The sequence below is a fragment of the Alteromonas sp. MMG017 genome, from assembly GCF_018100795.1.
GTDB lineage: Bacteria > Pseudomonadota > Gammaproteobacteria > Enterobacterales > Alteromonadaceae > Alteromonas.
On sequence record NZ_JAGJDY010000005.1, the window covers coordinates 1 to 57,671 of the forward strand.

The 57,671-nt window shown below is 43.3% G+C and carries 48 protein-coding genes and 1 pseudogene (1 of these 49 running past the window's edge); 25 read left to right on the forward strand and 24 right to left on the reverse strand.

Annotation, left to right across the window (positions count from 1 at the left end; all coding sequences use genetic code 11):
- Nucleotides 1–376 precede the first annotated feature (376 nt).
- On the forward strand, nucleotides 377–2,191 hold the full coding sequence (locus J8L84_RS08910) for a DUF885 domain-containing protein (RefSeq protein ID WP_211070389.1): 1,815 nt from the start codon (nucleotides 377–379) through the stop codon (nucleotides 2,189–2,191).
- A 152-nt stretch (nucleotides 2,192–2,343) separates the two neighbouring features.
- Here J8L84_RS08910 and J8L84_RS08915 read toward each other — a convergent pair whose 3' ends face one another.
- Nucleotides 2,344–3,057: an alpha/beta hydrolase gene (locus J8L84_RS08915; RefSeq protein WP_211070390.1), complete on the reverse strand. Its 714-nt coding sequence runs from the start codon at nucleotides 3,055–3,057 to the stop codon at nucleotides 2,344–2,346.
- Nucleotides 3,054–4,589 (reverse strand): NAD(P)/FAD-dependent oxidoreductase, encoded by a 1,536-nt coding sequence (locus J8L84_RS08920; RefSeq protein ID WP_211070391.1) that lies wholly within the window; start codon nucleotides 4,587–4,589, stop codon nucleotides 3,054–3,056. The genes J8L84_RS08915 and J8L84_RS08920 overlap by 4 nt, the downstream gene beginning before the upstream one ends.
- Nucleotides 4,590–4,762: 173 nt before the next feature.
- On the opposite strand from J8L84_RS08920, the gene J8L84_RS08925 reads away from it, so the two are divergent.
- The 3 genes from J8L84_RS08925 (at nucleotide 4,763) to J8L84_RS08935 (ending at nucleotide 7,109) form a co-directional block, all read left to right on the forward strand.
- Nucleotides 4,763–5,470, forward strand: a complete 708-nt coding sequence (locus J8L84_RS08925; RefSeq protein WP_211070392.1) for a MauE/DoxX family redox-associated membrane protein — start codon at nucleotides 4,763–4,765, stop codon at nucleotides 5,468–5,470.
- Nucleotides 5,471–5,781: 311 nt separating this feature from the next.
- Entirely contained in the window at nucleotides 5,782–6,333 is a 552-nt protein-coding gene (locus J8L84_RS08930) for a type 1 glutamine amidotransferase domain-containing protein (protein WP_211070393.1), read from the forward strand.
- A 74-nt stretch (nucleotides 6,334–6,407) separates the two neighbouring features.
- Complete coding sequence (locus tag J8L84_RS08935) at nucleotides 6,408–7,109, forward strand: SDR family oxidoreductase (protein ID WP_211070394.1); 702 nt, start codon at nucleotides 6,408–6,410, stop codon at nucleotides 7,107–7,109.
- Nucleotides 7,110–7,201: 92 nt separating this feature from the next.
- Here the strand turns inward: J8L84_RS08935 and J8L84_RS08940 are convergent, their stop codons facing one another.
- On the reverse strand, nucleotides 7,202–8,086 hold the full coding sequence (locus tag J8L84_RS08940) for a LysR family transcriptional regulator (RefSeq protein ID WP_211070395.1): 885 nt from the start codon (nucleotides 8,084–8,086) through the stop codon (nucleotides 7,202–7,204).
- 87 nt (nucleotides 8,087–8,173) lie between these two features.
- On the opposite strand from J8L84_RS08940, the gene J8L84_RS08945 reads away from it, so the two are divergent.
- Both J8L84_RS08945 and J8L84_RS08950 read left to right on the forward strand, forming a co-directional pair.
- A complete protein-coding gene (locus J8L84_RS08945; RefSeq protein WP_211070396.1) occupies nucleotides 8,174–8,380 on the forward strand; it encodes a DUF2798 domain-containing protein in 207 nt (68 codons plus the stop codon).
- Nucleotides 8,381–8,385: 5 nt separating this feature from the next.
- Nucleotides 8,386–8,694, forward strand: a complete 309-nt coding sequence (locus tag J8L84_RS08950) for a putative quinol monooxygenase (RefSeq protein ID WP_211070397.1) — start codon at nucleotides 8,386–8,388, stop codon at nucleotides 8,692–8,694.
- 31 nt (nucleotides 8,695–8,725) lie between these two features.
- Here J8L84_RS08950 and cyoE read toward each other — a convergent pair whose 3' ends face one another.
- The 6 genes from cyoE to J8L84_RS08980 all read right to left on the reverse strand — a co-directional run bounded on the left by cyoE (nucleotide 8,726) and on the right by J8L84_RS08980 (nucleotide 14,251).
- A complete protein-coding gene (gene cyoE, locus J8L84_RS08955) occupies nucleotides 8,726–9,601 on the reverse strand; it encodes a heme o synthase (RefSeq protein ID WP_211070642.1) in 876 nt (291 codons plus the stop codon).
- 63 nt (nucleotides 9,602–9,664) lie between these two features.
- The gene (cyoD, locus tag J8L84_RS08960) at nucleotides 9,665–9,994 is read right to left on the reverse strand and encodes a cytochrome o ubiquinol oxidase subunit IV (protein WP_348771831.1); all 330 of its coding nucleotides are present in this window, start codon (nucleotides 9,992–9,994) and stop codon (nucleotides 9,665–9,667) included.
- A 53-nt stretch (nucleotides 9,995–10,047) separates the two neighbouring features.
- Nucleotides 10,048–10,641 carry a cytochrome o ubiquinol oxidase subunit III gene (gene cyoC / locus J8L84_RS08965; protein ID WP_211070643.1) on the reverse strand — a complete coding sequence of 198 codons (594 nt, stop codon included), beginning with the start codon at nucleotides 10,639–10,641 and terminating at the stop codon, nucleotides 10,048–10,050.
- Nucleotides 10,642–10,670: 29 nt separating this feature from the next.
- Nucleotides 10,671–12,659, reverse strand: coding sequence for a cytochrome o ubiquinol oxidase subunit I (gene cyoB / locus J8L84_RS08970; protein ID WP_211070399.1), 1,989 nt, complete (start codon nucleotides 12,657–12,659; stop codon nucleotides 10,671–10,673).
- A gap of 2 nt (nucleotides 12,660–12,661) precedes the next feature.
- On the reverse strand, nucleotides 12,662–13,603 hold the full coding sequence (gene cyoA / locus J8L84_RS08975; RefSeq protein WP_282100420.1) for a ubiquinol oxidase subunit II: 942 nt from the start codon (nucleotides 13,601–13,603) through the stop codon (nucleotides 12,662–12,664).
- A gap of 228 nt (nucleotides 13,604–13,831) precedes the next feature.
- Complete coding sequence (locus J8L84_RS08980) at nucleotides 13,832–14,251, reverse strand: hypothetical protein (protein WP_211070400.1); 420 nt, start codon at nucleotides 14,249–14,251, stop codon at nucleotides 13,832–13,834.
- 708 nt (nucleotides 14,252–14,959) lie between these two features.
- On the opposite strand from J8L84_RS08980, the gene J8L84_RS08985 reads away from it, so the two are divergent.
- The 3 genes from J8L84_RS08985 to J8L84_RS08995 all read left to right on the forward strand — a co-directional run bounded on the left by J8L84_RS08985 (nucleotide 14,960) and on the right by J8L84_RS08995 (nucleotide 21,750).
- Nucleotides 14,960–15,853: an SDR family NAD(P)-dependent oxidoreductase gene (locus J8L84_RS08985; protein ID WP_211070401.1), complete on the forward strand. Its 894-nt coding sequence runs from the start codon at nucleotides 14,960–14,962 to the stop codon at nucleotides 15,851–15,853.
- 360 nt (nucleotides 15,854–16,213) lie between these two features.
- Nucleotides 16,214–19,471 (forward strand): glycosyl hydrolase, encoded by a 3,258-nt coding sequence (locus J8L84_RS08990; RefSeq protein ID WP_211070402.1) that lies wholly within the window; start codon nucleotides 16,214–16,216, stop codon nucleotides 19,469–19,471.
- 95 nt (nucleotides 19,472–19,566) lie between these two features.
- The gene (locus J8L84_RS08995) at nucleotides 19,567–21,750 is read left to right on the forward strand and encodes a TonB-dependent receptor (RefSeq protein ID WP_211070403.1); all 2,184 of its coding nucleotides are present in this window, start codon (nucleotides 19,567–19,569) and stop codon (nucleotides 21,748–21,750) included.
- On the opposite strand, the gene J8L84_RS09000 is transcribed toward J8L84_RS08995, so the two are convergent.
- On the reverse strand, nucleotides 21,733–22,266 hold the full coding sequence (locus J8L84_RS09000; protein ID WP_211070404.1) for a PepSY domain-containing protein: 534 nt from the start codon (nucleotides 22,264–22,266) through the stop codon (nucleotides 21,733–21,735). The genes J8L84_RS08995 and J8L84_RS09000 overlap by 18 nt on opposite strands.
- A gap of 136 nt (nucleotides 22,267–22,402) precedes the next feature.
- Complete coding sequence (locus J8L84_RS09005) at nucleotides 22,403–23,455, reverse strand: L-dopachrome tautomerase-related protein (RefSeq protein ID WP_211070405.1); 1,053 nt, start codon at nucleotides 23,453–23,455, stop codon at nucleotides 22,403–22,405.
- Between the two features lie 249 nt (nucleotides 23,456–23,704).
- Between J8L84_RS09005 and J8L84_RS09010 the strand changes: the two genes are divergently transcribed.
- The gene (locus J8L84_RS09010; protein ID WP_247670685.1) at nucleotides 23,705–24,853 is read left to right on the forward strand and encodes an endonuclease/exonuclease/phosphatase family protein; all 1,149 of its coding nucleotides are present in this window, start codon (nucleotides 23,705–23,707) and stop codon (nucleotides 24,851–24,853) included.
- A 135-nt stretch (nucleotides 24,854–24,988) separates the two neighbouring features.
- On the forward strand, nucleotides 24,989–25,720 hold the full coding sequence (locus tag J8L84_RS09015) for a diguanylate cyclase (RefSeq protein ID WP_211070407.1): 732 nt from the start codon (nucleotides 24,989–24,991) through the stop codon (nucleotides 25,718–25,720).
- Nucleotides 25,721–25,873: 153 nt separating this feature from the next.
- On the opposite strand, the gene J8L84_RS09020 is transcribed toward J8L84_RS09015, so the two are convergent.
- The 7 genes from J8L84_RS09020 to J8L84_RS09050 all read right to left on the reverse strand — a co-directional run bounded on the left by J8L84_RS09020 (nucleotide 25,874) and on the right by J8L84_RS09050 (nucleotide 32,484).
- Nucleotides 25,874–27,598 carry a M1 family metallopeptidase gene (locus J8L84_RS09020; protein ID WP_211070408.1) on the reverse strand — a complete coding sequence of 575 codons (1,725 nt, stop codon included), beginning with the start codon at nucleotides 27,596–27,598 and terminating at the stop codon, nucleotides 25,874–25,876.
- Between the two features lie 221 nt (nucleotides 27,599–27,819).
- A complete protein-coding gene (locus J8L84_RS09025) occupies nucleotides 27,820–28,086 on the reverse strand; it encodes a DksA/TraR family C4-type zinc finger protein (RefSeq protein ID WP_211070409.1) in 267 nt (88 codons plus the stop codon).
- Between the two features lie 379 nt (nucleotides 28,087–28,465).
- Nucleotides 28,466–29,689, reverse strand: coding sequence for a M56 family metallopeptidase (locus tag J8L84_RS09030; RefSeq protein WP_211070410.1), 1,224 nt, complete (start codon nucleotides 29,687–29,689; stop codon nucleotides 28,466–28,468).
- Nucleotides 29,682–30,074 carry a BlaI/MecI/CopY family transcriptional regulator gene (locus J8L84_RS09035; RefSeq protein ID WP_211070411.1) on the reverse strand — a complete coding sequence of 131 codons (393 nt, stop codon included), beginning with the start codon at nucleotides 30,072–30,074 and terminating at the stop codon, nucleotides 29,682–29,684. Before J8L84_RS09035 ends, J8L84_RS09030 begins: the two co-directional genes overlap by 8 nt.
- Before the next feature lie 95 nt (nucleotides 30,075–30,169).
- A complete protein-coding gene (locus J8L84_RS09040; RefSeq protein WP_211070412.1) occupies nucleotides 30,170–30,652 on the reverse strand; it encodes a DUF2938 domain-containing protein in 483 nt (160 codons plus the stop codon).
- A gap of 55 nt (nucleotides 30,653–30,707) precedes the next feature.
- Nucleotides 30,708–31,805 (reverse strand): FAD-dependent oxidoreductase, encoded by a 1,098-nt coding sequence (locus tag J8L84_RS09045; protein WP_211070413.1) that lies wholly within the window; start codon nucleotides 31,803–31,805, stop codon nucleotides 30,708–30,710.
- A 4-nt stretch (nucleotides 31,806–31,809) separates the two neighbouring features.
- A complete protein-coding gene (locus tag J8L84_RS09050) occupies nucleotides 31,810–32,484 on the reverse strand; it encodes a cupin domain-containing protein (protein ID WP_211070414.1) in 675 nt (224 codons plus the stop codon).
- Nucleotides 32,485–32,622: 138 nt separating this feature from the next.
- Between J8L84_RS09050 and J8L84_RS09055 the strand changes: the two genes are divergently transcribed.
- Both J8L84_RS09055 and J8L84_RS09060 read left to right on the forward strand, forming a co-directional pair.
- Nucleotides 32,623–33,549, forward strand: coding sequence for a LysR substrate-binding domain-containing protein (locus J8L84_RS09055; RefSeq protein ID WP_211070415.1), 927 nt, complete (start codon nucleotides 32,623–32,625; stop codon nucleotides 33,547–33,549).
- A gap of 153 nt (nucleotides 33,550–33,702) precedes the next feature.
- A complete protein-coding gene (locus J8L84_RS09060; RefSeq protein WP_211070416.1) occupies nucleotides 33,703–34,224 on the forward strand; it encodes a carboxymuconolactone decarboxylase family protein in 522 nt (173 codons plus the stop codon).
- A gap of 177 nt (nucleotides 34,225–34,401) precedes the next feature.
- On the opposite strand, the gene J8L84_RS09065 is transcribed toward J8L84_RS09060, so the two are convergent.
- Entirely contained in the window at nucleotides 34,402–34,866 is a 465-nt protein-coding gene (locus J8L84_RS09065) for a hypothetical protein (RefSeq protein WP_211070417.1), read from the reverse strand.
- Between the two features lie 383 nt (nucleotides 34,867–35,249).
- Here J8L84_RS09065 and J8L84_RS09070 point away from each other — a divergent pair, with 383 nt between their 5' ends.
- The 10 genes from J8L84_RS09070 (at nucleotide 35,250) to J8L84_RS09115 (ending at nucleotide 48,252) form a co-directional block, all read left to right on the forward strand.
- Complete coding sequence (locus tag J8L84_RS09070) at nucleotides 35,250–36,593, forward strand: aminotransferase class V-fold PLP-dependent enzyme (protein WP_211070418.1); 1,344 nt, start codon at nucleotides 35,250–35,252, stop codon at nucleotides 36,591–36,593.
- 9 nt (nucleotides 36,594–36,602) lie between these two features.
- Complete coding sequence (locus tag J8L84_RS09075) at nucleotides 36,603–37,127, forward strand: RidA family protein (RefSeq protein ID WP_211070419.1); 525 nt, start codon at nucleotides 36,603–36,605, stop codon at nucleotides 37,125–37,127.
- Nucleotides 37,128–37,868: 741 nt separating this feature from the next.
- Complete coding sequence (locus J8L84_RS09080) at nucleotides 37,869–40,388, forward strand: TonB-dependent receptor (RefSeq protein ID WP_211070420.1); 2,520 nt, start codon at nucleotides 37,869–37,871, stop codon at nucleotides 40,386–40,388.
- 199 nt (nucleotides 40,389–40,587) lie between these two features.
- Complete coding sequence (locus J8L84_RS09085; protein ID WP_247670687.1) at nucleotides 40,588–41,814, forward strand: MFS transporter; 1,227 nt, start codon at nucleotides 40,588–40,590, stop codon at nucleotides 41,812–41,814.
- Nucleotides 41,815–41,959: 145 nt separating this feature from the next.
- Entirely contained in the window at nucleotides 41,960–43,441 is a 1,482-nt protein-coding gene (gene gtfA, locus J8L84_RS09090) for a sucrose phosphorylase (RefSeq protein ID WP_211070422.1), read from the forward strand.
- A gap of 302 nt (nucleotides 43,442–43,743) precedes the next feature.
- On the forward strand, nucleotides 43,744–44,559 hold the full coding sequence (locus J8L84_RS09095) for a hypothetical protein (RefSeq protein ID WP_211070423.1): 816 nt from the start codon (nucleotides 43,744–43,746) through the stop codon (nucleotides 44,557–44,559).
- The gene (locus J8L84_RS09100; RefSeq protein ID WP_211070424.1) at nucleotides 44,559–44,849 is read left to right on the forward strand and encodes a hypothetical protein; all 291 of its coding nucleotides are present in this window, start codon (nucleotides 44,559–44,561) and stop codon (nucleotides 44,847–44,849) included. The genes J8L84_RS09095 and J8L84_RS09100 overlap by 1 nt, the downstream gene beginning before the upstream one ends.
- A gap of 17 nt (nucleotides 44,850–44,866) precedes the next feature.
- Nucleotides 44,867–45,217 (forward strand): hypothetical protein, encoded by a 351-nt coding sequence (locus tag J8L84_RS09105; RefSeq protein ID WP_138118201.1) that lies wholly within the window; start codon nucleotides 44,867–44,869, stop codon nucleotides 45,215–45,217.
- 2 nt (nucleotides 45,218–45,219) lie between these two features.
- Nucleotides 45,220–47,049: a peptidoglycan-binding domain-containing protein gene (locus tag J8L84_RS09110; protein WP_211070425.1), complete on the forward strand. Its 1,830-nt coding sequence runs from the start codon at nucleotides 45,220–45,222 to the stop codon at nucleotides 47,047–47,049.
- A gap of 309 nt (nucleotides 47,050–47,358) precedes the next feature.
- On the forward strand, nucleotides 47,359–48,252 hold the full coding sequence (locus J8L84_RS09115; RefSeq protein WP_211070426.1) for a hypothetical protein: 894 nt from the start codon (nucleotides 47,359–47,361) through the stop codon (nucleotides 48,250–48,252).
- A gap of 99 nt (nucleotides 48,253–48,351) precedes the next feature.
- Here J8L84_RS09115 and J8L84_RS09120 read toward each other — a convergent pair whose 3' ends face one another.
- Nucleotides 48,352–49,095 (reverse strand): glutathione S-transferase, encoded by a 744-nt coding sequence (locus tag J8L84_RS09120; protein ID WP_211070427.1) that lies wholly within the window; start codon nucleotides 49,093–49,095, stop codon nucleotides 48,352–48,354.
- Nucleotides 49,096–49,203: 108 nt separating this feature from the next.
- Between J8L84_RS09120 and J8L84_RS09125 the strand changes: the two genes are divergently transcribed.
- Nucleotides 49,204–51,579, forward strand: a complete 2,376-nt coding sequence (locus J8L84_RS09125) for a peptidase U32 family protein (RefSeq protein WP_211070428.1) — start codon at nucleotides 49,204–49,206, stop codon at nucleotides 51,577–51,579.
- A gap of 72 nt (nucleotides 51,580–51,651) precedes the next feature.
- On the opposite strand, the gene J8L84_RS09130 is transcribed toward J8L84_RS09125, so the two are convergent.
- The 3 genes and pseudogenes from J8L84_RS09130 to J8L84_RS09140 all read right to left on the reverse strand — a co-directional run bounded on the left by J8L84_RS09130 (nucleotide 51,652) and on the right by J8L84_RS09140 (nucleotide 55,294).
- Entirely contained in the window at nucleotides 51,652–52,224 is a 573-nt protein-coding gene (locus J8L84_RS09130) for an acyl-CoA thioesterase (RefSeq protein ID WP_211070429.1), read from the reverse strand.
- Between the two features lie 271 nt (nucleotides 52,225–52,495).
- Nucleotides 52,496–53,014 (reverse strand): annotated as a pseudogene (locus tag J8L84_RS09135) (cupin domain-containing protein); the annotation flags it as partial.
- Nucleotides 53,015–53,320: 306 nt separating this feature from the next.
- Entirely contained in the window at nucleotides 53,321–55,294 is a 1,974-nt protein-coding gene (locus J8L84_RS09140; RefSeq protein ID WP_211070431.1) for a class I adenylate cyclase, read from the reverse strand.
- Between the two features lie 221 nt (nucleotides 55,295–55,515).
- Here J8L84_RS09140 and J8L84_RS09145 point away from each other — a divergent pair, with 221 nt between their 5' ends.
- Nucleotides 55,516–56,172: an NAD(P)H-dependent oxidoreductase gene (locus tag J8L84_RS09145; protein ID WP_211070432.1), complete on the forward strand. Its 657-nt coding sequence runs from the start codon at nucleotides 55,516–55,518 to the stop codon at nucleotides 56,170–56,172.
- A gap of 5 nt (nucleotides 56,173–56,177) precedes the next feature.
- On the opposite strand, the gene J8L84_RS09150 is transcribed toward J8L84_RS09145, so the two are convergent.
- On the reverse strand, nucleotides 56,178–57,671 hold the 3' portion of the coding sequence (locus J8L84_RS09150) for a tetratricopeptide repeat-containing diguanylate cyclase (protein WP_211070433.1). 834 nt of this gene lie beyond the right edge of the window; the window shows 1,494 of its 2,328 coding nt (coding positions 835–2,328); its start codon lies beyond the right edge, outside the window; it ends in the stop codon at nucleotides 56,178–56,180.

Sequence of the window (57,671 nt, forward strand, 5' to 3'; positions counted from 1 at the left end):
AACAATAAGAGTAGTAATGGTTAGGTAGTGTCTATTTGGCTCACTTTGGGGCATAAACGAGTTAGTACCACAGTCCGCATGGCACATAACGGAATTATAAGCAGGGAGTCTTGAATGTCCGTTGCTTGTCTCATGCTGCCCGTCAGATTAAATCGAATCTTCCCTGCGACAGTATCAAATTAGATATAAGCGACTAGACATAAGGCGCGCTATCGCTGTCACCGCATATGTATTTTTATTGATGCACTAATAACGTAAAGGCACACCTCAAAAGCCTTTTTATTGACTTTTGTAAGCCGCTGAATAAATGTAGAGCGCGCAAACGCGTACTTCAGCGTCTAGATTCTATAAAACAAATAAAATAATAAGGGACAGAATGAAAACATTTTTTAAATGGTTAGGCATAGGTGTGCTAGTAATTATACTGGGTTCAGCTGCGTGGGGAACGTATGAATGGAAAGCGGAAAAACCGCTTTCATTTCGTGTATTTCTAGACAGAACGCTTATCAAGCAAGCATTAAAAAGCCCTCAAACGTTAACCTCAATTGGCGTGTTAGATGGTATGGGTATAAAAGGCCATAACGCCCACCTTGATGATGCGAGTTTAGCGTCTTCACAAGCTACGTTTGATGAGCTTATGCAAGTTAAAAGTGTACTCATGCAATATGAAGACTTGGATGAAGACCAGCAATTATCCAAAGACATCGCAATGTATTTGCTCGATACCTTAAGCGGGTTCGAAAAGTACCAATATCATAGTTACCCGTTCAACCAAATGTCTGGGGCACAAAGCAACTTTCCGAGCTTCATGGATGGGCAGCACCCAATTACTGATGTAGAAAGCGTTGATTTCTACGTTAGCCGGTTAAGTGAAAGTAAGCGCTACTTTACGCAGATGCTTGAAGGCATGAAGTTGCGCGAAGAAAAAAATATCCTTCCACCACGCTTTGTTATTCAGCGTGTGATAGATGAGATGCAGGGCTTCATCGATAAGCCAGTGAAAGAAAATATTTTGTATACCTCAGTTCAGCGCCGTATGGAAGAGTCTGAAGCCATTGTTGAAGCTGACTACAAAGGGCTTTTGTCCAACGTTGCTACAGAAATAGAAAGTACGGTTTATCCTACTTACCAAATGCTTATTGACTACTTCACTGGCCTTAAAGAAAAGGCGGGTACCGATGACGGCTTATGGCATTTAGACGGCGGAGACGAAGCGTATAAATTGGCTCTGCGTTTCTTCACTACCACTGATTATACTGCTGACTACATTCATAATGTGGGTTTATCAGAGGTTGATCGTATACAAGCTGAGATTTTGGCGATATTAGCGCAAGAAGGTTTTGATATTAGCCAAGGCTTTACTGCGGCAATAAATACGCTAGCAGAAGACGAGCGCTTTTATTATGAAGATACTGATGAAGGACGGGAGCAAATTCTAGCCGATTACCAAACTATTCTAGATGAAATTGATGCAGGCCTTGGCGATGCATTTTTAGTGCGCCCAGAAGCGGGTATGGAAGTGAAACGCATTCCACTGTTTAAAGAGAAAACGGCGCCAGGTGCATATTATCAACCGCCTGCTTTCGACGGTTCTCGTCCTGGTGTTTTCTTTGCCAATCTTTATGATATTAAAGCAACGCCTACTTACAGCATGCGAACACTTGCTTACCATGAAGGCATTCCTGGCCACCACTTCCAAATTGCCATTGCAATGGAGCTAGAAGGTTTACCAATTTTTAGAACCGTTGCGCCTTTCGTGGCTTACATCGAAGGCTGGGCGCTCTATTCTGAACGTCTAGCGTGGGAACTCGGTTTCCAAGACGACCCGTTTGATAATATCGGCCGTTTACAAGCCGAGCTTTTCCGTGCAGTAAGGCTAGTGGTAGATACTGGTATTCATGCGAAACGCTGGACGCGTGAAGAAGCAATAGCGTACATGCTTGCTAATACAGGCATGGCCGAATCTGATGTAACCTCTGAAATTGAACGTTACATCGTGATGCCGGGCCAAGCCACTGCGTACAAAGTGGGCATGATGAAAATTTTGGAACTGCGTGAAAAAGCCAAAGTAGCGTTAGGCGATAAATTTGTTTTGGGTGAATTTCATGATGCAGTACTGAAAAACGGTGCCGTGCCGTTAGATGTATTAGCACAAATAGTTGACGGCTATATTGAAGATACGCTTAATTAAATAGTGCTTATAAACAGCGTTCAATAATAGCGCAAGCAAAAATTGGCAATGCAAAGTTAGAACTAAACGCTGTAAACAAACACTTAATATACAAAGTAAAAAGGCGTTACCTGTGTGAGGGTAACGCCTTTTTTGCTTACACAGTATTGCTACTAGGCTAACCCATCCACAAAGCGTTGAATGCATGCATTCACTTTGTCATATTGCTCGGCAAACACCATATGGGTTCCGGCTTCTACAATCTCTAATTGGGCATCAGGCAATTGCGCGAGTAAGTATTCAGAATACTTAACAGGGGTCATAATGTCTTTGTCGCCTACAATGAGTTGTATAGGCAAATTAATACTGCCTATCTCTTGCATAATGTCGAAATGGTCACAAGCATTAAAGTCGTTCAGCATAACCGCTGCACCGTTGTTAATAATTGCCGTATTCACCTGAGTTCTTAACGGTTCTTGCAGTTGTTGGTTTGATGCCAGCAAGTAATCGGGAAATTCGCCGCCTTCTTCTATAAGCGTTGCTAGCGAGGTAAGTAGTTGAGGCATTACTTTTAATTTCGCGCCAGCCCCAATCAGCACCAGTGCTTTAAGTCTATCGGCATCAAAAGTCGTTGAGTTGCTATGTGCAAGCAGAGCAGCTTGCATGGCAACAGCACTTCCCAAAGAATGACCTACTAACACCACGTTGGTTAAAGCTTCTTGTTCAACGGTGTTAAGCACCCATTGCGCAATAGATTCTACATCGCGCAATGCTTCCCCTTCAGGGTGGCCTGGAAAATTAAGCGCTAAGCTATTGTTGAAAAACGAAACTTGATGTTCCCACACGTTACTTGTGCAACCAGAGCCGTGTAAAAAAACGAAGGTCATGCTGATGCCTCTCTTGTGTTTATATTTTTTTGCGGTGCTGCTTTGCACATGCTGTTTTCTTTTTTGACGAAGTGTAAAGCAGCGTCCTCGATAGGGTCGTTCAATAGCATTTTTCTGTCTTTTCCATAATGCATAGTGACTTTCCAAGGGTATTTAGCGCCTTGACGAGGAAGTTGGTGTTTGCCCCTTTGTACATAGCCTGCTTGCAGAGAATCCATGACACCGTCATCCAGCGCACAGTTATCATGATCTTCAGGCACCACTACGTCAAAATCATTATCTTGCATGTATTTAAACAATCGACAAAGGTATGTAGCGGAAATGTCTGCTTTCAATGTCCAAGAAGCGTTAACGTAACCAAATATCCACGCCATGTTAGGCATGCCCTCAATCAATACGCTTTTGTAGGTCATTTTTTCTGAGAATGAACAGGGGGTATTGTCGATGCTAACCTTAATGCCACCGAGGGTAAGTAGATTTAAACCCGTTGCAGTAATGATAATATCCGCCTGAAGCGTTCTACCATCTTTCATGGTAATACCGTTTTCAGTGAACGACGCTATTTCGCCCGTTTCAATAGCAGCTTTTCCACTTCGAATAGCATTAAATAAATCGGCATCAGGTACTGAACAAAGGCGTTCATCCCATGGCATATATTTAGGGGTGAAATGACGCATATCTGCGCTGTCGCCCACATGCTTTCGCACATGTGAAAGTAGATACTTTTTCATAAAATTTGGCCAACGACGACAAGCTAAATAAATCCCCCGCTGCAGGGCCAAGTTCCGTTTGCGCGCAAAGTTAAAAGCCCACTGCTTAGGAAGAATTCGTTGAAGCATTTCAGTCATTTTGTCTTCTGAAGGAACTGAAAAAATATATGAAGGGGAGCGTTGAAGCATGGTGACACGAGCCGCGTCATTTGCCATCGCGGGCATCAAGGTTACCGCGGTGGCGCCACTTCCTATAATGACAACGTTTTTATCCTTGTAATTAAGGTCTTTTGGCCAGTGTTGCGGATGAATCTTCCGCCCTTTAAAACATTCCTCATTAGGAAATGTAGGCCGATACCCAGCATCTTGATCGTAGTAGCCGGTGCAGCTTATGAAATACCCACAGGTATACTGACGTTTCTCACCCGATTTTTCGTGAAGCGCTATAACCGTCCAGCATCTTGATTCACTATCCCAATTGGCACTTAGCGTTTTAACGCCAAATTGAATTTTCTCTGTTACCCCAAATTCATCTGCAGTATCAGAAATATATTGTTTAATTGCGGGGCCATCCGCCAAAGTGTGCAACTTATTCCAAGGGCGAAAGTTATAGCCAAACGTCAGCATGTCAGAGTCTGAACGAATACCTGGGTAATTAAATAAATCCCATGTGCCGCCCAGTGTTTCACGCCGTTCTAGGAGGGTGATAGTTTTTTTGGGGAATGTATTTGTAATATGACAAGCGGTGCCAATACCCGAAAGCCCAGCACCGATAATGAGTACATCAAAATGGGGTATATCATCATGTTGCACTGACGCCATGTCGTTCTTCCCTTTCAACCTTCAGTAACTGGATAATAACGTAAATGTTAATTTTATGTTTATTTTTAAGTGGGCGGAACGTGGATATAAAGGTGATTTTGCCCTCATATCGATCAATTCGGTGGTGTGCGGTGTAGTCGGTACGAATATTGTAACTACCTATCTGTTACAGAATGGTCACCGACAATCATATTTGCCCATTTGGCTTGCGATCAAAAGATTTGCTGGAAAGAGAAGGCTATGAGATAGACGATCGACCGCTTACCTCCAGAGAAGAAACCGATGCGTTTAAAGCTAAGCACGATGTAAAAACCACGCCACAAGCTTTTATAAACAATGAGCGGATAGGTGGATACGATGAGTTGCGTACGTATTTTGGCAAAGGCGAGGCGGGACAAACTGGTACAACGTACACACCCGTAATCGCCATATTCTCTGTTGCAGCGCTATTAGCTTTAGCCGTTCAATATGCTGTCGCGGGGGCGTATTTCTCGCTTCGCACGCTAATGCTCTTTATTGCGTTTTCAATGTCGCTGTTGGCAGTACAAAAGTTGAAAGGTCTTTTCAGCTTCACCAATTCATTTATTACCTACGATTTATTAGCCATGAAATGGGTTCGCTACGGGTATATCTATCCGTTTGTAGAAGCCTATGCAGGTATTGGTATGGTGGCTCAATTGCCCGCGCTAGTAGTGGCGCCGTTCTCCCTGTTTATCGGAACGGTAGGAGCGGTTTCAGTTATCAAAGCGGTGTATATCGATAAACGGGAGCTTAAATGTGCCTGCGTAGGTGGCGACAGCAATGTGCCATTGGGTTTTGTTTCGTTGACTGAAAACCTGTTTATGATAGCTGGTGCTCTGTTGATGTTTTTCTACATGTAGCTGGGTTCATCCTCATGTAAAACCTTCATAAATGCTGAAAAAGTCGCACGCTCAAGGTTCCGGCCAAAGCACTGTAACTTTTCATCTCTAGCAAAAAATTGCATATAAACAGAAGCTTAAGGTTTTTATAGCACTGGTTTGGATATTGCAGTCTCAAAGCTACACATACAAATTAGTTATTCGAATTGCCGGCTTAGAAAGTGTACCGCTGAATAGCGTACATACAAGCAATCTTCATTTTCAGCTTTGCTTTACGCAAACACTGAATGGGAAGCGGCATTAGATGTTGTTTAAGAGATAGGAGTTTCATTATGAGTAATCAGCAAAATTTAGAAGGTAAAAAGATCGCTATTTTAGCTACCGATGGTTTTGAGCAAAGTGAGCTTGTGCAGCCAAGAGATATGCTGACAGAGCAGGGGGCGACAGTAGAGATACTTTCAATTGATGATCAAAGCAGTATTACTGCGTGGAATGAAGGCAATTGGGGCAAACAAATATCGGTAGATGCGCAAGTTTCCTCTGTAGCGCCAAGCGATTACGATGCGCTGATATTGCCAGGCGGTCAAATTAACCCTGATATTTTACGTACCAATAGCGACGCGGTTGCATTTATAAAGCAAGCGCACGCCGAGCCTCGTATAAAAGCCCTTGCCGCTATCTGCCATGGGCCATGGTTACTCGTTGAATCGGAATTGGCAAAAAATAGCACCCTGACTTCCTTCCCAAGTATTAAGACCGATTTGATAAATGCAGGCGCAACCTGGAAAGATGAGCAGGTGGTGCAAGATGGTAAATTGGTTACCAGCCGAAACCCAGATGACATTCCTGCCTTTGTAGAGAAAATTAGTGAACTCATAGCTTAAGCATTTTAGGTGAGACTAGAAACTCTCACAAAGAACTTTAGGCGAGTAAATAATTAGATTGACCAGGAGTATGTATGTCTAGTCAGAAAACAGATTCAAAGGTTATTGTTATTACCGGTGCATCAAGCGGGATTGGCAAAGCAACTGCCCAAGCATTGGTAAATGAAGGCAATAAAGTTGCCTTAATTGCAAGAAGCGAAGATAAGCTTAACGACCTAGTGGCAGAACTTGGCGATGAAAATGCATTTGCAGTTACTGCCGATGTGAGCGATTTCGATGATTTAGAAAAGGCGTTTAGCAAAGTAACTAAGCATTACGGCCAAGTAGATGGTGTATTCGCCAATGCGGGTACAGGCGCTAAAAGTGCAGGTATCGAAAATGGCGATGTTGAAGAATGGCAAAGCATGTTGGGCGCGAATATAAATGGGCTTTTATACACTGCAAAGCTTGGACTACCTTTGCTGAAAAAGACTAAAGGTCACTTTATATTAACCAGTTCGGTAGCGGGCAGAATTGCGCTTAAAGGCTCAGTATATGGCGCGAGCAAATGGTTTGCTTATGGCTTTGGGCAAAACTTAGCGGAAGAAATGAAAGAGTGGGGCGGGCGATGCACTACCATTTGCCCAGGTATGGTTAATACGCCATTTTTCGATGAGCCCAAAGAAGATAAGCTACAGCCCGAAGATATTGCCAAATCGGTGCTGTTTGCATTATCTGCTAATAATTCGGCCTGCGTACGAGAAGTTTACGTAATGCCAACATCGCAGACGACTTAACAGGCTTAATGTTTGTAACTTCACGGTAGATCTATGGCAGCGGGTGTAGAAATTTCCGCTGCCATATGCTTTAAATGTTCCTCATATCCCACTCATTGATCGCACATACTTAGCATATAACCTATAGACAAGGCCCCGCCGCACAACGATGGAGTGGCACTACAATAGCGATGCACATTCTCAATTAAATCCCGCGCTTGAACACTTGGGCTAGATGAATTAGGCCACAATGCATAGATGGGGCGAGTAAATAACTGCCCACTATGAAACTGCAAACCAGGCGTTTTATCATCTATGAGTGTCTGAATTTCAGTACTGGGTAACAGTGCTGCCCCATTTCCTGACGCTACAAACTGTCTCGCTAGCGTAATATCACCCACGAAATGCACATTGTCATACGCGCCGGCTAAAATAGTAAACTGCTCAGCGTTGGGAATTTGTTTGATGGTGTAGGGTACAAAAAGATGAGAAGTATTTAGTTTATTATCCCTTCCAACAATGTGAACAGAAACACTGCCCATTCTTCTCTGTATCAATGAAGAGTCTTGCTGTTCTCCTACCCGAAACGCGATATCAAATTGCTTTTGGCTGGTTAATTCGTTTCGGTTGTTAGGCTCTATACGCAGTTGCAATGTTGGGTGAGAAAATTGAAATTCACTGAACGGCGTAAATAATGGGCCGGTTACCAAATTTTGTGGACATAACACACTAAGCATATTTAGTTTTGTACTGTCGTATGCTTGCACCTTTTGTTTTACGCGTAAAATAACATCGGCAACATCATCGTATACCATTTTACCAAATGCAGTCAGCACTACGCCCCTAGACGAACGGGATAGTAAAGGGGCACCAAATCGCATTTCAAGTTTTGCGATACGTTTTGATAACGCGGACGGCGATATACGCAAATCTTCCGCCGTTTTAGCGAAACTGCCTCTTTGGATCACTTCGATAAAAAGCGTTAAGTCATCTAGCACATCATTTCCTGCAATCTAAGGTTTCCATTTCGCTTATTCTCACCAAGCGACACACGTATACACTAACATCGCTTTAAGGAGGAATGGATGGAAAGAATTATCTTTACTGCGCTGTTTTCATGTTGTCTGTCTGGACTGATGTCCGGTTGGGTGACATTTATTAATTTAGGGATCACAGATACGTTTTTGTCAGATTGGTCAATAGCATTCATTAAGGCTTACCCCATGGCCTTTGTGGCTGCGTACGCCCTTGCTAAGCCAATTAAATTATTAACCCAAAAAATCATAGGATAAAATTCATGAAGAAAGCCGACAAACCTGTGCATATTGTTGCCATTATTCAACCACAGCTACGCTATTATGAAAAGGGAATAGAGGCACTACAGCGCCTTCTCATCCCTACTAGACGCGAGCCAGGATGTATTCGGTTTGACGTTTTTGAAGATGAAGAAAATGGCCAATATATTTTGGTGGAACACTTCAAGTGCCAGGCCGACTTAGACTTTCATTACGCGCAAGAATATACCAAGTCGGTATTTGCACTGTATGAAACCATTTTGGCAACAGCACCTGAAATTCGTCATCTATCTCCCATAGAAGCGAACTAGCACCTAAGTCGTCGCTACGTAAAAAGTTTAACTAAAAAAGGCTTAAAACGCTGCTGTGATAATCCACAGCCATGGCAATTGAGAGCGCCGTGATATTGATAATTGAAAACCCGAACACTTGGCGTGCCCAGCCTTCAATATTAATATCGCGGCGATACCCTCTTAAGGCCATGATCAACCACCACAAGCTTGTAGAAAAGGCGACGGCCAGAAAGCCTACGCCAGTATAACCACCAATTGGTAACAGTAGTGTGACCATGGCATACACCGCAATGTATAACACAATGTGTTGCTTAGCTTTTGCAATGCCTTGTGCCACAGGAAGTACCGGTATGTTGGCCGCTTCGTAATCTTTGTAACGAAAAATAGCGATGGCGTAAGAGTGAGGCATTTGCCATATACTGAACATCACTAGCAATATCGCGGCGGCCATATCAAATGTGCCAGTTACTGCGCAGTAACCTACCACGGGCGGCACCGCGCCAGACAAACTGCCCACAAGGGTGCCATATACAGAGTTACGCTTCATGTATAAGCTGTATACACCTACGTAAACCACATAACCCAAGGCAGCGAAAAACACTGCCGTTAGGTTTGTATAAAAAGTCAGTAAAGCGAACCCTGCAACCCCTAGCACTGCGCCGTGCCAGAAGGCTGCTTTCAACGACATTTCGCCGGTAACTGTCACCCGAGTGCGTGTTCGCTGCATTTTGTTGTCGATGTCGCTGTCTATGCAGTTGTTAATCGCACAACCAGAAGCCACCACTAAAGACAAGCCAACCAAGGTCGCTATCATTAAAGGCCAGTCAACATCCCCGCGAGCAGCGAGTAAAAAACCACCTGCTACGGAAATTAAATTGCCCATAATGATGCCGGGTTTAGTCACCGATAAATAGCGGTGAAATATAGCGTTCATTTAACTGTTTACCTTTTTCGTTGTCAGTGCCTAACCTTCGTTACGCGCGAAGGGCTAGTACATCATCATGGCGTTCGATTCGTAGATTATCCAAATCGACAACCCTACTACCATGAAGATAATGAGTGCGCTGAATAAAAACGAAATAGTACTGGCTCGACCGTCTTCAGTAACAAAGTTAAGGTGAAGGAAGTACTTTAGATGAACCCAAATTTGTACAATCGCGAAAACGACGATGCTCCATAAGGTGGTCACTTTTGAGAAGTCTCCTTCCATTACCATCCAAAATGGAATAACCGTTAAAATCACTGACAATACAAAACCAATTAAATAGGTTTTCACGTTGCCATGGTCTTGCGCATGGGCGCATTCAGCATGAGTTATGGCATTTCCGTTACTCGAATTGGCGGTTATTTTGTTAGAACGATTACCCGTCATCACATTGCCCCCATTAAATAAACCACAGTGAAAACACAAATCCATACAATATCGAGGAAATGCCAGAACAAGCTTAAGCAACTTAATCTTGTTACCGTTTTCTCCGGTAAGCCACGGCGCAACACTTCGATAAACAAAATTGTCATCCAAATTAGCCCCGACGTAACATGGATACCGTGTAAGCCTACTAGCGAGAAAAAGGCAGTAAGAAAGGCGCTTTCTTGAGGGCCATTTCCATGCACAATTAAATGGTGGAATTCATACACTTCCATACCTATGAAGGTAGCACCCAACACCCACGTAATAGCAAGCCATGCCAATGCACCACTTTTGTTTTGCTTGTGCGCGCAAATCATGGCGAAGCCGAAGGTGATACTACTAACGAGTAGCGCGGCGGTTTCAACCGCCACAAAGTTAAGTTCGAAGATATCTTTACCAGACACGCCGCCAGCCGTATTCATAAACAACACGGCGTAAGTGGCGAAAAACGACGCGAACAACAAGCAATCGGTCATTAAGTAAAGCCAAAATCCGAATACCGTATTGTTTTCGTGATGTTCGTGCTCATGTTCTTGTTGTATATCGCGAGCCATATCAGTTGCTATATCATTTGCTAGTGCGCTCATACAGACGCTCCTTTCGCATTGGCAGCTAAATGCGCTTGTTCAATTTTTTCAATCTCATCTACCTGAACGTAGTAATCAACATCACAGGTGTAACAACGCTTAATAAATACACCTATTCCAGCGATAAGCGCAGCAGCGGCTAACCACCAAATATGCCAAATAAGCGCAAAGCCCATTACGGTGAAGCTCATGCTCATGAATACGCCAGCAGAGGTATTCTTCGGCATGTGAATAGGCGCGTATTTCTCAGGTTTTTGATAAGAGTCACCTCGTTCTTTTGCGTCTGTCCACGCATCGATATCGTGGATGTGAGGAATGTGCGCAAAGTTATAAAACTGAGGCGGCGATGCAGTTGACCATTCCAGTGTGTGTCCATTCCATGGATCGCCGGTGGTGTCATCAAGCTTGTCTTTATTTTTGAAGCTTATGTACAACTGTAATAGCTGGAAGAAAATACCAAGGGCAATAACAAACGCACCCACTGCTGCAATGTATAGCCACAAGTTCCAGTCAGGGTTGTTGGTATGGTTAAGCCTACGGGTCATGCCTAAGAAGCCCAGCACGTACAATGGTAAGAACGCCATCATGAAACCAATTTGCCAGCACCAGAAAGCGGCCTTACCGGTTCTTTCATCAAGCTTGAAGCCCATGGCTTTCGGGAACCAAAATGCAAAACCTGCCAAGTAACCAAATACCGCTCCACCAATAATGGTGTTGTGGAAATGAGCAATCAAAAACAGACTGTTATGAAGTACATAATCGGCGCCAGGTATAGCCAGCAGAACACCGGTCATTCCACCAATGGTAAAGGTCACCATAAAGCCTAATGCCCATAGAACAGGTACGCTAAGTACGAGACGGCCGCGGTACATGGTGAATAACCAGTTGAATAGTTTCACCCCTGTTGGCACCGCGATAACCATGGTCATAATACCGAAGAAGGCATTTACATTGGCACTTGAACCCATGGTAAAGAAGTGATGCAGCCATACTACAAAGCCTAAAATGGCAATTGCCCCCGATGCATACACCATTGAGGTATAACCAAATAAGCGTTTTGCCGTAAAGGTTGAAATAACTTCTGAGAAAATACCAAAAGCAGGTAGCACCAAAATGTAAACTTCAGGGTGGCCCCATGCCCAAAATAAATTAATGTACATCATCGAGTTACCACCCGCTTCGTTCGTGAAGAAGTGGAAGTCTAGATAGCGGTCTAGTGTTAGCATGGCGAGCACTGCCGTAAGAATAGGGAACGACGCGGCAATAAGGATATTTGCCCATGTACATGTCCACGTGAAAATTGGCATTTGCATTAATTTCATGCCCGGTGCACGCATCTTAAATACAGTCACTAAGAAGTTAACCGCAGTAAGTAGCGTGCCGAGCCCTGATATCTGCAAGGCCCATATGTAGTAGTCGACGCCAACCCCCGGGCTTAATTCAAGCCCCGCTATTGGCGGATAAGCTACCCAACCTGTTTTTGCAAACTCACCTATACCTAATGAAATATTAATGAGAATGGCACCGCCAGCGGTAAGCCAAAAACTTAAATTATTCAAAAACGGGTAAGCAACATCACGGGCACCAATTTGCAGCGGTAGCACAATGTTCATTAAACCAATCATAAATGGCATGGCCATAAAGATGATCATAATAACGCCGTGAGCGGTGAAAATTTGGTCGTAGTGTTCTGGTGGCAAATAGCCAGGTGCGCCATTCGTTGCCACCGCAAGTTGGGTACGCATCATAATAGCGTCTGCAAAACCACGTAGTAACATCACCATAGCCAGCACAATGTACATAATGCCTAGGTGTTTATGGTCAACAGACGTGATCCAATCATTCCACAGTGTGCCCCACTGCTTATATTTTGTTATGAGCAGTGCAATCGCAATACCCACTACAGCAATCACTGCCAACGTAACCATAATAATGGGTTCGTGGTAAGGCACTGACTCTATAGATAATTTACCTAAAAAAGACATAATTATTCGTTAACCTCTTCATGATGACCCTTGTGCATATCAGGCATCGCTTTTTTCATACCTGTAGCCGCGTTATTAGGCTTGCTGTAAAAATCCATCGAGCCGTGGTCTTTCATATATTTCATTAGTATTTCGTGGAATAACCCATCACTTACATCGCCGTAGTAGGTCACAGGATGATCTTCGGTGGGCTCTGCGAGTTCTTTGTAAGAGCCAGAAGTTAATGCCGTATCTTCTTGCTTAACCTTCTCTACCCAAGCGTCGAAATCAGCTTCTGTAGGGGTGGCAATAGCATTGAATTTCATGCCCGAGAAACCCGCGCCACTGTAGTTGGATGAAATGCCTTTGAACGTACCCGGCTCATTTGCAATGAGGTGTAGCTTGGTTTCCATTCCGGCCATTGAGTAGATTTGACTGCCCAATTGTGGAATGAAAAACGAGTTCATGGCGTTTTCAGAGGTAATTTTGAAAGCGATGGGTTTGTTAGCAGGAAAAACTAATTCGTTCACCGTAGCAATGCCTTGCTCTGGATAGATGAATAACCACTTCCAGTCTAATGACACCACTTCTACAGTAAGGTGTTCACCTTGACCTTCAAGCGGTGCATAGGGGTCTAAGGCTATGGTTGAACGCCAAGTTATAACGCCTAAAGCAACAATAATGAGTACGGGAACTGACCATACCAAAGCTTCAATTTTGGTAGAGTGGGCCCATTTGGGGGTGTAAATTTCAAAGTCGCGACTGGCGCGATATTTCCAAGCGAAATAGAGTGTTAGCACAATGACTGGGATCACAACAATGAGCATAAGAATGGTGCAAAGAATGATGAGATTCTTTTCATCCACACCTACTTGCCCTTTAGGATCGAGTACGCCGCCACTGCAACCGGCTAGCATCAGCACGATTGTGGTAAAAGTTAGTTTCAAGAGGTTACGAATAGACAAAAATATTTTTCCTATAACCCGTAAGTTCAAGGGGTTGCGGCAATTAGTCAGCACAAATAAACAGTGCAGACGAGCAGCAAAGATAAGCATCAAAGGTAAGCAGCAAATAGATCATCGATATGCATACCGAAGACAATAGATGGCCGCGGTGCTTAGTCCGCAAAGACAAGCACGCCATTTAGCGTTTTCGGGTAACGATCAGTGTTTACACATCGATATCAAAAACGGTTAGCTGAGAGTAGGAGGTGCTCGGCTACCAATTTTTTGAATAAAGGGGTGAGGGTATTCGTGAAAAACGAAAGGAACAGGTTGGTCATTGCCAATAAACTGGGCTCTAGCGGTGGCGCAAGCATGAACTTGAAGGCCAACCAGCACCAATATAATGGTAGGAAGAGAAAACAGGGAGAGCGCTTGGTTAAAAGCGGCAATGAAAAAAGGCTCAATAACAATATTGTCGTGGAGCGCACTAACAAACTCGCCGGAGTCGGCCATTGTGCCGCTGGCTATCAATGCTACGTTAAGCAATAAGGCGGCGTTTGCAATCCATAGGAATACCCCTACACCTGTGGTGTAGCGTTGAAGTTTCTGCACAAATGCTGCGAAAGCAGGCTGCAGAAAAACATCAATTGAAGGGTGTGGATTAGCCATGCTTAAATAAAAATCCTCGAAAATTGCCGGTGCAATTAAATGAACTTGAGTCGCTATTTCAGCGAGGGAGAGTAATGATTAATTCTGTTCATCACAAGGGGGCGACTGCCCACTTTATTAAAAATCACTTCAATAAAAAACTTTCGATTTTTACCCGCGTTAACAAATAATTAATTTTTAATAGGGTTGGGAGTGTAGAGGCTGTGGGTAGTTGAAAGCCCTAAGAATTGGGTGCCTACATTCGATTTGTGTATTTAACTCACTGCTAAGATATGATTTTGTTAATTTAATGTTTTGTTTTTCCGCGTGGTTAGGCTTACATGAAGTCAGTTGGGATAACAGTTAAGTAAGCCGATTTTTGCGATGAGTAGAAGCACTCTATTATGGCTTACAGCCTAAATATATTTTGAAAATCAGTCATATTCTATTAAGAAGTCATATTATTAAAATAATAAAGACGGGTTGGTTTCATTAGCTTCACTAAAAAGCAGCAGTCTATTTTCTTCACATTATTGATTTCATGAAGTATCTGAAATTAGCCAAATAAAGTATCTACCCACACATCTGCAGACTACTCTACTTGTCGATTATATAACTCATAGCGCTCCGCTTCTTTGTTGACCTTACTTCGTCTGGTCGTAGTGGTGGCGGCAAGCAGACGTTGCAGCAATCGTATTTGCTGCGCTAATAAAGGCAACAGGAGAGCAGATGTCTCAGTCTAATGAATTTTCAGGTAAAACCGCGGTTATTTCTGGCGCAGCGGGTGGAATTGGCTTAGCCCTAAGTGAAGCATTAGCGGCGCAGGGAATGAATATTGTGATGGGCGATATAGATGCCGCAGCCCTTGCACAATCTAGCGAAGATTTGCGCGCTAAGGGTTACAAGCTAATAACCTGCTCACTTGATGTCACCGACTATGCCCAGTGGGAAGAGGTTGTCGCGAAAGCCAAAGAAGCGTTTGGCAAAATACATATGGTCATCAATAACGCGGGTGTTGGTGGCTCGCCTGGAAAAATAGAAGACTCAGAAGCTGAAACCTGGCGCTGGGTGATGGACGTGAATGTGATGGGCGTTCTATATGGTGCTCAAGCTTGCGTTCCTGCTATCAAAGAGCACGGCGAAGGGGGCTGGGTGTTAAACGTGGCGTCGATGGCCGGCATGATGGGTATGCCATACGCTGGCGCATACTGCGCCTCTAAGGCGGCGGTTGTGTCTATGACTGAAGGTTGGGTGCCAGAGCTTGAGCCATTTAATATTCACACGTCGGTATTATGCCCTGCATTCGTAAAAACCCGTATTCATGAGTCTTATCGTAATAGACAAGAAAAGTATGCGGTAGCCACTGCAAAGCGTATCGATAAAGAAAAACTAAAAGCAGGGGCGAAAGCTGCCACTATGGCCGTGGAGTCGGGAATTCCTGTATCTATGTTGGCTGAACGTGTGTTAGAAGCATTACGTTCAAAACAAACGTACATTTACACGCATCCTAACTACCGTAAAGTCACACGTGGCCGTGCTAAAGCCATTGATAACGGGTTTATCGATGCTGAGAACAGCCCGGTAGTCGGTCATTTGATTAATGATGACATCGTCACTTTTTGATAAAAGCGTACGTTTAACAAGAACGTACTTCTAAAAAGAGCACACCTTTAAAAAGAAAGTATTTTTACTCATGCTGCACTTTCTAAAAGCAGCTTAGTTTTACTGAGCGCATACGTTTCCGAAAGAGCCAAGTTTTCATCAGAAGCTTGGCGCTTTTTAAAATGGTGCCCACTCAACTGGGCAATATATTTTTTTGCTTATTATCCCACCAAAATTCGTTTTCCACTCACGACCATTTTTTAACCTCTATATTCGTTAGTTGGTCGTGTGTTTATTGAATCTTTAAAGGTTTGTTAGTAGTTGTATAAAATCACATTTACTTAGCGTGATAATATAACAACTAATCTGTGGATAATAATAATGAAGAAGCTTTTTAAAGCTGCAGTAGCTGTATCTCTTGCACTCTCATGCTCGACTGTTTTTGCAGAAAAATCTAACGACGACAAACCTATTTTTAGCAGTTCAACCTTTAAAGCCATGGAGCTTAGAAATATTGGACCCGCTTATATGTCTGGCCGAATAGCTGATATTGCTATCGATCAAAATAACCCTTCAACATGGTATACCGCTGTAGGTTCTGGTGGCGTATGGAAAACTACGAACGCTGGTAACACCTGGACGCCTATTTTCGATAAACAAGCGGTTTACTCTATTGGCGATGTGACAATTGCGCCTAGTAACTCAAATATTATTTGGGTAGGTACAGGTGAGAATAACGGCGGGCGTCATATTAGCTTTGGCGACGGCGTATACAAATCTGTCGATGGCGGTCAAACATGGGATAATGTGGGCTTAGAGAAATCTGAACATATCTCTGACATTATTATTCACCCAACAAACCCCGATATTGTGTGGGTTTCAGCCCAAGGGCCATTGTGGTCTGGCGGCGGTGAACGTGGCTTGTACAAAACCACCGATGGTGGTGATACTTGGAAGCAAGTACTTACGCCTGCCGACAAATGGACTGGCGTAACCTCCTTACTTATCGATCCGCGCAACCCTGATAAACTTTATGCAGCAACATGGGCTCGCCAGCGTTCTATTGCGGTATATGTAGGGACTAATGAAGGCGCAGGCATTCATACCTCTGACGATGGCGGTGAAACCTGGACCGAACTTAAAACCGGTTTGCCAGAAGGTAACATGGGTAAAATAGGTATGGCGATATCGCCTATGAACCCTGATGTACTTTATGCCACTATCGAAACTGATAACCGCAAAGGTGGCTTCTATCGCTCAGCCGATCAAGGCGCAAGTTGGACCAAAGTATCTGATGAGATAGGTGCTGGAACAGGCCCTCATTATTACCAAGAAATTTTTGCTGACCAACACCAGTTCGACCGTGTTTATATTGCCAGTAACTACAGTAAAGTGTCTGACGATGGCGGTAAAACCTGGACGCCAATTAATACCAAACGCAAGCACGTGGACGATCACGCAATGGCATTTCATCCTACCGATCCTGATTTTGTTTTGATGGGATCAGACGGCGGAATTTACATGTCTCACGATAGAATGGCCAATTGGCGCTTTATGGCTAACTTGCCGCTAACCCAGTTTTATAAAGTGGCACCGGATGATTCCAAACCTTTCTATATGATTTATGCGGGCGCACAAGATAACTCTACTCAAGGTGGTCCTTCACGTACTAATCGTAAAGAAGGCATTAAGAACAAAGATTGGTTCTTGACACTAGGCGGAGATGGACACCAGCCAGCGGTTGAACCGGGTAACCCGGATATTATTTATTCGCAGTGGCAACAGGGTAATTTAACTCGCGTAGATATGACCACCAAAGAAGGTGTTTACGTTAAGCCGCAGCCACTTCCAGGCGACCCAGCAGAGCGCTACAACTGGGATGCACCGATTAATGTGTCTAGCCACGATCCTGCGCGTATTTACTTTGCTTCACAGCGCGTATGGCGTTCAGACAATCGCGGCGATAGCTGGACAGCCGTTTCTGGCGACCTCACCCAAGACGGAAACCGCATGCACATGCCTATGATGGGCAGAACATGGTCGGTAGAAGCGGGGTGGGATTTGTATGCCATGACAGAATTCCACACCATTGCTAACTTCTCTGAAAGCCCAGTGGATGAGAATATTCTGTGGGCAGGTACTGACGATGGCATTATTCAAGTCACTACCAATGGCGGTGAGTCGTGGAAGAAAATCGAATTAGACGATATTAAAGGCATTCCCGCCACCGCTTACGTGAATGATATTCGCGCTGATTTATACGATCCGAATACGGTATATGTTGCTTTAGATAACCACAAATATGGCGACTACAAACCTTACTTAATTAAGTCGACTAACCTAGGCAAAAAGTGGACCTCGCTTGCTGATGACTTACCTGCAAAACATCTTGTGTGGCGTATAGTTCAAGATCATGTGAACAAAGATTTGATGTTCATTGGTACTGAGTTTGGTGTTTTCTTTACGGTTAATGGCGGTAAAAAGTGGGTTGAACTAGATGGCGGTATGCCAACCATTTCTACTCGCGATGTGAAAATTCAGCGCAGAGAAAACGATTTAGTGGCCGGTACATTTGGCCGTGGTATTTATATTTTGGATGACTACGCACCACTTCGTGCCTTAACTGAAAAATCGATGCAACAAGACGCGCTTTTATTCGCGCCTAGTCGCCCTGTGAAATGGTTTCAGTTAGATACTAAACACACCGACTCAGACGGCGATGACCGTTTTGTGGCAGAGAACCCTGCACATGGTGCTACGTTAACCTATTTCTTAAAAGACAGTTTGTTAACCGCGAAGGGCAAGCGTCAAGAAGCTGAGAAAAAGCTACTGGAAGATGACAAGTATCCTAAGTACCCAAGTTGGGAAGCGATTGAAGCCGAGCTTCAAGAGCCAGCGCCTGCTATTTATGTTGAAATTCGTGACAGTGCGGGTGACGTCATAAATCGCGTAGCGGGTAGCACTAAGAAAGGGCTACATCGTATTACGTGGGATATGAAATACTCAAATACCACACCGCTTACTAAGAAAGACAGCAAAAATAATGGCTTAATGGCATTGCCAGGCACCTATAGCGCTACGTTGTTTAAGCGTGAAGGAGCAACGGTTACTCAGCTGGCTGAGCCTGTTGAGTTTACGCTGGAATCTATCTATGAAGGTGCACTCGACGGGGCCTCGGCTGAAGAAATCACCGCTTATGGTAACGCGGTCGATAAAGCGCAAAAACGTGCAATGTCTTCAAGCACGGTGCTGGGGCAAGTGAAAGAGACAATGGAATTGCTTCGTGTCGCTATTGACCGTACCCCTAGTGATGTAAGCCAACTAGAAGCTAAGTTTGCGAGTATTCAAAGTGAATTAAACGATATTAATAAGGCGTTTAGTGGTCTAGAGTCGCGCAATCGTAAAGGCATTAAACCGGCGAATATTATGAGCCGTTTACGCTATGCAAGATCGGCACTGGGTTCATCTTACGGACCTACTCAACAGCATAAAGATCAACTTGGTTATGCTGAAGATGAATTAAACAAAGTGAGTGCACGTATTAAAACACTGCATGAAACTACTGTGCCTGCACTACAACAAGCCGTAGTGAATGAAGGTGGTCCTTGGACCGCTGGTATTCCTGTTATTACAAACTAGCTTACGTTAGTAAAAATAGATGCGGCAGCATTATGCTGCCGCGTTTTTTATTCTTACCCTTCCTTTTATTAGTTTTATCACCGTAGCAAGACCCAATGAAAAGCCTGTCGTATTCTTTCTGTTTTATCTTCCATGCAAAGTTTTTTGAATTGCCTTCTGCTAAGTTATCGATGTTTGGATTAGCCCCCTTTAAGCTATTTTTAACCGTTTCATTTTTAGCTGCCCCCATTTTTTGTGCCGCTGCCACTGATGATAAAAGCGCTGACGATATAAGTCCTGATAGTAAGCGCGTTGAGGAAGTCGAGCGGTACACTGTCACCGCAGAGCGCCCTTATTACAATGAAACCTTAAACAGTATTTTTCCCCAATATAGCTACGATAAATCAAATCTTGTGGGTAGCCCTCATATCAATGATATTTTGCTTCAATCGCCTTCAGTTAATTTAAATGGGCAAGGTGGGCAAATTCAAAACATCAATATTCGCGGCTTTTCTCGCTGGCGAATTCAATCGTTACTTGATGGCGTACCTATTGTGAGCGACCGCCGAGCGGGGGCGAGTGTTGGCTTTGTTCCACCGTCTTTTATTCAAGGTGGTGCCGTCATTCCAGGTGCTGCATCTACCTATTTAGGCTCCGGCGCTATTGGTGGCGCAGTGGATTTGTTACTTCCTTCCAATACTGAATCTAACCTTCAATTAGGGTGGAGCAGTAACCAACAGGCACAGGATTACAGTTATGCCGATTACGCAGGTAATACTGACTGGAATCTGTCATACCGTAAAGGGGATAATGGCTCTGACGCACAAGGGAATACCCTGTTTGATAAGTTTGAGCAAACAGCTGTGTTTATGCGGCATAGGCCAGATAATGGGGTGTTGAAAGAAGCATGGACGTTGTATTCAGATAACAGTGATGTTGGTAAATCGAGCAGTGACTTTCCACAAGATAGAGTGACTACCTACCCAGAAAACACGCACTGGCTAGGCAGAATGACCTTTGCATTCTCTGACTTATTTAGCGAAGACATAGCTAGCTCTGACACATCTAGCACAGACCTAGTAAGCCACCTTTGGTGGCACCAATCCACATTGGACACCCATATTTTAAGGCCAGAGGATCGGATAAACGAAAGTGAAAGCGAGGCGTTAGATTTTGGGTTTGATGTGGGCAGTAACGCACGCATTAATAACTGGCAGGTAAACTGGCAAGTTCAACTGATGGGGCGAAAGGGGGTAATTATTGATGAAAGAGAGTTCTCTTTGGTTTCCTCTGCTAGCGGATCGCTTGTAGACGACTCTCTTGTAGGCGAATCCCCTACAAATCAGCCTCTTTTAGATGAAACTTCAAACCTAACAGGCTCATCTTTTATCTCGGAATTGGCTTACGAGCTTCGTACATTGGATGCTAGTGAAACCACAGTGGCAGGTATAACCGATGCCTCGCGTACCTTTGGTGCTACTTCGCTAGCATTTGGAGGCAGGCTTGATTGGCAGCAGCAGTCTAACAACGCTGATGATGTCACTAATACTAACGTTAGCGGTTTTATTGGGGCCAGCCATACGCTTTCAACCCAATGGTCGGCAAGTGTTTACTTATCTAGCGCCTTTAGAAATCCGTCATTAACCGAACGCTATTTTTCGGGAGAAACCCCTAGGGGCACCGTGCTAGGTGATGCCGATTTAGACACAGAGCAGGCCACAAATATACAGGCTTCGTTGTTGTACAACAGCACTTTTTTAACCGGCTCAGTTGAAGTATTTCGCCAGAAAATCAATCACTATATTGAACGAACTACGGTATCTGAGGATGTGCAGGTTTATAGCAATTTAGACAGTGCGACCATTCAAGGCATAAGCTATCAGTTAGATTGGCAACAGTCACAAGCTGTAATCAGACCGCAAAATAACGGAACAGATCCGGGGTATTGGTTTGCTCAGTTAAATGGCGCGTGGATTGATGGCGAGGATGCTGCAGGAAACGCTATCGCTGATATTCCGCCAAATAGTCAGCGCTTAACACTAGGGTATGAACTAGAGGATGTACGGCTATTTTCAACGCTTGTTTATCGTGCTAGCAAACGAGATATTGGCGATGGTGAAAAAGCACTCGATAATGTAACTACGTTAGATATTGGCGCGGCATGGGAATTGAGCCAACGTACGTTGGTGCAAGCGAGTTGGCGGAATCTTACTAATCAGCAATATTATGTGAGCGCCGACGACAAAGCAGCATTTGCTCAAGGTGAAAGCGTACAGTTAGCACTAACCTTTTTGCTGTGAGCGATAATATTGCTTTAGATATTTGCTTTTAAGCGTAGTAAATAACATTACTAAGCCCGTCAGCCATAAAATGAACAGCAAAATGGCGGCGGGCAAAAACAACCATAGTTTTGCCCCTTCAAAAAACCAGCTGCCATCGTGAATAGCTTCGATAGTATCGGTGCGCCGGTAAGCAACCTGCAGCACTTCGCCACTAATTGCATCTAGCTGCACTTCCCAATGATTCTTTCCGCGTACTTTTATAATGCCTTTACTGGGGCGAACGTCTAACCGGTCGATGTCATCCCAGCTATTCAGTTGAGCTTCGGGGGCGAGTTGCACTGATTCGATAACTTTTTCGAAGCTAATAGATGGCGCACTACCCGTGGCTTTTTGGGTAGGCGGTTGTAGCCAATCGAATTCTTTTTTCACCTGCAGCAAAAGGCCACTGCCAATCACAATCACGACAGGAATAAAAATGACCAAAGAAAGCCACAAGTGAAGATTGCGGCTTGTTTTACGCAGGTTAATCGACATTCATTTACTACCTAAAAGTGGACACTCACTATACTGCATCTGACTTTAGGAGTAAAAATGACCTAAGGTACTTCAACGTATATCGCCCCGCTTTTAGCGCATTATTTCCATCTTTACGATAAAAGGTTTTGTCGCCTTAATTAGCGAGCTTGCTTGGTGATGGCAATGCTACTTTATAAACCTCGAACTCCATGCTACTTACGTCACTGCCAGCATCTTGAATTTTACTGTTGGTGTAGTAAAGCGCGTCATTATGAATACTAAACGTATCTGCCCAATTTACTGCATCCCCATCTACTAAAGTGTGCAGTGTTAAATCGGGCGTTAAGTACTGAACTAACTGCTTCTCTAAATCGGCGAGGTACAAAACCCCATCATGATAAATTAGGCCGTCAGGTGCCCCTGTAGTGGCGACTTTGCGTACTTTACTGGCAATGTCGTTGTTACTTGTAGGTTTTATATCTAGGGTATCTATCGCGTATAGGGTGTAGCCACTTAATGCGTGAAAATAAACAATGTCATGTTGGCTATCAAGCGCTAGGCCATCAGAGTGAACTGTGTTCGTAAACGGTTTTCCAGCAATGTCTAACGTAGAAGTTTCCGCACGGGTAAATTGATGGTTATCTAAAATACGGTAACTATTGTTGTCGCCTAAGTCGTAGATGACGAGTCCGGCATGGCCAGAATCTGTCATGTAAATTCGATTCGTTTTATCATCAACGCGCAAATCATTAATGTAAGAATCAGAGTGATAGGCTTTGCTGCCTAAGGTGAGCACACTTTCCACCTTATTTGTTTCAAGGTCTATTACAAAAATACGAGGGGCATCTTTAACCCCTTTAAATTGCGGGTTGCGGGTATCTAAAACATATAATTTATCTTCGTGAGCCACCACCGACTGTACCGCTAAAAAGCAATCATCGCTCATCCTAGTTGACGCCACACAGCTATTTAACTGCTCATTAGGATAAGCTTCAAAACTTCCTGAATCTGATATTTTTGCTACTGCAAATTCGACACCGCTTCGCCAGTTAGGCGCGTTAACAAATACATCGCCGTTGCCACTAACCGTAACGCCGGTTATTTGCGTACCTTTTACGCTTGCTAGTTTTTGTGTGGTTTGTGCAGCTAATGAATGCGCTGAAAAGAAGGCCAATCCCATTGTAAAAAATATCTGTTTTAAAGCCATGTACTTGCCCTGTATTATGAGAGGTTAGAGTTTGTCGAAAGGTATTCAGTGTAAGAGGTTTTCGTCGTTGATATCTGTAAATGCTACGTGTGGCTTAAAAGAAAAGCTCAATGGTAACTTGTATTGACTATAGGTTTGTCCAAGGTTGTTGCTTCGCAATTTATAATCTCTAGTTATCCAACCATCTGTTATAAATTCGGTTTCAAATGAGAATGTTTTATGAATAATAAATATGTCGCACTGCTTTTAATGGCTTTTTCATCGGTAATTAGTGCAGACACACTAAAAGTAGCCACGTTTAATGTAAGCATGGAGTCGACTAACTACAAAGCGCTTGGTTTAGCGCCTAGTGCTAAGGTTTTACAGCAGGTGCTATCTAATGGTGATAATCAGCAAGTTAAGAATATTGCTGAAATTATTCAGCGTGTTAACCCCGACATTCTGCTACTCAATGAGTTTGATTATATCGCCGACCAGTCTGTAGGTATCGATAACTTTATAAAGCATTACCTGAATGTCTCACAAGCTGGTCAAAAAGCAGTGGATTATGGCTATGTTTATACCAATACCGTGAATACCGGCGAGCCCACGAATTTTGATTTAGACAACAATGGCAAAAAAGAACAATACGGCGGTGATGCTTATGGTTACGGGTTATACCCTGGCCAATATGGCATGGTGGTATTGTCTAAGTACCCTATTGATCATGATAGCGCACGTACGTTTCAAACCTTCAAATGGCAAGATATGCCTGATGCCCAACAGCCCATTTTAGCAGCTAGCAATACTAAAGAAGCGGGTACGCCTTGGTATTCAGAAGAGGAGTGGCAGACCTTTCGTTTAAGCTCAAAATCTCATTGGGATATTCCGGTTAATGTGAACGGAGAAATAGTGCATGTGTTAGCGATGCACCCCACACCGCCAAATTTTGATGGCGATGAAGATAGAAACGGTACCCGTAATCACGATGAAATTCGCCTAATGGCTGATTATTTAACGCCAAAACGAGGTGGCTATATTTACGACGATGCTGGCGAGCAGGTGAGTTTAAAAGAGAACGAACGGTTTGTATTGGTCGGCGACTTTAACGCCGCTGATATTGGCGATAAACACAGACCTGATGTGATTGAGCAGTTAACTGAAAGCCTGTTAGTGAACAATAGTCTTATTCCCACAAGTGCGGGTGGTGCAGAAGCATCAAGCGAAGCCTTCAGTAACCGGTTCACTGCGTATTGGGGGGCAAGAGCCGATTATGTCCTGCCTTCACAGTATGGTTTTGACGTAAAAGACGCTGGCGTATTTTGGCCTAGTAAAGATAGTGATTTATATAGGCTAGTAAAAGACAGGCAAGCAAGTTCTGATCATAGGATGGTGTGGGTCTCGTTAACGATAAAATAGCTTGTCTCTAGCCGCTAAACGTTAAAAAAATTTAATGAACTGCTAATCTATTCTGGTTACTTGCCCGTTTATAACCTCATACACCTTCGCCTATGTCACCTGACGTAGGCCATGTTTCGGGAGAGGCAAGTTTCTATGGACGATCCTACGCTAATAATCCTAATGTATTTCATCATTCCCATCTGGTTTGTGGCGGGTATTGTCGATTGGTACTGCCATAAGCGAAGTAATATTTCCGGTACTAGCGGCGCAAAAGAATCGCTTATCCACTTACTCATGTTCGCCGAAGTGGGCATTCCGCTTTTCATGGTGCTGATATTCGAGGTTAATAGCTTAATTATTGGTATTAGTATTTTGCTCTTTTTTGTGCATGAAGCCACGGCCATGTGGGATGTCTCTTATGCGGTAACTAAGCGCCGTGTAGGGCCCATTGAACAGCATGTTCATAGCTTTTTAGAAATGATCCCGCTATTAGCATTAGTTTTAGTGGTGGGTCGACATTGGCCTCATTTCACAGCGCTGTTTGGTATTGGCGATATCCCCGCCGATTTCGCACTTCAACTTAAAGAAGACCCTTTACCTACATGGTATTTAGTTACCGTGCTATTGATAGCACTAGCCTTAGAGTTTGTACCTTATTTGGAAGAGTTAATGCGTGGTTTAAAAGATAAAAATCAAGTTAATAGCGGCAGAAGCAACGGCACCGGTGGCACCGGTGATAGAAACGTCACGCCCGTTTCAGATGCTGAAGCCGAGGCTGCTAGTCCCTATGCTACGTCAGTGGCTGGGGAAGAAGACCCCGGTGTAGCATTAGAAGAGTTGGTCGAAAGTCGCAATGGGGGGACGCCAATCACCAAGAAGCGGTAAACAGCGGTAATTGGAATGTATTGATTCGGTTTACCCACATAAGTGAGGGCTCCTTAATCTGCGTGCTATCCACTCCATGTAATGCCTTATTAGGCATTACATGGAGTTAAATTCAGCGAGGTTTATGCGCCCTGTTTTAACTTATTACTCGGTTTACTTTTTCCTCATTTCAGCTTGCTCTACTTGCCATTCCCGATAATCTTCAAAACGCTGTTCGTAGCGAAGCACCTTACTGTTAGGGTCAGCAATTACTGCATCGTATTGGCTTACTGCTAAGCTGGTTTGGTTTTGCATATCAAGCGTGGTTAATTTACCGTTTACGCTAACTTCTAACGGCATAGGGAAGGGTAAGTCACCTTCTGTTTCCCACGTAAATGTAATGTCATTTTCGGTGCGAACAACAACTAATTTAGGTAAAGCTGCACTGAATATATACACGTCAAAAAACCAATCTAGATTGTGCCGGCTGTTTTTATTAACGATATCAATAAAATCTTGAGTATTCGCAAAAATCGGTTTGAAATTGCCAGGCTTGGGGTCACTGCGGCCATACACTAATTCGGTTACAGAGCGGAAAAAGTCTTCGTCGCCCATTAGCCCTCTAAGCGTATGAATAACCCATGAACCTTTGGCATAAATATCACCCGCAGGGCCTTTTTCATACACATCTTCTTCAGACATTAATTCGTTGCTCACAATCGGATGAGCATTGGCCAACCCTTTTCGCTGCGCATTTAGCTTAGTAAAATACGCTTCATTACCGTGCAGGTATTGTGCATATAGCGGCTGCATGTAGGTGCCAAATCCTTCGTGTAGCCACATATGATCCCAATTGTCGTTGGTAAGCTGATTACCAAACCACTCATGCGCAAACTCGTGCTGCATTAACCAATCGTACCCAGCATCATCTTTTCTATATTCATTGCCATAGGCGTTTATGGTTTGATGCTCCATACCCAAGTGAGGGGTTTGTACTATACCTACTTTCTCGTCAGCAAAAGGATAGGGGCCAATCATACGTTCGAAAAAAGTAATCATTTCTGGTAGCTCGGCAAATAAGGCCTTAGCTTTGTCTTCGTTTTCTGGAAGGTGGTAGTAGGTTAATGGGTAAGTGTTGCCGTAAATGCTGGTAAAACTTTTGGTCAGCTTTTCGTAAGGCGCTATATTCAAGGCAATGCCGTAGGTATTGTGCATTGATTTGGTTTGCCAATGAAAGGTGCGATCATCACCATTTTCTTCCGTTGCAACTAATACTCCATTGCTGGCCGCTACTAGTGGCTTGGGAACGGTAATGAAAAGTTCGGTGTTAGCGGGTTCGCCATAAGGTTGGTCGATACACGGCCAGAAAAGATCGCACCCTTCACCTTGCACTGCAGTTGCCAACCATGGGTGTCCATCAGGGGTTTCTTCCCACATCACGCCGCCATCCCAAGGGGCTCTAATCGGCGTGCGAGGATGGCCTGAATACACAACCCGTAAGGTTGCAGGAAAAGCCACATTACTAGTTGGCGATACAATAAGCTCGCCTTCAAGGTTACTAAATTGCTGTGCAGGTAGCTCAGTATCATTCAGCCAAACGCCTTCAATAGCAAAACGCGTGTCTAAATCCACAGAGATTTCTTGTTGTGGTGAAGGCGCTTGCAGGGTGAGGGTAGTATCCCCAAACACTATCTCTTTGTCGAAATCGAAGGAAAAGACGAGCGTTGCATGGCTAATAGATAGGTTCTGTTGCCTTTTAGGAATTTCTCCCCCGGTTTTTAACGTGTAGGGTGTTGATAGCTCGGCAGCGTGTATAGGATTTACTGAAGAAGCTGGCAGAGTCGCACACCCAACAACAAATGATGAAGCACACGCTAAGGCAAGCATTTTTAATTTCATGTTCTTTCCGTTTTTATTATTGTGAATTTGTTATTCCGTTCTTATTGTTATACGAACAGGAGCAAGATAAATCAATAACTTATCTTTCACAAAAGTCACAAGTTAATGCAACGGGTATACGGTTAATACGAGGGTAAGTAAGATGAAAGGCGGTAACCGACTGCGTGGCTAATTCAATCTTTGATAAAGGCGCCTTTGTATAAGCCTATTATTTTAATGGCCTATCTTAGCTGGCTATCTTTACTGCCTCTACGGTTAAACAACGACTCAACCTTGCTTGTTTTTTCCATTTCAGCTTGGCAGTTAATACACAATTGAACGCCAGGCACTGCTATACGTCTGCGCTCAGGAATAGGGGCGTCGCACTCTTCACAGAACTCAGCACTCTCACCGTGATACATGTTGTTTTTAGCACGCGCCACGGCATCTTCAACGCTTGCATCTATTTGGTCTTGTACTGCACCATCTTTTGCCCAGCCACCAGCCATGTTTCCTCCTAAATGTTACTTGTGCGTTGTGCTAACTAACCTACATTGAAACTAACCAATATCGAAACTAATCAGCATCAACCATAAGAACTTGCTTTAACCATAGAGTGAAGCAAAGACAGTGCCGAGCCCTCCTTTAATTATTTTTGATAATAATTACAGGAGGTTAGAGAAAATGAATACGATGAAGCATGGTATGGCGTATGAAGTGCCCGTAGTCTTTACTGATAGCAGTGAAATATTTGCTTCGTGCTATTTTGGTATAGGCAAAGACAAAATAGGTTAAGAGAGAACAGCTTAAGTGAGAAAAGCCTTGTTTGAGGAAAACACTAAAAGGAGCAACAGCTCCTTTTAGTATTCTTACTTGTTAGGCTTAAGCCTATTTTTCAGTGCCCGCCGTTAAAGGCTGATCAAGTTTATAGTCGAGCTGTACTAACAAACCCGTTTGCCTGCGGGCAACACCACCTTTAATTGCTGGTTTGTATTTCCATTGTTTGAGCGCGGCTTTAGCACTCTCATCAAATATACCGTCGGGAGTGGCATTGACTACCGTGATATTGTCGGTGCTACCGGTTTTAGTAATATCGAATTGCAGTACAACGAAGCCTTCAATATTGCCTTTTTCGGCCGCTTCGGGGTATGCAGGCGATACAAATTCTATCGGTGCAGCGTCGTTAACCTTCGACTGTTTGTGTTCAGTATTGTGAAGCGGGGCGTTAGCTAATGCCATATTGGCAGTGATTAAGGCAAAAATAGCAGCTGTGCCAGCGGCAAGTAACTTATTACCTTTATGCGGGGTTTTAATCGCGTTTAGTCTTTTCATCATTGTACTTTTCTCTCCAAAGGTGGGGTACAGGTTTACTGCTTTTGAATTATGCTCGGCACAACAAACAAGTGCTTTTGCATAAATGAGTTTCTCGTCTGGTGATTTGTTGGCTAGCACTGAGTTATCACATGCTAATTCTTGACTACTACGAAACGATTTCAAGGCAAGCCAGGTTGCAGGGTTGAACCAAAAAAGTACTGTAAAAGCTAACGCAATAGCATTCCATACGTTGTCTTTGTGTTGGTTATGTACTCTTTCATGTTCAAGTATTAATGCTTGCTGAGTACCTGAAAATACAGTCTCGAAATAACTAGGCAGCAGAACGACAGGCTTCAAAAAACCAAAAAGCATAGGTGTAGAAGCTTTATTGGAATAATACGCGCTAAGGGAAGGTGACGTATTAGAGCCTACTGAAACGGTAGATTTAGGCGAAGGAACAACGTGCTTTTTATCAATAGAGCGAAATAGGCTTATATGATGCACCAATATGTAAGCTGCTACTGCACTAGCACCTGTTGCCCATAGCCAAAACAGCACGCTGAATTGCGAACCGGATACATTAGGGTTAATACCCACTATATAGCGGCTGATGCTATTAGCAGAAATAGAGACCAAATCAACGGGCAGGTTGTTCATCACAAGTGCGACAGGTATTAACAACCACGCTTTGTAAACAAACTTAGTACCTAGTTGGTTAGTAAGGAAGCGTTCACAAAAGATCAAAAGCGCCAAAACAACCGTTAACATAGCTTGCTGAGAAATCACCCACTCAATCATTGTTTTGCTCCCACTGTTTGATAACCGCTTTAAGCTCATCGATATCTTCTTTAGATAATTCATTTTGGTTGGCAAAGCCTGCAATCATAGGCGCAACTTTACCTTTGAAAAGTCGGCTTAAAAAACTGCTCGTTTCTTCTTGAACATATTCTTCGCGGGCCATTAATGGGTAGTAAAGGTATTGGCGCTGTTGCTTGTGAAAACTGATCGCCCCCTTTTTAACTAGGCGGCCGAGTAAAGTTTTTACTGTTTTCTCATGCCAAGGTTTATGTTGATTAAGGCGGTCAATTACCTCGTTAGATGATATCGGGTTGCTGTCCCAAATCACGTCTAATACTTCAAACTCGGTATTGCTAATATCTGGCTGCGCTTTAGATTTATTCATAAGATTTCTGCTAGGCTCAACATAAGGATTACAAGTGTAGTCTCAATTTAAGATTACACCTGTAATTTAATTATGCAAGCTTTTTAGCGGATTTTTTAAGCAAAGGCCAGTGCGGTTAGAAACATGCCTATGCCGAATACAGAATGTCCTGCAAAACTTCTTATCCGTGTAACTGTTGGGTTAGGTGTTTTAGCTCCGGCAATACCAGCTCCCATGCCTGGCATCATAATGAAAAATGGCGCTACTATGCCAACCCATGAAACAAGTAAACTGGGAAGTAGAGTAGGGAGCTTCACCCACTGTGTGTTTACGCAGAGCATTAATATTAAGCCGTACGTAATGCCAATTAGGTAATGTATAACCCAGCCAATGATCAGTTCGCCAGGTATTCGTTCGGCCTTTGACAATGCGGGCTGAATAAACTGCCCTGATTTCATGTGGCCTACCCAGCGTCCCACCAATAACCAGTTTGTTGCAGGGAACCCGAAAAATGTCGCGAGTAGCCAAGCGTAAATATCTAGAACAATAGTGCCCCCTATACCTATGAGTATAAAAGTATAGATAAAATCGTTGATCATAATGGTGTGTCCTCGAAAAGTGCTTGAAAGGTGTGAATAGAGATGAAAATAGCTACTAATAAGTGTGAATGTAGTGCTCAACACCCCTGCTTGCAGCATCTACCGCGCCAGCAAGGTAACCGGGAAATTGCGTCGACCATTCACTGCCTATACCCACTAAGCGTTGATGCCATGGGCCATTAGGCGGGGTAATGTAAGGCGCTGGGGCATGTGCATTTGCCGCGTGTTTATCTAAATGTGTTGAAGTGAGTTCATCTTGTGCCCAGTCTTTAATAACATCGACTTCAGGTGTAGCGGCTTGCGTACCAAAAAGTCTTGCCAATTGGGCCCGGCAAGACGCTTTCAAATCTTCATTTTTAATTCGTTGCCTGTCGGTTGCGGGCACACCAATAAAACCGAATAACGCTGCTTGGCCATGTGGGTATGATGCATCATGTATTTCAACCATTGGCCCCGCGCTGCTGCGCGCACTACCCGACAGCCCTTGCTTGCGCCAAAATGGGGTATCGTATACTGCAATGTATTTAGCATGCGGCGCCATCCACGTTGCTGTACTTTGCCACTTTGCTATTACATCGCTTGGTAGTGTTGGGTTAAACGCGATTTTTTCTACCGCCAGACGAGGCGGTAGTGCGAGCATGGCATGTTCAACATAGACTGTGTTGTTTGGCTTATCGGAATTGCTATAGCGTATTTCAATAGTGTCTTGTTGATGGGATATTGATTCAACTGATGCACTGGTTACTACGTGTTTTTTTTGAAGCTTCGCATACAGGGCGTTAATGATTTTGCCCATGCCGCCTTTTATCCGCATAGATGTGGGAGAGTGCATGTAACCCGGTGTGGCGGTTGGTGGCTGGCTAGATGAATGTTCAATCAGTGTGTGTCCTTGCTCGAACTGGGCAAAGGTTTCAAGCTTTAAGCTTTTAATAAGCTCACTTAACTGCGGCTGAAATTCTGGCCAAAACCACGTAGGACCAAGATCGAAACTATTACTCTTACTCTGCGAGTTGCTAAGAAAGTCAGAAATTCGCCCGCCTAAATGTGCTCTGGCTTCAAGCAGCACGTAATCGGTAATGCCTTTTTGCTCTAATTGGTAGGCGGCATAAAGGCCGCTTAGCCCGCCACCTATAATCGCAATTTTTTTTCGCATGGGGTTAGTCTCCGCAGCCTATGTTTTTAAAACTTCCTACCTTTAGGTAAATCGCCGCGTTATTGTCTCCTGCAGTAATAAGCGGTTTGCTATTGCTGGGTAACCTAAGCCAACTCCCCTTTGTATACTCTTGCCCTTGGTGCAGCACGCTGCCGCTTAGTACAAATAGCTCTAGTGCATCATGAGTAGACAAGTTATTAAACAAGTGTTGTTGCGGCGTAAGTTTTACGAGTTTAGTTTCTTCGCTATCGTCCCGGTAAAGTGGGCAAATTTGTAGGTTGTTTTGTGTTATCCACGCATCAGGATTATTGGTGTCTATGCGCACAGGGCTGACTTCTTTTTCCTGCATTTGCCAAAGCTTTACAAAAATAGTGGTGCCATTTTTACTGCTAGGTGCATGGGAAGAGCCCGGCGGGTTTCGCAAATACCAGCCTTCAGGGTAGTCGCCAGCTTGGTCAGAAAAAGTTCCGGAAAGCACCAATATTTCCTCTCCACCAGGGTGACCGTGGCTTGGGAAAAAAGACTCTGGCGCATAGCGCACCACGGTAGTTGCCCGGGCTTTTTCGCCGCCTATTCTGTCGAGCATTACCCGTTCAACGCCTTTTTGGGGCGTTGGTTTCCAACTATATTGACTTGATAGCAGAGCCGCTTGTTGCAGAAAATCTGAATTAACACGCATATAGTTAACCTAATGAGAAAGATTGAAATGGGCTATTTAGCCAATAGTTTGCTGATGGATTGAGAGGTATTTTTTACTTATTTACTTGCCTTTACAAACGAGATAATCTGAATCATCAGTAAAGAAAAAGTTTATCGCATGAAATCACCTGTACACCTCAATGCACTAAAAGCTTTTGAAGCAAGCGCTCGGCATCAGAGTTTCTCGGCGGCGGCACAAGAGCTTAACGTTACGCCCGCCGCAGTGGGGCAACTTGTAAAAACACTAGAAGAGTGGCTTGATACGGCTTTGTTTCATAGGATGAGCTCGGGCAAGACACGGCTAATAGCCACTGAAACCGCGCAAAGTGCGCTGCCACTTATTCGCGAAGGGTTTGATAAGCTTGCTCAAGGGGTAGACATTTTAAAAGACAATTCGATAAGTGGCGCGCTAACCGTAGCGGTAAGTCCCGCATTTGCCGCTAAATGGCTACTACCTAGGCTTCATCATTTTCAAGCTATTTGTGCTCAAACCAATGTTAATCTAAACACGAATTTAAAGCCTGTTGATTTTGCTTCACAACGAATAGATGTAGGCATACGTTTTGGCGTGGGCACTTGGCAAGGTCTAAGCGCTGAAAAGTTGATGGATGAAGAAGTATACCCAGTGTGTTCGCCTACTTTTTTAGATGACGAAAGTCGCTTAAGCTCAGTAGAAGGTTTGTTAAATGAAACCCTTATACATGACCAGTCTATGGATGCACATACGGGATTTCCTTCATGGTCATCGTGGTTAAAAAAAGCGGGAGTAGCAGGCCCTTTAACCACGAAAAGTATTCAAATAAACAACTCTGCTGCGGTGCTGCAATCAGCAATTGATGGTCATGGCGTGGCATTAGCGCGCAGCGTAATGGCAAAAGATGATGTAGCAGCTGGTCGGTTGGTAAGGTTGTTTCCAAATATTAGTTTTCAATCACCTTTGGCATATTATGTTGTTTATCGGCACGAATGTGGCGATCTGCCAAGAATTCAGGCTTTTAAAGACTGGCTTTACAAAGAGGTAGAGGTCGCTATTGCTGGAAAGTAAGTGGTTTCTGATTAAATGCGATATCCAGTAAAGAATTTATTTACCATAGTATAAGATAAACTCTGTGGTTAAGCGCTTTAATTACCCTTAAGCTTTTGCGCCATGTTAGCTACTTTAATGCGTAAGGTAGCATTGGTCAGGAGTATGGTAATTATGTCACAAGTAAGAGTAACCCCATGGCAAGATGGTGATGAAGTCCCTTCCGACTTACTCGCCGAAATGCAAGGTCGCCGCCCTAACGGTGAGCTAATAGGAATTGATAGATTACTACTAAGAAGCTTTCCATTAGCGAAAGGTTGGAACGAGTTACTAGGCCGTGTAAGAGCTAACTTTAGCTTATCGCTCGAGTATAGAGAGCTAATTATGCTGCGCGTCGCGGTATTGAATAAAGCCGATTTTGAGTGGAACGTACATTACCCTGCGTATATTCAAGCAGGTGGCACTGATGAAAAGGCAACCGCGCTCAAAAGTGTGGCTGTAAACGCTGACTTATTCAATAAGCAAGAACTAACATTGCTTAAGCTAACCGATCAATCAACCACTAACGTAAAGGTGGATGGCGATGTTATTGAACGTTTGAACGTATTACTCGGCGAAACAGAAACGGTGGAAGCGGTTGCAACTGTTGCTGCTTACAACATGGTATCGCGCTTTTTAGTGGCGTTAGATATTTAACTATATTCTCTTGTGTAAAAAGCTGCCCGTGTATTGAGGTGCGAATCTATTCAAGTGAAAGTGTAGGGAAATGTCAGCGAGCAAAAATAAGTTCTACAGACTCAAACTTAAATGAAGGGTCTGATCCTCACGTTCATGCATGCAACTTATGGCGTTTAATTGGCTATTTGGGTACTTTTAAACGCCGCGAATTTTTTTGTAAGTAATAGCGGAAAATAACGATAAAATTCCTGTAGCTATACCCGCAAGTAAGCCAATCCAAATAGCGTGTAAGGGAATAAAAATAAGAGCCAAGCCTGCTGTGGATGATAGGCGCTCACCCGTATAGGAAGGGTAGTTTACACCCCAATATCCCCAACAATGAAAGAGCGCTATAGCCATTAACGCCCCCCAAAAAGCTACTTTTTCATGGAAAGAATAATGAGCACCAAGAAATGCGGCTAAGCTAGTAAGTAATAAGTAAGGAATAAGCCGAAAAGGAGTGGATTCAAAGTAACCTAGAAGTGAGGAATATCGAAAGATTTGTTCAATACTTGCCTTGAAATCATAACCGCCAATAGTGATAGCAAAGATCCAATCTACTGTTGTCTCATTCACTATTAAAAAACAGAAAACCAATACACCCCAAAACCATTTGTTCATCTAGAAATCCATTTAAATTAAAGTGCTCACCGCTACTGGTTGATTAAAAGCTTAATTAAGTTTCAGCCACATCGCCTTACGCTTTACATTTTACTGCTGATTATTTACACGCATTGACGGTTGGGTGAAGCCGAACTGAAAACCTGTCTTCTTGTACCTATTCCTATTCTGAGTCTTGTAACAAGTTTTAAATACAAAGTAGTCATGCTTTGCACGTTTGAACTGAACAGAGAAAGAGAGGCTTTACATTCAGAATGACACATTAGTAAATTATGTGGTTCAACAATTGCTTCAATTGGCCTAAATAGAAGCTTTGTGGCTCAAATTCATTGAAATACAAACCTTTTTTCTTTTCGGTTAATTCTAGTAGTGAGGGTGAACTAGTGAGTATAGTGCCAGAGTATGTAAACCGCAGACGAGTGCTAAAAGCCTTGGTAGGTGGAGCGGTAGGTGGGATGGTAGGAACTTTGGCGGCAACAAAATTGGTTCACGCTAGTAGTGAAAATACCTCATCGATAACTGCCACATTACCCCAATTACCTAAAAATATATCGCCCGAAATGCTGGCAAAAGATGAGTCATTTTGGGCTCAAATTGCACTGAATTATGACAAAGTGCAGGGCATTGTTAATTTAGAGCATGGTTACTGGGGGAAGATGTCTCGGCAGGTGCAGGGCGTGTTTATTGAAAAGACGCAGATGGTGAATACACAGCTTTCTGTTTATGGTCGTAGACACTTTAAAGATGACCTAGCTCATAGCACCAATAGAGCAGCACAAGCGCTCGGCGCTGAAAACGAAGAAGTGGTTCTTACCCGTAATGCCACTGAGTCTATTCACAATTTGATGCGGCAGTACAATAATTTTGAGGCAAACGATACAGTGCTGTTTGCCGACATTGATTACCCAAGTTTTAAAGATACCATGCGTTGGTTGGCAAAAACGCAGAACGTAGAACCTGTAGAAGTTATTTTACCCGCGCAAACCGACCAATCTGAAATCCTCGATATTTACGTTAAAGCATTTGATAAACATCCTAATTTGAAGTTAATGCTGCTTACCCATGTGAGTAACCAGCACGGGCTCATACTGCCCGTTGCAGACATTGCTAAAGCGGCAAAAGCGCGAGGGATAGATATTATTTGTGACTGTGCCCAATCGTGGGGCTTGCTCGACTTTACCATTGCCGAATTAAATGTGGACTGGGCAGGCTTTAATCTCCATAAATGGATTGGCAGCCCTGTAGGTGTTGGGGCGCTATATATGAAGAAGGGCAGCTTAGAAAAAATCTCTCCCTATCCTGGAGAAATTGACCCCAATAATACGTTAGTAGATAAACGAGTTCACACTGCCACTTCAAATTTTGCATCTATCCTAACGGTTCCCGCTGCTATCGACTTTCATGAGTCTATTGGGCCTGCCAATAAAGAAGCTAGATTGCGTTACTTGCGTAATCTGTGGGTAAAAGAAGCAAAGCAGTTGCCCAATATTGAAGTGCTGGGCGGCGAAGATGATGCATCAAGTACGGGAATGGGGGCATTTCGTATAAAAGGTAAAGTGTCGCTAGACGAAGCAAAGATGCTACAGCAAAGACTGGAAAATGAATTCAATGTATTTACGGTGGTAAGGGTAGGGTTAGCCAGTGGTTGTTGTATAAGAGTGACCCCACAGATATTTATTTCAGCTGAAGAAATTAAGCAATTAACTCTTGCGTTAAAAAGCCTATAAAAAGGAAAAATGATGAAGAAATTTATACTAGCGACAGCCGTCTCATTAATGTTTGCGCCCATAGTGGCAAGTGCGAATACGCCAGAGCAAAGTTTGAAAGCAGATGGCTTTACACTGCCTGCGCCAGTGAAGCCCATTGCGAATTACGTTACATGGCGCCGCGCTGGCAACATACTGTACTTATCAGGCCACGGTGCCTGTGAAGGCAAAAGTGTGCTTGGAAAATTGGGGCAAGATGTAACAGTAGAGCAGGGTTACGATGCCGCACAACTGGTGGGGCTATGTGCTTTGGCAACCATTAAAGAAGCCACTGGCGACTTGAGTAGGGTGAAGCAAGTACTGCAGATAACCGGTATGGTAAACGCCACCGATGATTTCACGGGGCATTCACTGGTGATAAATGGTTTTTCCGATATATTCGTCACCGCGTTTGGTGACGATGGCAAAGCAGCAAGAGCCGCCGTTGGCATGAGTAGCTTGCCCGGCAATATGTCGGTTGAGGTAAGTGCTATAGTCGAACTGAAGAATGAGTAAAGAGCACGTATGCTTAACTAAAAAGCTCAGCGGAAAAAAAGCCTGTGGAATGGTTAAGCCATAGAGAGTATGGGTATTTACCGTTAACTAAAATAGACAGCTTTCAAGCGTAAAGTGAATTGCGCACATGCTCATTTACTCCCACCTAATCAAACCAATCAATACATAGCCGGCATGCCCGGCTTCATTTTGCACGCCTTTCAAAGCGATAACCACTCAGCGCCACGCTTTTTGTGTGAAGAAGAACACCCCGCAGATGATTACGCAATATTGGCAGTACCTACCATTGTGTCCTCAACGCGTTTTTGCAACGAAAGGCCTATTTTTGAACTAAAGTAATAGCGAAGGCTTGCGGAGGTATTTGAAGAAAATATATGGCGAGCTTGATGACAAAGGATAAGTTGATATGTATTTCACTATGTTTATATATTGTAAATTAAACCTTTGTCTAGAACGATTAAGTTAATTAGGAGTGAATTTTGAAAGTAAATTGAACTTTTTTTCTTGTTGTTGTTTTTAGTTAGGTTGTTGATTTAATTTTATTTTAAATAATTCTGCTTGTTTCGGTTAAAATATTTCTAGCTATTTTTTTAAACAAATAATTTACATGTCAGCATTCTTCGAGTAATCTTTAACTTAATCGATTAAGTTGACGTTTGTTAATTTATGACTTTAGTTCTCTTTCGCTTCTTCTCACACAACTAAGCGTAAGAGAGTTTCGCTTAGCTTTGGAGAATACCCATGCACACACCATTTAATAAAAGCGCATTGGGCATAGCAGTGTTATTAGGCCTAAGTGGCGCTGCTTTAGCTCAAGAGAATCTACCTCAAGAAGCACAAGAAAAGAAAGCAAAAGAGACGTATGAACAAATCGTAGTGACTGCCAGCCCCGCAGGTGTTTCTGCGCAAGAGGCGAGTGTTTCTGTCAGTTCATTCAATGAAGAAGAAGTGATGAAACTAGCTCCTCGCTCAACAGCTGAGGTTTTCCGTGCACTGCCAGGTATTCGCGCTGAATCTTCAGGCGGTGGCGGTAACGCAAACATTACTATTCGTGGTATTCCTTTAGCTACAGGTGGTTCTAAATTCATGCAAATTCATGAAGACGGCCTTCCAGTTTTAGAGTACGGCGATATCAACTTTGGTAACGCAGATAACTTCCTGCGCTACGATTGGTCTGTAGAGCGAGTAGAATCTGTACGTGGTGGTTCTGCATCAACATTTGCCAGTAACTCACCGGGTGGGGTCATCAACATGATCAGTGCTACCGGTGAACAAGGTGGTGGTGCAATTGGCACATCGTTTGGTCTTGATTACGAAGAGTTTCGTCTAGACTTCGCTTACGGCGGTGAAGTAAACGACGACCTATACTTCCATATTGGTGGTTTCGCGCGTGGCGGCGAAGGCGTTCGCGACACTGGCTATAACGGCGACCAAGGTGGCCAAGTAAAAATCAACTTCACTCAGTTGCTAGATAATGGTCATCTACGTTTTTACTTCAAGCATTTAAACGACAGAGTGACTACTTACTTACCTGCACCTGTAATGGTAAAAGGTAATGGTAGCTATGGCGCGGTTGATAACTTTGATGCAAGCAGCCAAACACTACATTCTGCTTACACTACCAATGTGTCGACGTTCGATTCTTTCGGTAACCCGGTTAATCGTGATCTAACAGACGGTATTGAATCTGAAGTGACCTCATTCGGCTTTGAAGCTGACTTGGAAGTGGCAGAAGATCTTTACCTGCTTAACAAATTCAGAACGTCTGATGTAGGCGGTGGGTTCGTTTCTCCTTTCACTGATACTTTCGGGGCTTATGGACCGCAGTCTGCTAGCAGCATGGCGACAGCGATATGTGCCTCAGCCTTAGATGGCGACGGTAACGCTTTCAATTGTGATTCAACTAGCGTAACCCTTGCGAACGGTCCAAATGCCGGTGACGAGTACAACGGTTTAGCGTTCCTGAACTTATTGTTTGATACAACTTACAATGATTTAGGCAACATGATCAACGATTTAAGTCTTCGTAAAGAGTATGACAATGGCGTAACGCTTACCGCGGGTTACTACTACTCTAAGCAAGACATCGCGATTAGCTGGAACAGCTGGAATACCTACATTCAAACAGTAGATGGTACTAACTCTCAGTATCTTCATATTGAAGATGCCGACGGTACTGCACTTGTTGACCAAGGACTTTGGGCACCAAGCTTCCTTTCATGGGAATGGGATTTAAACTACACCACTACAGCACCTTACATTAACGTAGGCTTTGAGGTGGGTGACAACTGGTTGTTTGACGTGAGTGCTCGTCGTGACACCGTACAAGCAAACGGTGAGCTTATAAACTCATGCTGTGGCGGTAACACTGACGTAGACATTAACGGCGACGGCATTATTTCAGGCAATACCGAAGATGCATCTGCATCAAATGGTTTCGGCTTTGGTGGTGGTGCTATTCGCCTAAATCGTGCTAATGCAACAAGCCAAATAGTTGATTACGAAGCAAGTAATACATCATTCTCGTTAGGTGGTTCATACCTGTACAGCGACTCTGTGACTTTCTTTGGTCGCTATAGTGAAGGTGGCCGAGCGCTAGCGGATAGACTACTTCAAATTGCCGGTACCCTTAATGCCGATGGTAGCTTAACGAGTACGACAAGTGGTTTCGATGAAACAGAGCAGTTAGAGTTTGGTATCAAGTACGGTACACGAGACTTTAAATTTAACGCGACATTGTTCAATACGGTAACCCAAGATACTCAAGCTGAAGTGACAAGCGGTTTAACCTTTATTCGTGAATACGAAGCAACAGGTTTAGAACTTGAGAGTAAGTACGATTTCGGTAACGGTTTCACAATGTCAGGAAACGCAACCTGGACAGATGCAGAAATTAGTGAAGACAAGTTCAACCCTGCATTAGTAGGCAAGACACCTCGTCGCCAAGCCGATTTCATTTATACGGTTATTCCACAGTACGACTTTGAAAACTTCAGTATTGGTGCGTCGTTACAAGGTTCAACAGAGTACTATGTTCAAGACTCTAACGAGCTTAAGCAAGATGCTTACGTAGTGGCTAACTTATTTGCCACTTGGTATGTATCTGACCAGTTCTCGGTATCGTTGAATGTAAATAACGCTACTGATGAATTTGTTATTACTGAGTCTGAAGAGAGTGCTGCTTCAGCTGGCGATATCATTCGAGCTCGCCCAATTAGTGGAAGAACGTCTTCAATTCAATTGAAGTACGCATTCTATTAATGGTCGTTATAACTATTCACTGCGGCGCTTTTTAATAAGCGCCGTAAGTGATAGTTCTGGTATTTCGGCGTAAGCGCTAGATAAGATTTTTAAGCGCAGCAACGCGTTTATCTTTCTTAAGTTTCTAAGGTAAATCTCCATGTCTACTAACCAAACGAGCGAACACAACTACGGGTTAATTCGCTGGTTAACCTATTTGATGTTTATGATGTTCGCGATGACATCCGACTCAGTAGGCGAAATCATCAAAGAAGTAAAAATTGAGTTTGCAGTTACCAATACTCAGGCGAGTTTAATGCATTCTTTGTTCATGATCGGTATCGCATTTTCTGGGCTGTTTCTTGGTTTCTTAGCCGATAAGTTTGGTCGCAAAAAAACGCTAATCTTAGGTTTAGCCTTATTCGCGATTTCTTGCTACTTGTTTATGGTAGGCAGTACCTTTTCGTTTATTTTAAGTTTAGTCACGTTATCAGGCTTGGCGGTAGGGGTATTTAAAACCGCTGCACTTGCGTTGATTGGTGATATTTCTCGCTCGACCAAAGAACATACGGGCACCATGAACGGCGCTGAAGCTTTCTTCGGTGTTGGTGCTATTATTGGGCCAATTTTAGTTGCTTGGCTTATTGTTCAGGGTGTGCATTGGACGTGGTTATACGTTATAGCCGGTGGATTATGTACCGTACTAATCTGCATGGCGCTGATGGTGGAATACCCTGAAAGCAAGGCGGTAAAAGAAAAGCCTACCAGTCTTGTCGATAGCCTAAAGCTCCTTAAAGACCCTTACGCGCTAGGGTTCTCTATTGGTGCGTTTCTGTACGTTGCGGCCGAGAGCGCAATTTATGTGTGGATGCCAAGTTACTTAATATGTGATGCCAATGCTGCATCAGATATTTACAGCTGCTACGCCAATGAATCTACCCAAACACTCGCTATTTACGCGGTTTCCGTTTTCTTCGCTTTGCGTGCAGTAGGTCGGTTTGTGGGTATTTGGATGATGCAGCATTACGAGTGGACCAAAGTACTCCTGTTATTTAGTTTCATGATAATGCTGTGCTTCGTGGTTGGCTTATTATCAGGCCCATCGCTGGCGGTTTTCCTTTTCCCTTTAAGCGGCATATTTATGTCGGTCATTTATCCTACTTTCAACTCTAAAGGCATTAGCTGCTTCGAGAAGCGACAGCACGGTTCAGTAGCGGGGGTTATTTTGTTTTTTACCGCTGCGGGCGCGGCCGCGGGGCCTTTTATCATGGGAGTGGTAAGTGATGCCTATGGTGGTGATGCCAAGTACGGATTTGTCGTTGCTACAGGCTTCTCTATCTTGTTGTTCCTAGGCTTACTTTACAACGCTATTGCACAGCCAACACGTGAGCGACTCGCCATGATTGAGAAACGTGAATATGGCGTTGACTCAACCACAGCTAGCTAAAACAAATACGCTTAGTTAGAACAGTATTACGTTTCACTATTTACATAAATCAATGCAGTGTTTCTTATTGCCATAGAGGCACTGCAAATTTTCGGTGCATTTTTGCTTTTTCAATACGCAGCACCCCGATATTTGGAGAATTTTCATGCCTTTACGCAATGGCGTTCAACTTATTACCTACGCAGACCGCTTAGGTGAAGGAAATATGTCTGGCCTCAACACGCTTCTAAGCACCAAGTTGAAAGGGCTGTTTACCGGCGTTCATATTTTACCTTTCTATTACCCTTTCGATGGCGAAGATGCTGGATTTGACCCTATCGATCATACTACCGTTGATTCACGTTTGGGCAGCTGGGCCGATGTGAAACAGGTTGGTGAGTCGATGAATATTATGGCAGACCTTATTGTTAATCATATGTCTGCGCAAAGTGAGCCATTCTTAGATGTGATTAAGCACGGTCGTGAATCACAATACTGGCCGCTATTTTTAACGAAACAGTCGGTGTTCAGCGAAGACGATGCGGCTAATGTTGCAAACATCGGGAAAGTATTTAGGCCTCGCCCTACGCCTTTTTTCTCTGAATATGAGTTAGATAACAAAGAGGTTGTGCCTTTTTGGACAACGTTCACCGCGAATCAAATTGATATTGATGTTGAGTCTGACTTGGGTAAAGCGTATCTAGAGTCGATCCTAGAGGCTTTTACACAAAGCAATGTTGACCTAATTCGTTTAGATGCAGCAGGTTATGCCATTAAACGCGCGGGCACTAACTGTTTCATGTTAGAAGAAACTTTTGAGTTTATCGAAGCATTGAGCAAGCGTGCGCACGAGATGGGCATTCAAAGCTTGGTTGAAATTCACAGTCATTTTGAAACCCAAATTGCTATTGCATCTCGTTGTGACAGCGTTTACGACTTTGCGCTTCCGCCATTGGTATTGCATACCCTATTTAGCAAAGACGCGTCTGCCTTAGCGCATTGGTTGTCTATTTCGCCACGTAACTGCTTCACGGTGCTAGATACCCACGATGGAATAGGTATTGTTGATGTAGGATCAAGTGGCGATAAGCCTGGGCTTTTAACTAATTCGCAAATAGACAACTTGGTAGAAACGATTCATGTTAACTCTGATGGTGAATCAAGAAAGGCCACAGGTGAAGCCGCTAGCAACGTAGATTTGTACCAAATCAACTGTACTTATTATGATGCGTTAGGAAAAGACGACTATAAATACTTGCTCGCCCGTGCAATACAGTTCTTCAGCCCAGGTGTACCACAAGTGTATTATGCTGGGTTGTTAGGGGCGACTAACGACATGGAATTGTTAGCGAAAACGAATGTGGGACGAGATATTAATCGTCCTTACTTAAGTGAAAGCGATATTGATGACGCGCTCACAAAGCCAGTGGTAAAAGGCCTCGTTGAATTAATTCATATTCGAAACAACACAAATGCGTTTAACGGCGATTTCTCTGTTACTGAAGACACAGGTACTTTGTTGCTGGTTTGGACATTAGATGAAGATCGTGCCGAGTTATGGGTGGAGATGAGCACACTTGATGCAACTATTACATTGCTAGAAGGCGGGGTAAAATCTACTCTTTCGCTGGCGAAACTTACGGCATAGTCGTGTTCTAGCCGGAACAAAAAAAGAAATAAATAAAGATTAAAACAAAAAAATTCGGACGTGACTTCCATCACTCTATCGAAGTCACTTCCGATTATTCAATATTAAATTCAAATCGTTACCCTTCTAAATAACCGCAAAGCATAGTCTCTTTAAATGTACGCTTACCATTCTCTTCGAATTGCCCGTAAAGTTGAAACTGAATTGGTTGTATTTTGTACAAATAATGTTAAGTTAATATAATAGTTTAAATAATAACCATCGAAATGAAGTATGTTTCAAGGTTGCATGGACACAACCCAATGCACTTCACCACTTCAGAACGACTAAAACGAATTCAACAACACTTGGGTGTATCACCTGATGGTGTACTTGGTGGCGAAACGCTTTGTGCACTTGAAAAGCGGTTACTTCCCATTTCAGAACGCCTAACCCAAGTTACTTCAACAACCACGCCTGTCACATCAAATGAAATTAGCCTTACGCTCTCACAAAAGGGGATAGATCTTATCGTGCAACATGAGATTAGTTCGAAGCAATACTATGAGAAAAGGCTTACCCATCCTACGTGGCCTAAAGGTGATTCGGGGATCACTATTGGTATTGGCTACGATTTAGGTTATGCCAGTAAGAGCCAATTTCAATCAGACTGGCAGTCGCTTCTTAGTACCTTTGATATGAAGAAGCTTACGCGGGTATGCGGCCTGAAAGGGCAAACCGCTAAAATTCATGTTTCATCTTTACGTTCTGTCACTGTGCCTTTCGATGCCGCAAAGCATGTATTTGTGCACTCATCGCTACCTAAATATGCACAAAAAACAAAATCTACTTTCCCTGGAGTCGAGTACTTGAATGCTGATGCTCAAGCTGCCTTGGTTTCATTAGTTTATAACCGTGGGGGGAGCCTGAAAGGTGACTCACGACGAGAAATGGCTGCCATAAAACCTTTGGTAGCGAGTAAAGATTATATTGGAATAGCGCAGCAAATTACGAAGATGAAACGATTGTGGCGGGGCAGAGGGCTTGATGGCTTGTTACACCGACGAGATGATGAAGCTAATTTAGTTAGGAATTCAGATAGAAGGTATTTAGTTGACGACCTGGTGAGGGTTGCGTAATGAAAACCCTTCAGCACGATTTACATTTACGGTACGAAGCCTACACCCGAGCACATCAACGTTTCGCAGAAAGGGGAGAGTTTCGAGTTGAAATTTACCAAGGCAGATTGGAAATCGACAATCAGCACGACTTGAAGCATTTGGCTACTTATCCATTTTCACCAGAAACGGTAGAAGAAAGCGCCGTGATACCTGCATCTATACCCGCAGTTCAGGGCACCGCCTTGCCCTTATTTAAAGCGCTATTCAATACAAACTTTGTTAAGGCAATAAAGCTGCTTTTTTATTAACTTATAGAAGGAATTTTATGATGGGAAAGTTCAAAGACGCAATGCAAACCATGGCAGACGGTATTGGTGATTTGTCTAAACTTGATGTAGTGACATTTCAAGGCTCAGTAACACTAAACGCGGCGGATACCGCGCCGTTAAAGTTTGATGACGTCATGTCGTCTGCAATGGGAAACGCCACGGTGGCAGTTAAGGTACTCGCTAGTACTCAAACGAGTATTGATGGCGACATTGTTGCTTTTTACGATAAGGATATCACCGAAGAACAGCGACTTGCTCATGCCGATTTGGTGCTAGCGGGGGCTGAATCTCGAGCAGCATCTATCGAATTCGTGAGATCTATCGTAGGGGAAATTGCGGATTTGTAGTGATGGACGACAAATCTGGCATACTCGACAAGTTGGGAAGGGGTCTTGATGCTTCGGTATCTAAGCATTATTTGCCCAACGCAACGTTAGGTTCTGATAACCCTAATGAGACTGATTCTTCTGCCTATATCCGCGCTATTAGAGCCCGTTTAATTGAACTAGGCTACTTGGGCGAAGGGCACAAATTTACGAATCGTCATAACCCGCAAATTGACCGCATTCTGATCAAAAAAATAAAGCAGTTTCAACATGATGCTGGTATTACCGAAGACGGTTGGGCCGGAAAGCTTACATGGCAGGCTTTGGAGTGCCTAGTAAGCTTTGAAAATCAGCAAAGTCCTGCGCTATGGGGAAATGTTTGGCGAAATGCTTCTAGTGAAGAATGGAGAAGCTCATGGCAGCAGTCACGGCAGCAATTATCCCAGCAGTTATCGCAGCAGTCACGGCAGCAATTATCCCAGCAGTTATCGCAGCAACCAATACAGCGGTCATCCCGGCAACCAATGCAGCGGCCATCCCGGCAACCAATGCAGCGGCCATCACAGCAACCGACACCAGAAAATCAACACCAAGTTTGGCTATTTAAAGATGGGGTACTACACAACAAAGCAGTGATGCGGGCGGCGTATTGCCGCCTCTATACCCTCGGTTTTTTCTCTGAGTGGGAACCACATCGCATTCACACTAAAACCATAATCAACCCCAGCGATAATGCCGACTTTCAACATGCGATTGACCAGTTTTGTGGGTTTGCCAAGCAACTTAAATTAGTAAAAAGCACGTGTTCTGGATTAAATATGGACTTACTCAATGCCATGTTTGAATACGACAACATTGTTGCGACGTTAAGCGACAATACATACTTTGACCCTGCAATGACTGCGTACCCCAAAACGATAGAAGCAATAGCCAGAATAGAGCTTTGGATGCTTGGTTATGATATTTCACCGGGGAAAGATCAAACCATTAGAAGAGCTACAAGAAGGTTTAAAAAGCGCACTTTTATTAGCGTCTCAAAAACTCAACTTGCGATTAAACAGTTTTATTCTGACTACCCTGTTGTAAGCCTAAGCAATGAAAGTAATGATAAAAAAAATAATACCGAAAGCGCTAATAGCACCAGCGGCCACCCACTAAATGCTTATTTAATGGCGGCATTCTCTGCGCTTTCCACCGATGTAGAAGTGACTGAGAGTGACAATGAAAGTTTAAACGCTTCGGTAAACCAATTATGGCAAAGTAAAAGTAAGCAAAATATGTTAAGAGCGCAGTTTAACAAGCTAGCCAATGGTATTTTCGACGGATTAAAGCGAATGGTAAGTTGGCTGTTTGGCGCAGTAAAACTTGTGCTTGAAAAAACAAAGGAAGTGATTGCGAACATTGCACGTTACATTAGCAAAAAAGCACGAACATGTTATTTAAGTGTAGTGAAAGCGTTTGATATTGTTTATTCAGGCATGTCGTATCTAAAGGGGAATGTATTTCATTATGGCGCTCCCTCTAAAGCTTGCTTTGCTCATGATAATGACTTTGATCAGTTTTGCTGCATAGATCCTATGGCTCAGCCCCACCATATTAGTTTTGATAGAACCCAGTATGGCTTTCAAGCTAAACTTTATGCCGCAGGACTCACTATTGTTGGTCATCTTTTAGGTATAGCGCAGCGAGTAGTACGAACAATCTCATCACCGGTGGGGTGGCTTTTAGCCCTGCTTTCATTGGCAAATGTTGCTAACGCAGTAAAAGAAATAAATACGCAAGTTAGGCTTATTGAAAGCTATGAACTGGATATTACACACCGGAAGTCTTTGTTTAAAACCCGTATCTCTTAGCTTTCTTGCTTTCTTTCCTTCCTTTATCTTCTTTCTCTCCCTTGTCCTCTTGCTCCTTTATTCCCCACGACCGGTTATTTTCTATATTCACTTATTTCAAACATAAGCTTATGCCTATTGCGGCTTTGAGCGATGGCATGCGGGTGCTAAATCTTCAGCATACCTTTGCGTTAAAATTCGTTACCATGGCTTCATTACATTCATTTTAGCAATCAGTGGTATTGCTTGTTGCGCTTACGTAGCAAGGTTGACGTGGTTGTATCTTGATAACGTAGAAATTGAGATAGAAGTAAAAGAAAGGATACGTAAATGAGTAAAAACACCAAGCTGGCCTTCGGCGTAGTGGTAGTACTAGGCGTTTGTTATGTAGGCGGCAATATTTATGCTTCAGCAAAAGCTAAAGACGCAGTAGATGAAATGATTGCCGATCTTCCTGCTACCACTCAAGTTTCTTACGGCGATGTGAGTGCGACTATTTTTGGTGATGTGTCCATTGATGACATTCGCATTGGTGATGACAGGCAAGGGCATATTGTGGTTAAAAACGTTGCCCTTTCAGGTTTCGAAGAAAAATTAGAAGACTCTACTGAAGGAGAAGTGCACTTTTCTGGCGTCTCGTTTTCTGAATATAAAGGTCATGGTGTTGATGATACGCCCGATGATATTCAAGAAATTTTAGTTCACATGCTGATGAAAGAAGGGAAAACCTTAGATCAACGTTTTGCTTTTGAAGTAAACGAAGATGACAATGAATACCGTATTAAAGAGCTGACCTTCGATGTGGAAGACGCAGGACGCATTTCACTTTCTACCGACCTTTTCACAAAAGCCCCAATATCAGCAGCGCCCGAACTTATGGCACAACACTTAATGGCGGCGATAGAAATTGGTGAGTTTACCCTTTCGTTAGAAGAGGATGGGTTGGTTGATAGGTTGTTTGCCCCACAAGTTACTGACGAGAAAAGCCTTGATGATTTGCGCGCAGAAGCGATAGATGGATTGAAAAGCGCATTGAAGCAGGCCGAACCGCAAAGAAAAATGCTATTAGAAGGAACAATCGCGTTACTCGAAGGGGACGAAGTTACGTTGTATCGCAAAAATGATGAGCCTTTTTCCATAGTGCCTATGACGATGATGGCAGGCCCTAATGGCGCGCTGTCTACTTTCATACGAGATGGCAAGTTTCAAATTGAGGTAAATTAGCGGCTAAGTTGCTAAAGAGTGGTTAGTTGTAAAACAACCCTTAAAATCTCAATATTCAGGCTGTTAACTGTTATGTTGACAGCCGTTTAAATTATTAGTTTAGGGCTTCCACAATTCATACTGTGTCATCACCTTATTAAACATAACACTTTGCAAATACCCGTTTAGCCACTGCTTTAGGTTTGGGTAGGGCGATTCTCGATACCACTTTCGTTCAACTTTCGAAAACTGACGAATGAACGGTAGTAGGGCGATGTCTGCTAAGCTTTCTTTTGCGCCGAAAATAAATCCCTTCGATTGGCCTTCTTCCAAACCTCCATCAGTGTTACCACCACCTAAACGGTCTTCCAAATCTTGGATGTATGCCTCGCAGGCTTGCCTGCACTCAACTACGTTGTTTTCACGATAACGTTTAGCGCATTTGTAGGCATTTAACTGAGTTTTGAATCCATCATCGAATGTTGCAATTAATGCTAGCATGGCAGGCAGGGCGGCAGTGTCTTGCTGATGCAGTAGGTCTTCGGGATCGTTTTGATGCAGGGCCCATAGCATCACATCTAAGCTTTCATCTATTACTGTATTGGTGCCGTCTGCATTTGGCAATACTAGCGTGGGCACGGTACCTTTAGCTGAGGCCTCAATCATGGCATCAGGTTTATTGCTTAACACCACTTCGCGCACTTCAACGTCTTGCGCCGCTTTATATAAACCAATTCTTCCGCGCATTGCATAAGGGCAATTGCGTAAAGAGTAGAGTATGGGGCGCTGATCCCTGCGAGACTCGGGTTTAACACCATGTTGTTGTGAAAATTCAGTCGCGAATTCTGATTTTGCTTCTGGCATTGGGGGTTTTATCTCCATTTACCTCGATTAATCTGCCGTTATGATATTCATTGGGCAAATATGTAGGTAAAATCCTCGGCATAAAGTTTCCCACAATATAGCATCTAGATGAACAGTACTCACACGAATCCGAAAATTGAATTATTAGCCCCAGGTGGCGATGTTGATGCGATTAAAGCCGCCATTATTGCAGGCGCCAACGCGGTGTACTGCGGGTTAGATAATTTTAACGCTCGAAATCGTGCGTCTAATATTTCATTCGATGCGTTAATTGGCGTTATTCGATTGGCGCATCAGTATGACTGCGAAATATTTCTGACGTTGAATATCGTTATTCTGGAAAAAGAATTTCCAACGCTTGCCAAGCTATTAAGTAAATTGGTTAATACCACGCTTGATGGTGTGATTGTGCAAGATATTGGTATGTTCAACCTTATCAAAAAGCATTTTCCTACATTAGATATTCATGCTTCTACCCAGATGACTACACATAACGTGGGGCAAATACCTTTTCTTAAAAAGCTAGGGGCATCACGGGTTAACTTATCTAGAGAGTTGAACCTACGAGAAATTACTGCCATTGCCAAGGTTAGCCGCGAGCATGACGTGCTAACCGAAGTGTTTGTGCATGGTTCTTTATGTGTGGCGTTTTCAGGTTTATGTTATTCAACCTCTGCCAGTGCGGGGAACTCGGGTAACCGAGGCCGTTGCAGTCAGGCTTGCCGCGAAGAATACGAAACCACAGAATCTGGACATAACTTCCCGTTAAATATTAAAGATAACTCGGCGTTTTTCGACCTGCCAGCATTAATAGAAGCTGGCGTGTACTCGTTTAAAGTAGAGGGTCGGATTAAAGGCGCAAGTTACGTTCATACAGTCATCGACAGTTTTAGAAAGCAGATTGATGGCTTTTTGGAAACCGGTGAATTATTAGAAGACGGCGAACGCCTTTATAAGGTATTTAACCGAGACTTTTCTAACGCGTTCTTGCGTGGCGATTTGAATCAATCGATGTTTATTGATAATCCACGCGATAACTCAAAAAATCATGCCATCGAAAAAGCGGTTCAAACGGAGAGCACAAGCGATGCGTCTTCCAAAGATGTTAACCGTATTTCAGTGGTGCAAATACAAGAAGTGAAACAAACCCTTTATCAAGAAAAGAACGAACTACACGACTTGGTAAGAGAAAAAATTCAGTATTTATCTATCGATAAAATACCTACTACGCTAGTGTTTTCGGGTGAAGAGGGAAGTTGTTTAACCCTCACTATTAAAACCCATGGTTTAGCAGCTGGCCAGTCGACTAATACTGAAGGCGGCTCTGTTAAAGACGACATCAATTCAATTGCCCCTAAAACCATTACGCTGCGTTCTGAAGGTGTGTTGTCTAAAAGCGAGAAAAACGCGTTAGACGAAACCTTGTTAGAGAAACGTTTTAGAAGTTTAGGCACGGGCGAATACAGTATTAGTGGCCTTGAACTTGAGCAATTAGGTACTGGCCTTAGTTTGCCATTTCGCGATGTAACGGCGCTTAAAAACGAAGCCATGAAGCAGCTTAATGGTGAACAGTCGTTAATACCTGAAGTGATATTACCAAAACTCACGAGTTACCCTAAAAGCGAAGCCGATAAGCCGCCAGCGCTTTCGTTGCTAATCTGTGATGAGGCAGACGTGCATTTAGCCGATGCAACGGATGCTGACATTTACTTTAAATTACCTGATGCCTACAAGCGCAATTGCACCAAGTATGTTGGTTTCTTAAAAGATAACCCACGTTTGATACCTTGGTTCCCCGCAGTGCTTATTGGTAAAGACTACGATGTGGCAGTGAACATACTTGAACAAGTTATGCCGCCATTAATTGTGACCAACAATACTGGAATTGCCTTTAAAGCGAATGAACTAGGTATTAAGTGGATTGCAGGGCCTTTCTTAAATACCACTAACTCGTATGCATTGATGGCCATGAAAGAAGACTTCGATTGTCATGGTGCGTTTATTTCAAACGAGTTAAATCGAATGCAAATGAAGAACATTGCACGGCCTGAAAACTTCAAACTGTTCTACAGCATTTATCATCCTATATTGTTGATGACCAGCAGACAGTGTTTCTTCCAGCAAAGTGTAGGTTGCGAAAAACCGCGTATCGATAACGGGTGTATGCTCTCTTGCGACAAATCAACCAGCATTACTAATATGAAAGGTATGTCGTTCGCCATCGATAAACAAAAAGCCGGTTATCCGAGCATTTATAACGAAGATCAGTTCTTAAATATGGAAGTCATGAACGATTTATCTGACTTGTTCGACGGCTTTATGATTGATTTAACCAACATTGGTGCGGGAGACAAAGTATCGCCAGACAAAGTAGCGTTAATTCGACAATTCGAACAGCTATTGGCCGGTGATAAGCAGGTAGAAGATACGCTAAATAGTATGGTGCCAGCTTCCACAGTAAGCCAGTACCACGCTGGATTATAAGCTAGCGCATACCCGTGTAAGCATTAATAAAAGCCCTTGGTTGTTACAAAACACCAAGGGCTTTTTTGTATCTTACTCTTGGGTATAAGACGCATCTTTATCGAAAGTAATGGTACAGCGCTGGTTATCAAGCAATACAAAATCTGCTTTTGGAATGAAGTCGTCGTGTTCTTTTTGTATTCTAGCCTGCGCTTCACGTTTTACTTTATTACGCTTAATCGTTGTTACAAAGTGGCGCATTTCGTGCGGGTTGCTGAGTTCCAATTCTGGCACTTTTACCGGCACACCGTTGTCGTCTTTAGCGACCATAGTGAAAAAACTGTTGTTGGTGTGCTTCACTTTATTGTTCTTGATATTCTCAGACGTGACTTTTATACCAACCACCAAAGAAGTGTTGCCAACGTAGTGCACGGTAGCGTCTAGCGATAATAATTCGCCCACTTCCACAGGCTGTAAAAACTCAACGCCATCTACCGTAACCGTTACGCAATAGGCGCCGGCATGTTTACTGGCACAGGCGTAGGCCACTTTATCCATTAAAGACAAGATAATACCGCCATGGACTTTTCCGCCAAAGTTGGCAAATGAAGGTACCATTAGCTCAGTTAAACGTGTTCTTGAAAATGCGACAGTACGTGGGCTCATAGTTAACCTTTATATTTTTATAGTTGATGTAGTTGTAGGGTAAATTGCTTTTTAGGGTAATGCTTTTAGGGTAATAGTTAGGTTGCTTGTTAGGTAAAGCCCTACTATAGCAGTGGGAATTCAAGCATCAATATTTAATAAAAGAAGGGAAGGCATTCCCTTCTTTCTTTTTGATTTTTTCCACGAGTGCAAACATAAGCGCAAAGAGGTACAAGCATTTTAGGTATAAGCTCGCTTAGTCTTTAGCTTCGAATACGTTGAGTTAATTCACCTATCGCGTTAATGAAGTAATGAGTTCATCGTGTTGAGGAAATTGCTTAATTAACTCTGCTCGTTCGCCTAATTGCATATCGATATATTCGAAGCCAGGCGCTACCGCTTCCCCTATAAGGCCATAACCATACGGGCCTGTAGTCAGTATTTTTGATGCCTTCCAAGTTCCGCCTTTCACCACCATTTGCATCTTATGGCCTTGCGTCGGATCGGGCCCTAATACATGAGTTTCAAGGCTGCCATCTTGGTTAATGAGGTAATACGTAATAGGGTCTCCCATGTGAAAGTAATGCATGATGTCAGAGCGATTCATATGAAAATGCCCAATAGGGGATTTGGCACTTAGCAGGTAATAAATAGAGGTCATATTCACTCTTTCGCCGTTATCTGTACTTATTAGCGGCCTGTGATCTGCTTTAAACGTTTGGCGAAAGAAGCCGCCTTCAACGTGGCCGGTTAAATCAAGGGACTCGATTAATTGTTCTGCGGTGAGTTTCTTATCTAATGACGTTACAGCTTGCGTAGTGCTAGCAACATGAGTATCAGCAACGTGAGTACTAGTAACATTAGTACAGGCACTTAACAGGGTACACGGTAAGGTTACTGACAAAACAAAGGGCAGAGCGGATTTTTTGGTTTTAATATTAAGCATAGTAGCGCCATAATGTAATACGTAGATTCGTTTTCTAGCATACCTAGATAAACAAAAAAATATTAGCTTTTTCAGGCGCCAGAAAAGTAATCACATGGCATGTATTGGCACAGTGGCAGTTTAGCAAAAAGACAAGTACACAATTGAAAGGGTAGAAAAGAGAAGGCGGGTTTAGTGAATAAGGGAAAAACTCACACCTGTGGATTCTAAAAACTCACCCTGAATACGAGCTTGCTGATTTCCGCGAGGTACCATGACATAACAGGGCGGGGCAGGCTCCGTTTCTTCAAGCTCAAACCAGAGTGTATCCAGCACATCTTTCCCGTGGAATAAAAAGGTTTCGCCCCACGATGTGGTGTACAACACTGAGACTTCTTCAACGCTCGCCTTTTGCCTGAGCGTGTTAAAATTCACAATAGCTAGGCAGGTTGTAACGCGAGCGCTAGTTAGTAGGTTTTCTCTTTGCAGCGCAGAAACTTTAATTGGCGGAAAGTAGCGGCAAATATGTTTCAATAAGTCGTTCAAATCCAGCTCACTTACCTCCCCGGCATTGTAATCAAGATAGATGGTGGTTTTTGCGTCGATAATACGATTTGCTACGCACCATACGATTAACTCAATAGCAGAGAATGTTTGCGTTATTTTCTGACTTTGCGCTATTTTTCCCGACTTGCTGAGCGTGTCCGTAGCATATACAGTCCAAATCTCTTGCCCTGTTTTGTTTTGCTTTAATGCCACGGTTACCGTGTCGCAGTAGAGGTTTTCATCAAACGCGCGGCGTAGAAACTCAATTTTGTTAGGCTTCTTGCCATAAAAAGTACTAAGACGACGACCTAGTACGGTCATGTCTTTTTTACTCATGGTTTGTTGTTCAGCACCAAGCTGACTTGAAATACGTCGATAGCATTTCAAAAGAAATCGATGAATACGTCGGCTTAATTGAACCCGTTCGTGAAACGTCCATTCATGCTGATTATCTAAGTGGTAAAGGTCTTGTTTCGTCCATCCCCACTTCTTAGCATATGCCGCTATTATCTTGCGCTTAAACGTAGAGGTTTCACCACGTTGCGGTGGTTGGCTTAGTTTGCAATTACATTTGAGGTACAGGCACTGTTGAAGTAACAACATGTCTTCAGGCTGCCCCTCTTTTTCGTAATGCTCAATAAGTTGGTCGAACATTAGCGCATAAGGGTCGATAACCGCGACTTGTCCAGGTGCTTCGGCACCCCGATGAACATGCTTTTTAAGCAAGCTACACAAGGGCTGACCGTGCTCAATATGAGCAAGGTAAACTTCTAACTTCGCAATTTTCAGTACTGACTTAAACGGCGAGTCCATGGCCTTGCTTAACTGCCATATTGCAGCGCCGAACAATTCACTGGCGTCGAGCCTTTCAAGGTTGCCAAGATCCATAAACCAGCTTAAATCTGGAGAACCACCGTCTTCTAGATGACTTTTTAATGCAGTATATTGCTGGTCATTGGTTTTTTCTGGGGTTAACCACCAAAAAGGTGCTTTTCCTGCCACAACAATATTGGTGGTATAAAATTCAGCTTTAAGAAATAGCGCTTGGGCTGAGCCTGCGCTTTCTCCATCGGCAATGCCAAAATCGTTGCGTCGAACATTATCAATTTCAGACAGGAAGAAGTGCACTTCAATACTGAACTTGCTGTCTGCCCAACGTTCAATGGCCGTTAACTTTTCTTGTAGTTTATTAAGCGACGCTTCTGAGAGTTGATTGCCATCGACACACACCCAATAGTCGAAATCAGAGGTGTCAGTTTGTGCAATGGTACCAATACTTCCCATGAGCACTAACGCATCAATAGCGCGCTGACGAGGCCACAGAGATTTTATATCAGCAAACAAATCTCGCTTCTCTGGGAAACACTGCAAAAGTGCATTTTCAACAACATCGCGAAATGAATAATTATGAATACCAAAGGGGATCTCTTCACCTTCAATATAGCCTGGAAGATCAGGATGATTTACGTGCAGTAAAAAGGGCAGCACATGAAACAACGGCTTGTGCTCAGCAGGCATAAGCATAAGTGCACGTTCTACCCTTGCCTTGTTGTACCTAAGTACTCTTAACAGGCGTATTGTTAGATTCTTTTTAATTGATAGAGACTGCTGCTCTGTCATTACTGCTCTTTTGTATCGATAGTTATTTCAAAAATAGCGCGATTTCCCTTTGTCTGCCTCTTATTTCTAGTGCTGCAGTGAAAAGTAGCCAATTAGCCTGCGCTTCCATTATCAAAAATTTGTGTAAACTCATTCAATCATTAATGGGCTTATCGCCTTTAGTATAACTCGTTAAACTTCTCGGCATCTAAAGTATTCGCATTAAATATTAGGAGTTACTTGTGTCTAACCAAATTATCAGTGATTTAAACCAGCGCTATACCGTTAAAAAGTACGACAGTAGCAAACGTATTTCTTCAGAAGATTTAACCATTATATTGGAAGCGCTAAGATTATCAGCTTCTTCAATAAACTCGCAGCCTTGGAAGTTTGTTGTCGTTGAAAGTGACAGTGCAAAGCAGCGTCTACACGACACTTTTGCTAATAAGCATCAGTTCAACCAACTGCATGCAAAAGAAGCATCGCACACCATCTTATTTGCTTACGACCCTAAGTTTACCAAAGAGAAATTTGTTAAGCGTGTTGATGCAGAAGTGGCGTCTGGTCACTTACCAGAAGCAATGCGTGAATCGTTTATGGGTGCTTACGCTTTTGCCGAAGCTAATACAGATGAGAACGGCTACAATGGCGCATGGACAAAAGCACAGGTTTATCTGGCGTTTGGAAACTTGCTTCACACATTAGCCCGCTTGGGTATAGCGTCTACACCGATGGAAGGCGTAGATGCTGACTTGATTGGTGAGCTGTTTAGCGAAGAACTAGACGGTCATATTTGTGAAGTGGCGCTAGCACTTGGCTATGCCGACGAAGAGCAAGACTGGAACCACGGTTTACCCAAGGCTCGTTTGCCAATGGAAGATGTCATTACCGTAGTGTAATGGCGTTAGTCCTGCGCTCTAGCGAGAGCTTCGCTCCATAACGTCACCTGATTACGGCCTAGCGATTTCGACTTAAATAGGGCGAGATCGGCTTGGTCTATGAGTTCAGATGGCGTTTTCGCATCAAAGCGAATAGATGAAACGCCTAGGCTACAGGTCACCGCGATATCATCAAAGCGACGAACTTGAATAGTTTCTCGTAAATTTTCAGCTATGCGCATAGCTTGGTGAGAGGAGGTATCTGGCAATACAATACAGAACTCCTCTCCACCAAATCGTGCGACCACATCGTTTTGGCGAACGCAGCTTTGTAAGGTATTAGCAACCCCGCGAAGCACCGAGTCACCTATGGTATGCCCGTAATTATCATTGATAGATTTAAAGTAGTCGATGTCTACCATTATTACGCAGTAGTCTTCTGGCTGCGGATTTCTTGCAAAATCCCGTTTCATTAAATCAAATAGGACACGGCGATTAAAGCTGTTCGTCAATGGATCGCGTGTGGCTAAGTAGCCCAGTTCTTGGTTGCGTTGTTTCGATACCATAAAGCGTCGATAAATAAGCAGTACCAGTATTAAGCAGACGGCTAACAATAATGCTAAAGCGACACTGGCATATCTGTTTTTAGTTAGTTCTAATTCTGAAATAGTGGTGGCTTGTTGGGCTATCTCAATTTCATTGTTCTTTCTAGCCAACTCGAGCTTGTCGAGTTTGGTTTTTTCTCGCAGAGTTTCTAATTCTATTTCTAGTCTTAAAGAGTGTAGTTTAGCTTTTTCAAGCGCGAGTTCGTTGTTATTATTGTCTTCTTGAATAACTTCGCTCAATGCAATTTCTTGTTCAGCGTATTGTAATGATGCTGCTGTATTGCCTCTGCTTTTCTCTGCTAAACGTAAATAACGATAACTCTCTAACATAAAGGCTTTGTAGCCATTCTTGTGTGCTAATGTTGCGGCTGTTTTTAACAGTGTTATGGCCTCTTCCATGTCAGTATCAAAAAGCATGGTAGCTAATGGAATAAGGGTTTTAATTTGGTAAAAATCACTTTCTATCTCTGTGGCTAAATCCAGTGATTCTCTATAGTAATTGAGTGCGCTTGAAACGTTATTTTCGTCTCGTTGAATGTTCGCCATTATTCTCTGGGTTATTGATTGCTTTGCCTTGTCGTTGCTTTTTCGATAAATATTATCTGCTTTTTTCGCTAACGTTGTTGCCGATGCATAGTCACCCTTTTTCCAATCAATAATCGCGCTTTCTCTAAGCGCGGTAGCAAGGGTTTTGGGCTCGACTTTTTCCTCTGGCAAGCTAATAGACAGCATGTAAAATGAACGGGCTTGGTCGAATTGTTCTAATCTAAAATAAATATGACCTATCTGGTTCGACGTTTTAGCAATGCCCGTTGCATTATTAACCTTCTTATAATATCGATGAGCCTGGTGAACGTGCTTTAAAGACTGTTCATAACGACCAATGTGGCGGTAAATAATTCCCGCTCCCATTAA

Excerpts from the sequence above, each read along its gene's own strand:
- J8L84_RS09105 (WP_138118201.1), top strand. The coding sequence starts at position 44,867 with ATGATGGGAAAGTTCAAAGACGCAATGCAAACCATGGCAGACGGTATT.
- J8L84_RS09125 (WP_211070428.1), top strand. The coding sequence starts at position 49,204 with ATGAACAGTACTCACACGAATCCGAAAATTGAATTATTAGCCCCAGGT.
- J8L84_RS09075 (WP_211070419.1), top strand. The coding sequence starts at position 36,603 with ATGATGAAGAAATTTATACTAGCGACAGCCGTCTCATTAATGTTTGCG.
- J8L84_RS09115 (WP_211070426.1), top strand. The coding sequence starts at position 47,359 with ATGAGTAAAAACACCAAGCTGGCCTTCGGCGTAGTGGTAGTACTAGGC.
- J8L84_RS08990 (WP_211070402.1), top strand. The coding sequence starts at position 16,214 with ATGAAGAAGCTTTTTAAAGCTGCAGTAGCTGTATCTCTTGCACTCTCA.
- cyoC (WP_211070643.1), bottom strand. The coding sequence starts at position 10,641 with ATGGCTCGCGATATACAACAAGAACATGAGCACGAACATCACGAAAAC.
- J8L84_RS09120 (WP_211070427.1), bottom strand. The coding sequence starts at position 49,095 with ATGCCAGAAGCAAAATCAGAATTCGCGACTGAATTTTCACAACAACAT.
- J8L84_RS08935 (WP_211070394.1), top strand. The coding sequence starts at position 6,408 with ATGTCTAGTCAGAAAACAGATTCAAAGGTTATTGTTATTACCGGTGCA.
- J8L84_RS08980 (WP_211070400.1), bottom strand. The coding sequence starts at position 14,251 with ATGGCTAATCCACACCCTTCAATTGATGTTTTTCTGCAGCCTGCTTTC.
- J8L84_RS09080 (WP_211070420.1), top strand. The coding sequence starts at position 37,869 with ATGCACACACCATTTAATAAAAGCGCATTGGGCATAGCAGTGTTATTA.
- J8L84_RS09085 (WP_247670687.1), top strand. The coding sequence starts at position 40,588 with ATGTTTATGATGTTCGCGATGACATCCGACTCAGTAGGCGAAATCATC.
- J8L84_RS09035 (WP_211070411.1), bottom strand. The coding sequence starts at position 30,074 with ATGAATAAATCTAAAGCGCAGCCAGATATTAGCAATACCGAGTTTGAA.
- J8L84_RS09130 (WP_211070429.1), bottom strand. The coding sequence starts at position 52,224 with ATGAGCCCACGTACTGTCGCATTTTCAAGAACACGTTTAACTGAGCTA.
- J8L84_RS08930 (WP_211070393.1), top strand. The coding sequence starts at position 5,782 with ATGAGTAATCAGCAAAATTTAGAAGGTAAAAAGATCGCTATTTTAGCT.
- J8L84_RS09005 (WP_211070405.1), bottom strand. The coding sequence starts at position 23,455 with ATGGCTTTAAAACAGATATTTTTTACAATGGGATTGGCCTTCTTTTCA.
- J8L84_RS09040 (WP_211070412.1), bottom strand. The coding sequence starts at position 30,652 with ATGATCAACGATTTTATCTATACTTTTATACTCATAGGTATAGGGGGC.
- J8L84_RS09000 (WP_211070404.1), bottom strand. The coding sequence starts at position 22,266 with ATGTCGATTAACCTGCGTAAAACAAGCCGCAATCTTCACTTGTGGCTT.
- J8L84_RS08945 (WP_211070396.1), top strand. The coding sequence starts at position 8,174 with ATGGAAAGAATTATCTTTACTGCGCTGTTTTCATGTTGTCTGTCTGGA.
- J8L84_RS09060 (WP_211070416.1), top strand. The coding sequence starts at position 33,703 with ATGTCACAAGTAAGAGTAACCCCATGGCAAGATGGTGATGAAGTCCCT.
- J8L84_RS09110 (WP_211070425.1), top strand. The coding sequence starts at position 45,220 with ATGGACGACAAATCTGGCATACTCGACAAGTTGGGAAGGGGTCTTGAT.
- J8L84_RS08950 (WP_211070397.1), top strand. The coding sequence starts at position 8,386 with ATGAAGAAAGCCGACAAACCTGTGCATATTGTTGCCATTATTCAACCA.
- J8L84_RS09010 (WP_247670685.1), top strand. The coding sequence starts at position 23,705 with ATGGCTTTTTCATCGGTAATTAGTGCAGACACACTAAAAGTAGCCACG.
- J8L84_RS08910 (WP_211070389.1), top strand. The coding sequence starts at position 377 with ATGAAAACATTTTTTAAATGGTTAGGCATAGGTGTGCTAGTAATTATA.
- cyoB (WP_211070399.1), bottom strand. The coding sequence starts at position 12,659 with ATGTCTTTTTTAGGTAAATTATCTATAGAGTCAGTGCCTTACCACGAA.
- J8L84_RS09030 (WP_211070410.1), bottom strand. The coding sequence starts at position 29,689 with ATGATTGAGTGGGTGATTTCTCAGCAAGCTATGTTAACGGTTGTTTTG.
- J8L84_RS09050 (WP_211070414.1), bottom strand. The coding sequence starts at position 32,484 with ATGCGTGTTAATTCAGATTTTCTGCAACAAGCGGCTCTGCTATCAAGT.
- J8L84_RS08915 (WP_211070390.1), bottom strand. The coding sequence starts at position 3,057 with ATGACCTTCGTTTTTTTACACGGCTCTGGTTGCACAAGTAACGTGTGG.
- J8L84_RS09095 (WP_211070423.1), top strand. The coding sequence starts at position 43,744 with ATGCACTTCACCACTTCAGAACGACTAAAACGAATTCAACAACACTTG.
- J8L84_RS09140 (WP_211070431.1), bottom strand. The coding sequence starts at position 55,294 with ATGACAGAGCAGCAGTCTCTATCAATTAAAAAGAATCTAACAATACGC.
- J8L84_RS09045 (WP_211070413.1), bottom strand. The coding sequence starts at position 31,805 with ATGCGAAAAAAAATTGCGATTATAGGTGGCGGGCTAAGCGGCCTTTAT.
- J8L84_RS08920 (WP_211070391.1), bottom strand. The coding sequence starts at position 4,589 with ATGGCGTCAGTGCAACATGATGATATACCCCATTTTGATGTACTCATT.
- J8L84_RS08995 (WP_211070403.1), top strand. The coding sequence starts at position 19,567 with ATGAAAAGCCTGTCGTATTCTTTCTGTTTTATCTTCCATGCAAAGTTT.
- J8L84_RS09065 (WP_211070417.1), bottom strand. The coding sequence starts at position 34,866 with ATGAACAAATGGTTTTGGGGTGTATTGGTTTTCTGTTTTTTAATAGTG.
- J8L84_RS09020 (WP_211070408.1), bottom strand. The coding sequence starts at position 27,598 with ATGAAATTAAAAATGCTTGCCTTAGCGTGTGCTTCATCATTTGTTGTT.
- J8L84_RS09055 (WP_211070415.1), top strand. The coding sequence starts at position 32,623 with ATGAAATCACCTGTACACCTCAATGCACTAAAAGCTTTTGAAGCAAGC.
- J8L84_RS08925 (WP_211070392.1), top strand. The coding sequence starts at position 4,763 with ATGGTCACCGACAATCATATTTGCCCATTTGGCTTGCGATCAAAAGAT.
- gtfA (WP_211070422.1), top strand. The coding sequence starts at position 41,960 with ATGCCTTTACGCAATGGCGTTCAACTTATTACCTACGCAGACCGCTTA.
- J8L84_RS09025 (WP_211070409.1), bottom strand. The coding sequence starts at position 28,086 with ATGGCTGGTGGCTGGGCAAAAGATGGTGCAGTACAAGACCAAATAGAT.
- J8L84_RS08985 (WP_211070401.1), top strand. The coding sequence starts at position 14,960 with ATGTCTCAGTCTAATGAATTTTCAGGTAAAACCGCGGTTATTTCTGGC.
- J8L84_RS09100 (WP_211070424.1), top strand. The coding sequence starts at position 44,559 with ATGAAAACCCTTCAGCACGATTTACATTTACGGTACGAAGCCTACACC.
- J8L84_RS09015 (WP_211070407.1), top strand. The coding sequence starts at position 24,989 with ATGGACGATCCTACGCTAATAATCCTAATGTATTTCATCATTCCCATC.